Source organism: Polaribacter vadi (assembly GCF_018861005.1).
GTDB classification, from domain to species: Bacteria; Bacteroidota; Bacteroidia; order Flavobacteriales; family Flavobacteriaceae; genus Polaribacter; species Polaribacter vadi_A.
Genome location: NZ_JAHKQL010000037.1, coordinates 57,672 through 115,342 on the forward strand (window position 1 = coordinate 57,672; position 57,671 = coordinate 115,342).

Consider the following 57,671-nt stretch of genomic DNA (forward strand, 5'->3'; position numbering starts at 1 on the left):
CTTTAAATCAGCAAGAAAAAAGGATTTTAAAAAGTAGTTTAAGAGCTTCTAATCACCCATTAAGTAGAACTTTATACAATTCATTTAAAGATATAGAAGTTTTAGAATTAGAAGATTATAATGAATTTTTAGGTAAAGGAATACAAAGTGAATATCAACATGACAAACTAAAATTAGGTTCAGCTTCTTTTGTAAATAATAATGTAAATAGTTCTTCTTTTGATACTTCTGTACACATCAATTTTAATGATACTTATAAAGGAAAATTTACGTTTAAAAATTCTTATAGAAATGGTGTAAAAGAAATTTTTAATTCATTTGAAAGTAATTATAATTTAGCAGTAGTTTCTGGTGATAATGAAGGTGAAAGAACTTATTTAAAAGAATTTTTACCAAAAGAAACGACATTATTATTCAATCAAAAACCAGACGATAAGTTAAAGGTTGTAGAAAACCAGCAAAAAACATTAAAAAAAGTAGCCATGATTGGTGATGGTTTAAATGATGCTGGTGCACTTGCTCAAAGTAATGTAGGTATTGCTTTATCAGAAAATATAAACGTTTTTTCACCTGCTTGCGATGCTATTTTAGATGCTTCACAATTTCATAAATTAGAACAATTTTTTAAAGCATCTAAAAAAGCGATAACTATAATAAAATATTGTTTTGTACTTTCACTCTGTTATAATATTGTAGGCTTGTATTTTGCAATTACTGGTCAGTTAATGCCTGTAATTGCAGCAATTTTAATGCCTTTAAGTTCTATTAGTATTGTGATTTTCACAACCATTTCTACTAATTTAGTAGGTAAAAAATTAAATAAAAGTTATGCAAATAAATAAATATATAGATCACACTTTATTAAAAGCTACAGCAACAAAAAAAGATATTATTAAAATTTGTGATGAAGCAAAACAGTACAGTTTTTATGCTGTTTGTGTTAATGGTTGTTATGTAGATTTAGTAAAACAAAACTTAAAAAATACAGATGTAAAAATTGCAGCTGTAATTGGTTTTCCTTTAGGTGCAATGACTACAAAAGCAAAAGTTTTTGAAGCCGAAAATTGTATTGAAAATGGAGCATCAGAAATAGATATGGTTTTAAATGTAGGTAAATTATTAGACAATGAATTTGAATATATTGAAAATGAAATTCGATTAATAAAAAAAGCCATTGGTAACAAAATATTAAAAGTAATTTTAGAAACTTGTTATTTAAGTAATAAACAAATAGAAAAAGCTTGTGAATTAGCTGTAAATGCTGGTGCAGATTTTGTAAAAACTTCTACTGGTTTTGGTACAAATGGAGCAACATTAGCACATGTAGAATTAATGAAGAGTATTGTAAAAGATAAAGTACAAATTAAAGCTTCTGGGGGAATTAAAAATATAGAAATAGCCAAAAAATACATTGCACTTGGGGCAACTCGTTTAGGAACTTCTTCAGGAGTTTTATTGGTTACTCAAGGAATATCAGAAAAAAATGCCTACTAATTATGAGTGTACATATAAATGCAAAAAAAGGTCAAATAGCAGAAACAGTTTTATTACCTGGAGATCCTTTAAGAGCAAAATGGATTGCAGATACCTTTTTAGAAGATGTTGTTTTATATAATGAAGTTCGTGGAATGTTAGGATTTACAGGTACTTACAAAGGGAAAAAAATTTCTGTACAAGGTACAGGAATGGGCATCCCATCAACTTTAATTTATACTCATGAATTGATTAATAATTTTGGTGTAAAAAACTTAATTAGAGTGGGTTCTGCTGGTTCTTATCAAAAAGAAATTAAAATTAGAGATATTGTTATTGCAATGTCTGCTTCTACAAATTCAGGATTAAATACAATTCGTTTTAATGGTGCAGATTATGCACCAACTGCAAGTTTTCAATTATTTAAGAAAGCCATGGAAATTGCAGACAATAAAAATATACCTATTAAAGCTGGTGGTATTTTAAGTTCTGATGAGTTTTATGCTGATGATTTTGAGAGCTATAAAAAATGGGCAGAATACGGAATTTTATGTGTAGAAATGGAAACTTCTGGCTTATATACCATTGCTGCTAAATACAATGTAAATGCGTTATCTATTCTTACAATTTCTGATAGCTTAGTCACAAAACAAAAAACTACAGCAGAAGAAAGAGAACATACTTTTAAAGAAATGATAGAAATAGCATTAGAAATCAACTAAAAATATTATGAAAAAGAAATCATTAGTTCAAAAGTATAATGTTCCAGGGCCAAGATATACTAGTTATCCAACAGTACCTTTTTGGGATGAAAATACATTTACAAAACAAAAATGGATTGAGAGTTTTAAAAAATCATTTGTAGAAAGTAATCAAAAAGAAGGGATTAGTTTATACATTCATTTACCATTTTGCGAGAGTTTATGTACGTTTTGTGCATGTCATAAACACATTACTAAAAGGCACGAAGTAGAAGAAGACTATATAAAATCGGTTTTAAAAGAATGGCAACTATATGTCAACTTGTTAGATGAAACTCCAATTATAAAAGAACTACATTTAGGTGGTGGTACTCCTACTTTTTTTTCTAAAGAAAACTTAGAATATTTGTTAGACGGAATATTCGCAAACTCAGAAAAACATTCAGAAGCAGAGTTTAGTTTTGAAGGGCACCCAAGTAATACTACTAAAGCACAATTAAAAACTTTATACAATTGTGGTTTTACAAGAGTAAGTTTTGGAGTACAAGATTATAATGAAAAAGTACAAAAAGCAATCCACAGAATACAATCTTTTCAGGCTGTAGCTCAAGTTACAAGTTGGGCTAGAGAAATAGGTTACACTTCTGTAAGTCACGATTTAATTTTCGGCTTGCCACATCAAACAAAAGAAAATGTAATTTACACTATAAATAAAACCAAAGAATTACAACCAGACAGAATTTCATTTTACAGTTATGCACACGTACCTTGGGTAAAAGGTGTAGGCCAAAGAGGTTTTAATGAAAATGATTTACCAAAAGATGATGAAAAGAGAGCACTTTATGAATTAGGGAAACAACTTTTTACAGATTTAGGTTACGAAGAAATTGGTATGGACCATTTTGCATTAAAAACAGACAGTTTATATAAAGCCACCATCAATAAAACTTTGCATCGAAATTTTATGGGGTACACATCAAACAAAACACAATTAATGATTGGTTTAGGTATGTCTGCAATTTCTGATTCTTGGTACGGATTTGCACAAAATGTAAAAACGGTAAAAGAATATCAAGAAATAGTAAATGCTGGAGAAATTCCTGTTTTTAGGGGGCATATTTTATCAAAAGAAGATAGAATTATAAGAAAACACATTTTAAATATAATGTGTAACTTTTATACTTCTTGGGATAAAACATCTACAAAAATAGAAAATATTGATGATCATTTAGATTTATTAAAACCTTTAATAGAAGATGACCTCGTAATCATAAATGATAATTCTATAACAATACCAGTAAATGCAAGACCATTTGTAAGAAATATTTGCATGGCTTTTGATAAAAAACTGATAAATCAAAAAGTTAAGAAAAAGTTATTTTCTATGACTATTTAAAAAAACAGGAGATTTTATTTTGATATAAAATAAGTTTTTTCTAAATTTATATCAACTTTAAATACCCCCCTAATGAAAAGTAATAGAATCAAATACCTTAGAACCTTAATTTTACTTCGCAAATTTTCAGGTGCCTTATTAAAATTTTCAATTTTTATTTTAAGTATCACATTTGTTTTTGGCTCATTTTAGATTAGTTTTTACTATTCTAAAAAGATTGTAATTTTAAAGAAAGCAGCATATCCAGATGATATGCTGCTTTTTTTTGAAAAAAAAATTAGAATATGATAAAAGTCATATTTTAAAAAAGTAATCAAAACTATTTTTGGTGTATTAATTATCAGGCAAGATATGAGCGTAATATACCTACTACTAGCACTAAGTATTTTAGTGGCAATTGTATTCTTTTTCGCATTTATTTATTCAGTAAAAAAAGGGCAGTATGATGATTCTTATACACCTTCAGTAAGAATGTTGTTTGATGATGAACTTGTAAAAGAAAACAATAAAAATTAATTAGACTTTTAAACATCAATTTATGGAAATGCAACAATTTTATTATGACAATAAAATAGTCAAAAAGTTTATCTACGCTACACTTCTATGGGGGATAGTAGGTTTTAGTGTAGGTTTACTTTTAGCTTTTATGTTTTTATTCCCAAATTTAACAGACGGAATTTCTTGGTTAAGTTTTGGTAGATTAAGACCATTACATACAAACGCAGTGATTTTTGCTTTTGTAGGTAATGCAATTTTTGCTGGGGTTTATTACTCATTACAAAGATTATTAAAAGCAAGAATGGCTAGTAATTTTTTAAGCAATTTTAATTTCTGGGGATGGCAAACTATTATTGTAGCAGCCACAATTACATTGCCTTTAGGTTATACAACATCTAAAGAATATGCTGAGTTAGAATGGCCTATAGATATTGCAATTGCTTTAGTTTGGGTAGCTTTTGGTGTAAATATGATTTGGACTATTTTACAAAGAAGACAACGTCATTTATATGTTGCTATTTGGTTCTATTTAGGAACATTTGTAACAGTTGCAGTGCTTCATATTTTTAATAGTTTAGAATTACCTGTTAGTTTCTTAAAAAGTTATTCTGTTTATGCAGGTGTACAAGATGCATTAGTTCAATGGTGGTATGGTCATAATGCTGTAGCATTTTTCTTAACAACACCTTTTTTAGGTTTAATGTATTATTTTGTACCCAAAGCTGCAAATAGACCTGTATATTCTTATAGATTATCTATTGTACATTTTTGGTCTTTGATTTTTATTTACATCTGGGCAGGACCACATCATTTATTATATACATCATTACCTAACTGGGCACAGAATTTAGGGGTTGCTTTTTCTGTTATGTTAATAGCTCCTTCTTGGGGAGGTATGATAAATGGATTATTAACTTTAAGAGGTGCTTGGGATAAAGTAAGAACAGACCCAACTTTAAAATTTATGGTTGTTGCAATTACTGGTTATGGTATGGCAACTTTTGAAGGCCCAATGCTATCTCTTAAAAATGTAAATGCAATTGCTCACTTTTCTGATTGGATTATTGCTCACGTTCATGTTGGTGCATTAGCTTGGAATGGTTTCTTTACTTTTGGTATGTTGTATTGGTTAATTCCAAGAATGTTTAAAACTACATTATACTCAAAAGGATTAGCAAATTTTCATTTCTGGATTGGTACTTTAGGTATTATTTTATATACATTACCTATGTATGTAGCTGGTTTTGTACAAGCTTCTATGTGGAAACAATTTAACCCTGATGGTTCTTTAACGTATGGTAATTTCTTAGAAACTGTAAATGAAATTATACCTATGTATTGGATGCGTGCAATTGGTGGTACAATGTTTATTATTGGTGCAATTGTAATGCTTTACAATGTTGTAAGAACTGTAAAACAAGGTAGTGGAGTAGAAGATGAGTTAGCAGAAGCTGCAGCTTTAACAAAAGTATCAACACACAGAACCAAAGGAGAAGGCTACCATACTTGGTTAGAAAGAAAACCTATTAAATTAACAATTTATGCAACAGTTGCAATTTTAATTGGTGGTATTGTACAGATTATACCAACTTTATTAGTCGAGTCTAATATACCAACAATAAGCAGTGTAAAACCATATAGCCCTTTAGAATTAGAAGGTAGAGATTTATATATAAGAGAAGGTTGTGTTGGTTGTCACTCTCAAATGATTCGTCCTTTTAGAAGTGAGGTAGAACGTTATGGAGAATATTCTAAAGCAGGTGAGTTTGTTTATGATCATCCATTTTTATGGGGTAGTAAACGTACAGGACCAGATTTACATAGAATTGGTTCTAAATATTCAGATAGCTGGCATTTAAACCATATGTACGATCCGCAAAGTACATCTCCAGGTTCAATAATGCCTGCTTACAAATGGTTAGTTCGTAGTGAGTTAGATAAATCATCTACAGAAGGTAAAATGAAAGCTATGGTTTCTTTAGGTGTTCCTTATTCTGATGAAGAAATAGCAAATGCACAAACATTAATGGATGCTCAGGGAAAACAAATTGAAGAGAACCTATATCAAGATCCTGATTTTGCTAAAACCTATGAAGCTGATAAAAAATACGCTAAAGATAATGGGCAAGAATTTGTAGAAATGAAAGATAGAGAAATCGTTGCTCTTATTGCTTATCTACAAAGATTAGGTACAGATATTAAAGTAAAAGACGAACAACAAATTTCTAAAAAATAAAGTATGCTAAAATTTGTAAAAAACCATATGGAAAGTATTACAGGTATAGAAATATACCCATTAATATCATTAATTATCTTCTTTACCTTTTTTGTAGCCTTGTTTTGGTGGGTGTTTACTGCAAAAAAAGAATATATAAATAAGGTAAGTAACATTCCTTTAGATCACTAAAAAAACAAAAGAAATGAAAAAAAAGATTCAATCTACAGTTTATATATTATTTGTAATAATAACATTTTTTGCACTTTTAAAGTCTTTTATGGCTTATGAAAAACCATTAAATTTCTTAGAAAACCCTTTAGTTTGGGTGGCTTTAATAGGTTTTATTTTAGTATTGATTTTAAAAGAATATGTAAATGTTTTAGCTATAACTAAAGCTAGAGAGTTACAAAACGAAAAAGATGGTATTGCACCAGAAGCACCAAATCTTTGGATTAAAAAGATTCTAAAATCTTGGACAAAGGCTAAAGCAGTTGAGCAAGAAGAAGAAATTATTTTAGATCATAATTATGACGGAATTAAAGAATTAGATAATTCTCTTCCACCTTGGTGGGTATATATGTTCTATGCTACAATAATATTTGCTGTTGTTTACTTAGTTCGTTTTGAAGTAATGGATGGTGATACACCAGAAATGGAATATGAAAAAGCAGTAGCAGAAGCAAGAATAGAAATTAATAAATACAAAGCAACTTCACCAGATGTTTTTGACGTAGCTAATTTAGAACTTTTAACAGACGAAAAAGATTTAAAAAGAGGTAAAGCTGTTTTTAATTTAAACTGTGCTTCTTGTCATTTAGCAGATGGAGGTGGATCTATTGGGCCAAACCTTACTGATGAATATTGGATTCTTGGTGGTGGAATTAAAAATGTTTTTAATACAGTTTCTAAAGGTGGTAGAGATGGTAAAGGTATGATTGCATGGAACAAAACTATAAAAGCAGAAGATATTGCAAAGGTTTCTAGTTATGTTTTGTCTTTGCAAGGCACAACACCTGCAAAACCAAAAGCACCTCAAGGAGAAGTGTGGAAAGCTGATTAAAAAAGATATAGAAGTAAGCTCTAATATTTTTTGCAAATCTAAATAGAAAAGTAAATAAAGAATTAAAAGTTAGTTAGTAATAGTAGTATGGAAACACCCAATAACGAACATTTTAGAGATAGTATTGGTACTATAAACGAAGAAGGTAAACGTTCTTGGGTTTTTCCTAAAAAGCCAAGTGGAAAGTTTTACAAGTACAGAACCTATGTAAGTTACTTTTTACTTATTTTTTTATTGTTAGCACCTTTTATCAAAATAAATGGTAATCAATTTTTACTTTTTAATGTATTAGAACGTCGTTTTAATATCTTCGGATTTCCTTTTTGGCCACAAGATTTTCATCTTTTGGTAATTTCAATGATTACAGGTGTTGTATTTGTAATTCTATTTACGGTAGTTTTTGGTCGTTTGTTCTGTGGATGGATTTGTCCTCAAACCATTTTTATGGAAATGGTTTTCAGAAAAATAGAGTATTTGATTGATGGTGATAGAGGAAAACAAATCCGTTTACAAAAACAACCTTGGAATGCAGAAAAAATTAGAAAGCGTTTACTAAAATGGTTTATCTTTTTTATAATATCATTTTTAATTGCAAATGTGTTTTTAGCTTATTTAATTGGTGGAGATACTGTAATAAGTTATATAACAGGTAATCCTTTAGATAATATTAGAACACTTATTTCTTTATTGATTTTTACAGGTGTATTCTACTTTGTGTTTGCTTGGTTTAGAGAACAGGTATGTATAATTGCTTGTCCTTATGGTAGGTTACAAGGTGTTTTATTAGATAATAAAACTATAAATGTTGCTTACGATTACAAACGAGGAGAAAGAGAACAAGGTAGATCTAAATTTAAGAAAAATGAAGATAGAGCAGCTTTAGGAAAAGGAGATTGTATAGACTGTAAACAATGTGTGGTTGTTTGCCCTACAAATATAGATATTAGAAATGGTACACAATTAGAATGTGTAAACTGTACTGCTTGTATAGATGAATGCGATCATATTATGGAAAGTATAAACCTACCAAAAGGTTTAATTAGGTACGCAAGCGAAGAAAATATTGCAGAGAAAAAAACATTTCATTTTAGTGCAAGAATTAAAGGCTATTCTGCAGTTTTATTAATTTTAGTTGGCATTTTAGTTGGTATGCTGTTCTTAAGAAATAATGTGGAAGCAACCATTTTAAGATTACCAGGCCAATTGTATGAACATAAAGAAAACAATATTATCAGTAATGTTTATACATACAAAGTAATTAATAAAACTACAAAAGATATAGAGGATGTTAGCTATAAAATTCTATCTCATAATGGAGAAATAAAACTGGTTTCTAATCACAATTTTGTAGTGCCAAAACAAGGTTTAGCAGAAGGTACTTTGTTTATAGAATTAAATGCATCTGTCTTAAAAGACGATAATATAGATATAGAAATTGGTGTTTTTAGTGGTGATAAGTTAATTGAAACAACAGAAACAAATTTCTTAGGGCCAAGAAATTATAGATAAATCTTAGAAGCTTAGATTTTTAATAAAAATGAAAATCTTTACGATTGATGAACGAGTGAAATAATCTGTTAATTATTATAGATTAATTAAGAGATTGCTTAGTAATGTAGGCAAAGACTAAAATAAAATAAGAAATTATGAAATTTAATTGGGGAACAGGTATTGTAATAACTATCATCGCATTTATTGCGTTTATAATGTATTTTGTAATTACAATGAGTACAGATCATGCCTATAGTCACGATTTAGTAACAGAAAAATATTACGAAGCAGAATTAAATTATCAACAAGAAATAGATGCAAAACAAAATGCATTTAATTTAGATGATAAAGTTAATATTCAAAGAGATAGTAAAGGTTTGTTAATTAAATTTCCAGAGAAATATCAAGCAAAAGAAATTAAAGGAAAAGTGTTCCTATATAGACCATCTAATAAACAATTAGATTTTGAAATACCTATTTCAATTTCTAAAAATTATTTGCTCGTGCCTGAACAACGTTTATTAGATGGTCGCTGGAACATTAAAATTCATTGGAACTATAAAAATAAAGATTATTTATTAGAAGAAGAAATTGTTTACTAATGTTGTTATCTGCAATCATATTTGGTTTATTAGGTAGTTTTCACTGCATAGGTATGTGTGGGCCAATAGCATTTATGTTACCTGTAGATAGAAAAAAACCAGTTAAAGGTTTTTTTCAAATTGTTAGTTATCATTTTGGTAGATTGTTTACTTACAGTTTAATAGGTCTTTTATTTGGTTTTTTAGGTAAAGGTTTTTACTTGTTTGGTTTTCAGCAACAACTATCAATAATTGTTGGAGTTTTAATGATTGTATCTATTTTATTTCCTAAAATTTTACAGAAATTTTCAATATCAAAAAAAATAAGTACTATTATTTTAAAAATTAAAAATGCTTTAGGAAAAGAATTAAAAAAGAAAGGAAATGACACTTTTTTTACAATAGGTTTTTTAAATGGGTTTTTACCTTGTGGCTTAGTATATATGGCACTTTTTGGAGCTTTAGCAACTTCTAATGCTTTTTTAGGCAGCTTATATATGTTCTTATTTGGCTTAGGTACAATTCCGTTAATGACAGCTTTTGTCTATTTAGGAAATTTTACAAAAGGCAGTTTTAGAAATAAAATTCAAAAAGTAATACCTATTTTAGTTATATTTATTGGTGTTTTTTTTATTGTTAGAGGGTTAGGTTTGGGTATACCATATATTTCTCCTGCACCAATATTAGAAATGACAGGGAATACAATTACTAAATGTCACTAGTAAATTTTTGTTTTACTTATCTACACTAAATTTATTTTAATCGACACTAGTTTGGTGTTTATCTGCTGTAATATACTTTATTTAGAAAAATAAAGTAATTTTGCTTGGCTAAACCATTCTATAATGCATAAAAGTAAATTAAAAATTTTATTGGTAGAAGATAATAAAATAGAAATAATAAAATTAAAAAAATCTATTTCTAATGAACTTCAAAATTATGTTCTAACAATTGCAAATAATGGTTTAGAAGCACTGTCTTGTGTAGAAAAAGATATACCTAGTATGATCTTGTTAGACTTAAACATGCCAGATATGAATGGTATTGAATTTTTAACCATAATTAAAGAGAAAAAAGATTTAAAACACATTCCTGTAATTATATTAACCACTTCAAGTAACAATGATGATATATCAGAATGTTATAGATTAGGTATTGCAGGTTATGTAGTAAAACCTCTTAAATTTGAAGATTACGAGTTAAAAATACAAGCAATAATGAATTATTGGAATTTCAACGAATTTTTAAAAATATAAAATTATGAAAGGTATTGTTTTTACAGAATTTTTAGAATTAGTAGAAGAGAAGTTTGGTATAGAAATGGTAGATAAAATTATAACTTCATCAGATTTAGAATCTAATGGAGTTTATACTTCTATTGGTACCTATAGTTTTTCTGAAATGTTACAACTTTTACAACATTTAAGTAATAATACTGGTGTTTCTATAGATGATTTATTATTAGTTTATGCAGAACATTTTTTTAGTGTCATAGAAAAAAGTTACCCTGGTTTATTAGCTACCTACAAAGATCCTATAGAAATGATATCTTCAATAGAAAATCATATTCATATAGAAGTTAGAAAAATATATCCAGATGCAGAATTACCTGTTTTTATTTTAGAAGAAAAAACAAAAAATTCATTAACACTTATTTATAAGTCAAGTAGAGCAATGCATCATTTTGGTTTAGGCTTAATGAATAAAACATTCGAACATTTTAATAGTTCTGCAGAAATAGTGCTAGAAAAAATTAAAGAAGATGGTACAGAAGTTCGTTTTGTAATTACTAAAAATTAATGAGTCAAGATAAAATTGACATATTAGAAAGAGCACTTTTAAGGCAAAAAACCGCCAGAAAACAAGCTGAAAAAATTCTCGAAGAAAAATCTTTAACGCTTTATAATACTTCACAACAATTAAAAGAAGTAAATAAAAAGTTAGAGGGTTTGTTAGATGAAAAAAGTTCTCAGTTAAAAGGTGTTTTCGAGAACATTAATGATGCTTATTTAGTAATGGCAATTAATGGTAGTGTTCTTAAAATGAATGATGTTGCAGAGACCCTTTTTGGTTTTAACCCAAAAGAAACAGAAGTTAATGTACTAGATTTAATATATAAAGAAGATTACAATTATGCAGTAAAATCTTTTTTTGAACTATTAAATAAAGGTCGTTTTTCTAATTTTAGTGCAAGAGTTACGTCAAAAAACAATAAAATTAAATGGGTGAATATAAATGCTAGTATAATTTATGATAAGAATAATAAACCCATTGCAGCACAAGGTATTGTTAGAGATGTAACCAAGCAGAGAGAAGAACAATTAGTTTTAGATTTAGTAAATAATACAGCTAAATCTGTTTTAGGAAAAGAAGATTTAAGTGAAATTGCTTGGGAAATCTCTAGCAATATTGCCAATTATTTAGGTAACAACGATTGTGTATTATACTTGGTAAATAAAGAAAATAATACTTTAGATCAAATTGCTGCTTATGGCGAAAAAGTAAATGGTAGTAATAAAGTGTATAATAACGGAATTTTACCACTAGGTAAAGGTATTTCTGGTAGTGTAGCATTAACAGGTAAATCAGAAATTATTAATGACACTTCTAAAGATAAAAGATATATTTATGAAGATAAAATAAGATCTTCAGAAATTACAGTGCCAATTATTAGTGATGGTGAGGTTATTGGAGTAATAGATGCAGAACATGAACATAAAAATTACTTTACTCTAGAGCATAAAAAAACCATTGAAAATATTGCAAACCTTGTTTCTTTACAATTAAAGAGTGCTATTAACTTAAAAGAACGAATTAAAGTTGAACAAGAAAATAAAGATTTAGTAGCAGAGTTAAGAAGAAGTAATGATGAACTTAAAGAATATGCACATATTGTTTCTCACGATTTAAAATCACCATTAAGAAGTATATCCGCTCTTGCAACTTGGATAAAAATGGATAATGAAGATAAATTTGATGAAAATAGTTTAGAAAATTTTGACAATATCGATTTAACTTTAGAGAAAATGGAGAATTTAATTACAGATATTCTAAAGTTTTCGAGTATAAATACAAATGCCAAAGATAATGACAAGGTTAATTTAAATGATTTGGTAAAAAACCTTATTAATACAATGTATGTGCCAGATATTATAAGCATAAATGTATTAAATACTCTTCCTATTGTTCAAGGTGATAGTGTAAAATTTGAGCAACTTTTTCAAAACTTAATAGGTAATGCAATTAAATTTAGCGACAAAGAAAATGCATTTATAAATGTAGATTTTAAAGATCAAGGAGAGTTTTATAAATTTTCTGTTATAGATAATGGAATAGGTATAGAAAATAGACATTTTGATAAAATTTTTAAGATTTTCCAATCACTAAAAATATCCGAAGATTCTACAGGAATAGGTTTATCTATAGTAAAGAAAATTATAGATATTTATAAAGGAGAAATTTGGGTAGAATCTGAACTTGGTAAAGGAACTACTTTTCATTTTACAATTAAAAAAGAATAAAAATAATCAAGCTATTATTAAAAAAATAGCATTTGGTAAACCAAAAATTGTAGATTTCACTAAAAATAATAGTAATTATCATTAAAATTATTTAATTTTAATAAAAAAAATAGATTACTATGAAATGTATTATTGTTGATGATGAAAAAACAGCTAGAGAAATTATTAAAACGCTGTGTAAAGAATTCAATAATTTAGAAATTGTTGATGATTTTTCTGATGCAATACAGTCCATAAAATTCTTAAACGAAAATACTGTAGATTTAATATTTTTAGATATTCATATGCCGAATTTTAGTGGTTTAGATTTTATAAAATCATTAAAAAATCCGCCAAATATTATATTATCTACTTCAGACCCAAAATTTGCTTTACAAGCTTTTGAATATGATTTTATAGTAGATTATTTATTAAAACCAATAGAACTAGCTCGTTTTACAAAAGCAATTAAAAAAGCAGAAAATAAAAGAATACCTTTAATAAAAGCATCCTCAGACACTCAAGAAAAAGATGTTTCTAATGATTTTTATGTAAATATAAATAGACGTCTAATAAAAATAGATTTATCATCTATATATTTGGTAGAAGCTAAAGGAGATTATATTCAAATTAAAACAGATGATAAAAATTATATTGTTCATTCTACATTAAAGAAAATTGAAGAAAAATTACCAGAATCATTGTTTTTAAAAATTCATAGATCGTATGTTATAAATATAAAAAAGATCATTGATATAGAAGACAACAGTGTCTTAATAAAAAAAGATGTTATACCAATCAGTAGGTCTAAAAGACCAGAATTAATGAAACGTTTAGATTTACTTTAAAACATTAATCTTCACTTAATTTTATTTTATCTATAGATAAAATGTAAATAACGAAAAATCAAATTTTACATTTTAAATAGTTTTTATTTTTGTGGTATAAAAAATAAATCCACCATGAAAAAACTATTATTAATTCTTACAATTACATTCGTAAGTGTATTACAATCACAAACTTACAGTTACTTAGGCGAATATTCTAACATCGGAGTTCCATTATATTTAGAATCAGAAAGAGATGTTGTTTCTAATGAAACTTTAGAAATGATTAACAAGTCGTTACCAGAAAATTATCCAGTACCAGATTACAATCCACAATACATAACTGCTGGTTATGATACAGATATTAAATTAAATGAAAAGGCAGATGTTTGGGTAACATTTGTTAGTGAAGGTGCAGGATTTAAAAATACTTTAGGCTTTTATACTTACGATTTAGATAGCCCACTTACAGAATCGCCAGCATTACAAGATATAACTATAATTTTTCCTAATGCTTCTGCTTTACATAGTGGGGGTGGACTGCAAGTTGGTGATAAAGTGAAAATTGGAAATTTTGAAGCTGGAACAGGTATTGGTTGGGTTTTAATTGCAAATGGATGGAGCCAAACTACAGAAGTTGTTGGTTGGGGTAATTGGAGATTATATTCTAATCCAGATTTTAATCCAGAGAATAATGAAGAGTTAAGAAACCATAATGTTTTATTAGCAGACCCAGACAACGAAAGAGTAATTTTAGGTTTTGAAGATTTAAGAAGAGATTATGGTTCTGATGATGATTTTAATGATGCTATTTTTTATGTAACTGCAAGTCCTTATACAGCAATAATTACAGATAATTTAACTGAAGTTACAGAAGATGATAATATAACATCTGCTAACGATGGTGGTTTAGAAAGTAATGGTTCTTTAGCGAACTTAATTGCAAAAAGAAATTTTACAAGAGAAAAAGTTAAGAACAACTATAATAAGAAAGAAAATCAAGAAAAATATTCTAGAACAGCATATAAATCAAAATCTAATACAATAAGTTTAGCAGAATATTTACCAGAAACTGGTATGTATAAAACAGAAGTTGCAAAAGTTTCTAGCCCAGAAGACTTATTAGATATTACAAATGCTAAAGAGATTTTTTCTTTAGATATGTATCTAGGAGAAAAAAGAGTTTCTGCAGTATTAGCAACAACTACAGAAGGTAAAATATATGACCATTCTAAAATAATCTGTGATCGTTTAAACAATTCTAGTTTAGAGGATATTAGAACAATACAAACAAGAGGACATCAAATAATAGCAAGTTCTATTAAAAGAGCTACAGGAGAATTAGAACACACCCTTAGTTTTTCTATAAAAACTGATTCTGATGATTTTGAGTTGTTCAGCTTTTGGAATATTGAACAATATCCTGATGGAGATTATCAAAACTTTCAAATTTGGGGAAGTTCTTTTTCACAAGTCTTTACAATTGCAAATCATATTATTGATACTCATACTGAATTAAATGGTTTAAAAAGCACTAAAGTAGACCAAGTTTTACCTAATGTTTTTGTAAAATCTGGTAAATATTTAAATGGTGTAATAGAATTACAAATTGTAAACAAAACAAATGAAACATCTGTAGATTTTGTAGGTAGTATTGCAAATACAGAAGTTTCAAATCATCAAGAAGTTAGAGAAACATTTACTTTAACAGGTAATTATAACGAAGTTTTAAAAATAGAAACTGGTGTTTTGTTTGATATTGGTTTTTCTTTAGAAACAGCTTCTTCTCTACAAAAAGATGCTTTATACTTAGCAGACGGTCCTTGGGGATTAGATTATTTAGAAGACTTAGCAGAAGTAAACGAATTTAACATTACTACAGAAGAAAGAGTTTATGATGATAATAATTTTGATGTAGATAGAAATATATCTTTAGCAGGAAATGTAAAAGGAAACATTAATTTATTCAGACACCTTTTACCTGGAGATCAAACTTTAGAAGCTACTGAATTTAATTTTATGAACTTTAAAATTTCTAATAATCAACCTGTAGAAATTGTAATTATGCAAGAAGATGATAGAACTTGGGATAATAGATTAAGATATACAATACCAGCAAATTCTGATAAAAATATAATGAGTCTTTCTTTTGATATGTTTAAAGATGCAAACGGAACATCAGCAGAAATTAAAAACATTAAAACAATTGTTTTTTCAGTAATTGGTGATTATTCTACATTTAAATCATTCAATTTAACAATAGACAACCTATCTTTAAGTGCTTCTAATAGTGTATTATCTACAGAAGAATTTTCAATATTAGATGAAAGTAAAGTTGTAAACTATCCAAATCCTTTTTCAAGTACTACAACTATAGTATTACCAACTACATCTAGTGCTGTTCAAATTAAAGTTTTTGATTTATTAGGTAGGGTAGTAGATTTTAAAAATTTAGATACTTTAAGTACAAACAATAAAGTAAGTTATACTGCTCCTTCTTTAGGTACAGGTATTTATAAATACGTATTAAAAGATGATTCTAATAAAACTTACAAAGGAACTTTTGTAATAAGACAATAATATTTTATAAATAAAAATCCCTAATTTTATTGAAGAGACTAAAGTTTATCTTTAGTCTTTTCTTTTTTATAGAAAGGTTTAGCTAAAAAGTACCATTTAAAACGTAAACCAAACTCAGTATATGTAAAACCGGCAGAACCAGCAGTTGCAACTGCAGAAGCAATATTACTTTGTAGGCCATAAAAATTAATTAATGCACGTTCAGAAAACTTATAACCAAGATTACCTTGAATTCTATAAGTACTTTGTTGGTCATCATCCTCAATATACTGTAAACCAGTTGCTGCAGTTAGGCCATAAAACCATTCTTTCTTTTTTGCAGCAGCTTCATCTTTTATTAAATTAACAAAAATTTCTACAGCATTAAATTTACTAGGACTAAAGTAAATGGTTGGTACTTGATTTTTAAATGATATATATAGATAATTGATACCTCCTTTTATTGATGGTTTTGCTAAAATATTATAATACAAAGAGGTAAATAATAAATTTCTTGAATTATCATCATTTTGAAAAGTATAATAATATTGACTAAACCAACCTAAATTAAAATTGGTATTTAGACTATAGTTCACGATAATATTATTCTGTACAATTTCTCTATCTAATAATTCTGCATTAAAACTTTGAATATCTCTTTTGTAACCAACTTCTAAATTTTGAAGCTTAAATGGTTTTATTTGTAATGAAATATCTGCAATTAATTGATTGTATTTATTTACTTCTGAATTTGATGCAGTAACTCCTAAAGTACCTTTTAAAGTTAAATTATTTAGTAATTGATATGATGCACCTAATAACAAGTTATTAGATGAAGCTTTTAAATCTGTAACACTGTTAGATGTTGTTCTAAAATTATAATTTGCTAAAACTTTAAATTTTGTAGAAAAAGGAATTTCTATGTTAGCAGTATATGAATAAGCTTCATTATTACCATTATCATAAGAATATGCAGCTTTACCTTCAAAATTTGGTGTAAAACTTAAATCTAACTGTTTTATAAAATTAGTGGCATCTTTTTGTTTATCGTAAAATTTTAAGGTGTTTTCTGCACTAGTGTAGGCATTGTTATAATAACCAGAAGCTTTTAATGCATTTGCTTTACCAAGGTTACCATCAAAAGAAGCACTATCTTTTTCTAAAATTAAATTATAATCGGCAATACTCTTTTTAAAATCACTCTTATAAATATTAAGAGTTGCTCTTAAACTTAACATCCAATTTTCTATTGGTTTGCTATTTTCTATTAATTCATTAATTGCTGTATCTGCTTCTTTATATTTTTTATTCCAAATTAACGCCTGTATATTTCTTTCTGTAGTTTGTTTTTTTAGGTCTTTATCAGTTTCAGGAGTAATGTTTTTAACAGCTTCATTACTAATTTCTAAAGCTTTTTTATCATCTTCTCTTAAATGATATACTAAAGAAATTCCGTTTAAAGAAGTAAGAAAATTATCCTTTTTTAGTTTTTGATAAACTTCTTCTGCTTTATTAAACTGATTAGAAATTAAATATAAATTGGCTAAATTTAAAAGGGTTTCCTTATCATCTTTAAAAGATTTAAAATTCTCTTTTAAAAGATTTTCTGCTTCTTTATATTTTTGGTCTGTAACTAGCGTATTTGCTAAACCTAAACGCATATATTTTTTAGAAACCAGTGCATTTGGGTTACCAGGTAACACTTCTAAAGCTTTATCAACATTTATTAAGGCATTTTTATATTCTTTTAAATTAGATAAAGTATTAGCATAACCTAAAAGAGCTGCAAAACTTTTATCATTTTCTTTTAATAATTTTTGATAATAAACTTTTGCATCTGGGTAATTTGCACTCCATAAAAGAGATTCTGCATAATTTAATTTAACTTCAAAATCTGTAGGATAATCTTTTAATAAATTTACAAAAATACCTACAGCTTTTTCTGAATCACCATTTAAACCTACAGCTCTACCATAACATAATCTAGCTGTTTTATTAGTTGGATATTCTTTTAAAACTTGTTTAAAAAAAACTTCAGCTTTTTTGTATTTACCTGTTTCTAAATAAGTAAAACCTTCTTTCATTTCTTGTGTAAAACAATTGAGGCTCAATATAAATAAGATGAAAAATGAAATAAATTTTAAACGCATAGAACTTTTTATTGGAGGTTAAATAATTGAATTTAATTATCAGAAATAAAGGTAATTGTTTTTTGTTTAATATAATAGTTTAAAAATTTGTTTCTGTATGATATTTATATTAATTTAATAAAAAATTAAATCAAACAATATTTAAAATTATTAGTATGATTTCGTCCCTCAAAACATTGCTAAAAAAAGTAAAACCAGAACAAGTATTTATGTTAAGCGTTTTGCTTGTAAATGGTGGTAATTATTTATACAATTTAATCTTAGGAAGATATTTAGGCCCAGAAAAATTTGCAGATGCTGCAATTTTAATCACTTTTTTGCTTGTTTTATCTTTTGTAGCCATGACGTTTCAGTTGGTTACTGCAAAATTCTCAGTTTTATTCGAAGGCACAGTTTTTAATAATTTTATATCAAAAATGTTTAAAAACTCTACAATTGTAGGTGTAATTTTAGGCTTACTTGTAGTGTTGTTTTCTACCCAACTACAAATATTCTTTAGAACAACTACAGCAACAATGTTTGTGGTTTTTGGTTTAGGAATCCCTTTTTACTTTTTAATGAGTGTAAATAGAGGTGTTTTTCAAGGTAAAAAAGAACTTAATTCTCTTTCAATCACTTATCAAGGAGAAATGATTAGCAGATTGTTAATCACTTTTTTACTTTTTTGGTTATTAAATATTGAATCATCTATATTAATATCAATTGGTATTTTTTGTTCTTTTATCATTGCTTTATTTCCTTTTAAAACAAAAAATATTTCTTTTTTTAAATCGATTAAATTAGAAGATACAGAAAGCAAATTAGTTAGAAACTTTTTTATAATTACTGCATTTTATGAATTAACTCAAATCATTATTAATAATAGCGATATTTTATTAGTAAAACATTATTTTAATTCTGTTGATGCAGGTTTATACGCTTCATTAGCATTAATTGGTAGAGTAGTGTATTTTATTGCTTGGATGTTTGTAATGCTATTATTGCCAACCGTAATTCAATTAAAAAAAGAAGGTAAATCTACATTACCAATTTTAATGAAATATGTAAGTTATATAGCTGCAATTGCTGCCACTATTATTATAAGTTGTTTCTTTTTTCCGAATCAAATTATAGGAATACTTTTTGGTGGTGAATATGTTTCTATAGCTCCTTTATTATGGAAATATGCCTTGGCTACTGGTATTTTTGCGGTATCAAATATATTTGCCTATTACTATTTGTCATTAGATAAATATATACCAGTTGTATTGTCTGGTTTATTTGGTATGATGCAAGTTGTTTTCATCATTTTTTATCATGATTCTTTAGAGCAAGTAGTACATGTACAAATATTAACCATGATATTATTATTGATTATGCAATTAAGTTTTTTCTTTTTATCTAACTTTAAAGAACGATTAGCAAAATCTAAACAATAACACCATTTAACTAAAGATTTCTGTCTTTAAACAATTTATAAATATAAATTTTTTAGATTTTTATAAATTTAAAAATTATTAAAAACAACTACTATGAAACTAGCTATTGTAACAGCTTACCCCCCAAGTAAAGTAACATTAACTGAATATGCATATCATTTAGTTAAAAGTTTTAGACAAAGTGAAAAAGTAACTGAACTAATTTTACTTTGTGATAAAACAGAAGGTGAAAAAGACATTCATTTTACTGAAAATGGTTGTAAAATCATTGTAAAAGAATGTTGGAAATTTAATAGCTACACAAACATTATTAATGTTACTAAAGCTATAAATGCAACAAAACCAGATGCAATTTTGTTTAATTTACAATTTATGAAATTTGGTGACAAAAAAGTAGCTGCAGCTTTAGGTTTATGTATACCAATGGTTTGTAGAATGAAAAAGATTCCTACAATTGTATTATTACATAATATTTTAGAACAAGTAGATTTAGAAAGCGCAGGTTTTACATCAAATAAATTAGCACAAAAGGTATATAATTTTATAGGTACAACATTAACTAAGTTAATTTTAAAAGCAGATTTAGTTACTGTTACTATGGATAAATATGTAACCACTTTAAAAGATAAATATGAGATTGATAATGTAAAAATGATACCTCATGGTACTTTTGAAATACCACCAAATCCGTCTCAAAAATTACCTTCTGGACCTTTAAAAGTGATGACTTTTGGTAAGTTTGGTACTTACAAAAAAGTAGAATCTATGATAGAAGCTGTTGAGTTGGTAAGAAAAGAAACAGGTTTAGATTTAGAAATAGTAATTGCTGGTACAGATAACCCAAATGTACCTGGTTATTTAGCAAATGCACAAGAAACTTATAAACACGTGCCACAATTAACTTTTACAGGTTATGTAGAAGAAGTAGAGGTAGAGTCTATTTTTACTGAAAGTGCAGTAGTCGTTTTTCCTTATACATCAACAACTGGTAGTTCTGGAGTTTTACATCAAGCAGGTAGTTATGGTAGAGCAGTAGTAATGCCAAATTTAGGAGATTTAACTACTTTAATAGAAGATGAAGGTTATAGAGGTGAGTTTTTTGAGCCAGAAAGTGTAGAAAGTTTAGCGAAAGCCATTAAAGCAATTGTTACTAATGATGCTTATAGAACTGAATTAGGAGAAACAAATTATAAAGCTGCAACAGCTTACCCAATGCAAAGAATTACAGATATTTATTTAGATGAATTTTCTAAGATTATAGAAAGAAAAAAATAATATTAATTAGAAATGTATTTATAAGATAATTTTTTTTCACCTTTATTATTTATAAAACCAAATTTTTTCTGAGGATTAGTTCGCCAAGGTAATCTCCCTAAAACCTCTTTAGGCACTACATCAAAATCATACAAAGTCCATGACATAAAAGAAATTGAATTCTTTGTCAGGACTTTTTGTATTTCTTTATAATACTCAGCTTGCTTTTTTTCTGAACTTGCAAAAGGTCTCCAGAAACCACCATAAGAAGACAAGCCAAATTCTTGTAATACAATAGGTTTGTCTTTAATTTTAGTTTTTAAAGTTAAGTATTGTTGATCTAAATCAGCTATATCTTCATAGTAATGAAAAGAAATAATATCTAATTGATCTTTAAGAATTGTTGCACTTTCTACATTAGACCAACCTATTGTAATAGGATGATTTTTATCAATCTCTTTAATAGTTATTATCATAAACTCTAGCCAAGCAATTACATTTGCTTTACCTCTAGAATCAAAATCTAAATTGGGTTCATTTTTAACATCCCAAGCAATTATAGCTTTATGATCTTTAAATCTATCTACAATTTTTTCTGCATGTCTGTGGTTTAAAGTCCAATCTAATACATTGTAATTCCCATAAAAATCAAATAAAGTAACTACTACTTTTAAATCAACCTCTAAAGCAGCATCTAATACTAGTTGTAGTTTTTGCAGCTTATCTTCTTTAACATTTGCCTTACCAAAATCTGCATAGGGTACAAAAATTCTTATCGAATTTAATTTTGCATCTTTAATAATTTTAAAATCATTTTTAATGATATTTATATCAAACTGATCTCCATACATATCCCAAGGAGTAGCTTGTGGATAATAATTAATTCCTTTTAGAGTAGTAAAATCAAATTGAGCAGCTGTTGTAGTTTTATCAAAATCTTTGGTTGCTTCTTTTACTAAATGTCTAATTCTCCAAAAACCATCTTCTAAAAGTAAAACAGCTTTGTAATCAGAAATTTCAGAAGTTTCCATTATAATTTCATTATTTTTTAGCGTCTTTTTATACTCAACAACATCATTGTCTTTTAAAACAATTAGTTGGCCATCTTCACTAAAAAACTCTAAATCTAAATTATGTTTTAATGTTGTAGACTCTATAGAAATATTATTTTCTTTGTTGTAATCTATAATATTAAAAATGTTTTTTCTTGCATTTTTAGTAAAATAATCATCTATACCTAACCTTGTGTTAGATAGAAAAGAAGCTTGTTTTACATACCAGGAATCTAAATAATCGTTTAAAATTTCGGCTACTTTTTGATCGCTAATCTCTCTACCTTCGTTACCATTTTCTTTCCAATCTACTTTAGGTAAATATTGGTCTACTTTTTTTACTTCTGTATGCAGCATAGCACTTCTATCTGCACCAGTATTAAAATATGTATAAAGAGAGCTTAGTAAAAATAATAGAATAAAAATGATAAACGTATAGGTTAACATTAAAGCTACTCTAAGAATTTTTTTATTTGTACTTACCATAGTTTAATATTGTTATATTCTTTTTTAATTCCTGCTGTTTCTACTACCATTCTATAAGAACCATTTTCATATATATTAGGGTTTAAATAAAACGAAGCGTAACCTTGATTAGATTCTTTAAACAGTTCTCCTACAATTTTATTTTCTTTATAAATAAAAAGTTTAACAGCTAAACCATCAGGTATCAATTGATCCATAAAACTAGTTAAAGGTCCTATTTTTATTTCTCTATTATTATCAAAAAACTGAGTATTAAAATCTTCAATAACTTTTTTATAGGTTAAATTAATAACATTACTTTGAGAAATACCTATAAAAAACGCTTGAACTTTCCAGCTTTCTTCAAAATCTGGATGTATTATTTTTGTGTGAGCTACACCATTTATAGTGGTGCCAGAAGCTTTTAAAATACCACCTTTTTTATTGGTGATGTAAAACTCAATATAACTACCATCACTTACAATATTTTTGTTTTTATCTTTTATTATTGATGTATAAAAAGTGGTTATTTGATTGCCATCTGCATAATCATGATTTCTATGATAGTAAATTTTAAAATTAGTAGCAATAGCTGGCATAATATTTACATCAAATTCTTTAGAATTTAAACCATAAGATTCTGATGATACAATCATTCTACCACTTTTACGAGGCGAATAAATATTTCTATAAGCAATAAGGTTTTTAGTTTTAATTGGTACTTTTCTTTCTGATTTTAAGAACTGATATTTAACGTCAACATTACTATTATCTAATATAGGGTTGTCTAAACTATCAGTTGGTATTACAACCAACATTGTATAATCTAAACCACCTGCATCTATACTTGGTGGACCAATATAAGTCTCTAAAGTTCTGGGTTGTTGTTGAGAGGAAATAGAAATTTTTCCAGAAATGGTTTCTTTGAAGTTAATTGTTTTCCAGTATAGTATTCCTCTTTTTTTTGATAAAAACTTTGGAATATCGAAAGAAATTTTGTCTTTTAAAATTGTTGGTTTTAGCAAGATTGACCCATAACTATTGGTACAATATAATTTAATTAAAGTGTCGTTTTTTATATTAAATTCTAGTTTAATATTTTCATGTACTGTGTAAGTTGTTTTTTTTGATAACAGCACAGCATTTGTTTCTTGTGCATTAAAAGAAACAATTATAAGTTGTAAGAAAAGTAGTAAAAAAACTTTTTTAAACATAATTATTTGGGGTTACCTATGTAAATATTTAATTCAATTTTTGCATAACTAAATATCGGATGCTCTATTTTTTGCAATTTACCAAGAGTATGATTTTTTATTCTTTTAGGGATTATTTTGTGTGCAATGTCTTTATTAGGTAAACCATTTACAAAACAAAAACTCATATCATCATTAATAACTTTTACAATAGGGTTTTCAGGAATTGGGTAATTAAAATTCAATTTTCTTTCTTGTCTAATTCCTTCTTTTAAGAATAGATTATCTACCCAAATCATTTCTTTTTTATCATTATAAAAAGTAATAATAATTTGCGGAATTGTAATTTCTTGAATTCCACTATTAAACAAAGTACCACTAATTGTGTTTGGTTTAATGTTTATTTCACTTAAAACTACATCTTTAAATAAATCAGAATTAGAAACATTACCTGCAGCTTGTAAATTAAATTTTGTTGGTTGCTCACTTAATTCTACAGGTGTAAATTCATCAGGATTAAATGTTTTAGGAATAGAATCTTTAGTTTTAGACCAAGCAATACCCTCAAAATTTATTCTAAAAGCAGAAATTTCTTTAGGCATTAATTTATGTTTTAATATATGTTTAGCATTATAAGTAGCTAGTTCCTTGTTATCATCATTATATAAAGTTCCTTTTAAAACAATATCTGCAGGTACATTATCTATGTTTTGCACTTTACCAATAATAGAATAACGTTTATTAAATTTTATCAATTTAGCAGATACAATTTCTAAAACGGGTTGTTTTAAAATATCTTCATGATGTGTTTGCTCTGTTGTTATTCTACGTCTACCTTGATTAAAATAACCAGTAGAATTCTTTGAATATAGTTGGTCTGGTGGTAAATCAATCGATTTTCTGGTAGGTTTAATGTACCATTTCCCTTTTCTTTTTACTGCTGTTCTATATTCTGTTTTTGTTAGTTTTTCTAAAGGAGTAATCCATTTAGTTTCTACTTTTAAAGTCGTTAAACTATCAGTTTCTTTTAGTATTTCTGTTTGTATAGCATCTAATTTTGCATAAGAACTGAGTAAACCATCTGTAACAGAGATTTCTAGTAAATATTGGTCTCTTGTTAGTTCATCTTTAGGGTCTATATAAGTAAAACTTGTGTTTAGTTCTTTAAAATCAATAGCATCATAATAAGCTTTTACTACATTTTCTGGAGACCTTTGTGTTTCATTTTTAATATAAAACATATAGCAGGCAAAAGCAATTGTAATAATTAATACTACAGCCCAAATATGTAAAGCATTTAATACTTTATTAGAGAATTTACTGTAATTATTCTGAAATTTAAAATAAGCTGGCTTAGGTTTAAATTTTGTTTTTAAACTATTAACAAATATTGATTGTACATTAAAAATAAAAGCTAAAAGTACCGTTAAAAAAGGGATTGTACCCCACATAACTTTTACCCAAGTTTGTACATCTTCTTTTGGTAAAATAGAAGAAACTGGAGGTACATTTAGCTTTTCCCAAACCATAATTCCGTTTTCTAATTGAGATAAACGTTGCCATCCACAGAAAAATAAAACTGGATCATAAAATTTATCATTAGAAAATATATACTTTAAATTATACTTTTCTGGTGTGGTTAAAAACTGTTGTAAAGAACCAATACCTGCAACACCTTTAAATTTTGAGTTTTCTAAACGTTCAATAGGCCTTGTTGTTAATTCTGGTAATCTTCTTGCAGAATGATAATTACCATCTACACTCATAGCCTTAGTTTGTGCTGCTAACCAAGCCATTTGATCTCCAAAGCCTAAAGTTAAATGCCGCCATTTATCATGCGAATCTTGACTTAAAAAATTTACAATTGGAAGCATTTTAATTTTCTGAGGCTGAGAAGGTCTAAAATACCCCAAACTCATTGTAAAAATTACCATAGCTACATAAAAACCTGCTAAAAGACCACCTAATAATCTATGATAAACTGCACCAAATCTTTTCTGAATTAAATCTTTTAAATCACCTTCTACAAATCGATATGCAAACTCACCAAATATAGGAATAGACATTATAGAACCCCAAAGAGTAAACCTATCTAAAGTTAAAATATTAAATGCAGTTTCTCCTAAAATCATTTTAGGAATTGGTGTTGTACCTCCTGTACCTAAAATAGTTAGCATGGTAAATGATAAGCCAAAACAGATATATCTTTTGCTATAATATCTATAAAATATATAAGGCATTATAAACATTAATATTCCCCAAGGAATTGTGAAAAACACCAAGCCAGAAGACGTTATTTCTAGAAAATTATCTCTAGAGCCATGAGGTATAGGAACCTGTGTAATAGGATTTTTTTTAGAATTTAACCAATAAGGAAAAATGCAAAATATAATTAAAAATAGTGCAGAAAACCCAAAGGCCAAGTTCTTTTTTAGTTGCTTAAAAAAGGTTTTTAAAAAGAGACCAAAAGTTACATCTTTAAAAGAATCGACTTCTTCTCTAGCAACATCCATAATAACAGTACCTATTAGAGGAAATATGAAAAATAACATTCCAAAAATAGGAGTAACATGATGAGAAGTTACAGTTACAGAAATTAAAGAAAGCGAAGTTAAAAAGAATTTAAATTTACCAGTTTTTAGCCATAAATATATTTCTGGTAGAGAATGCATTAGCACAGAAACTCCAATAATACTGGGTAATTGACCAAAAATATGTAAAGTTTCTACAAATGATGATGAAAAAACAGCTAAAATTGCTGCATAACCAGATGCAGTTCTATTTGCTGTAATTAGTAAAGAATAACGATAGGCACCAGTTACAAATAATATGATACTAATAATGGCGACTGTAAAAAGCCCAAATTTTAAACCACCAATTAAAGATAAAGCACCAATTGATTGATGTACTAATGGAGGATAACTCTGAACTGTAAAACCAGTATACCACTTATAATTCCAAGGTTCAAACCAACTATTAGCATAATGATCTGCAAAAAATAAATGAATTAATGCATCATAAGTATACTCTAAAGTAAAAAAGATTGATGAACCATGAAATATTAACGCAAGAATTACTGCAGCAATAAGATATTTATTCGTTTTTTCTTTCATTAATGGTAATAACAGCTTTTATTATGTAAAGATAAATGAAATTAATTATCGATTAAATTTTATTTATCGCTATTAAAATGTAATTCAACTAAATATGTATGCTATTTAGTCAATTATTATAGATATTTAATCATAATACAGTCATTTTTGTAGTATATTTAACCAACAATTAAACTTTTTGTTATGAAGATTTTAGCTATTGATGATCAAAAATTAGTATTGATTCCCCTCGAAAGTAGATTAAAGGAATTTGGATACGAAGTAATTACAGAAACAAATGCAAAAAAAGGAATAGAATTATTCGATTCCATTAAACCAGATTTAGTTATTGTTGATATTAATATGCCAGAAACTTCTGGTATAGAAGTAGTAAAGTATATTAGAGAAGAAAAAAAATCACAAACCCCAATTATGGTGTTAAGTGGTAATACAGATGACGATATTATTACAGAAGCTTTTGATTTAGGTGTAAATGATTACATGAAAAAGCCATTAAGTTTAAATGAAGTTTTTTCAAGAACAAAAAGATTAATTGGAGTACCTGATAAAGAAAGTAAAAATATAGCCTACAAAAATGTTCTTATACAACAAAGATGTGTTGGGGTTGTAATACCTTGTTATAACGAAGAAGATAGATTGTTAAGTAAAGAGTTTTTAAATTTTATTGATAAAAATTCTGGGTATCACCTATGTTTTGTTAACGATGGTAGTAAAGATAAAACCTTAGAAGTTTTAAATAAATTAAGAGAAGGTAGAGAGGATTTTATTACAGTTTACGACTGTGAACAAAATGGAGGTAAAGCAGAAGCAGTAAGATTAGGTATGCTGCACATGGCTAAAGAAGAAGATTTAGATTACATTGGTTTCTTAGATGCAGATTTATCTACAGATTTATTAGATTTTGATGATTTAGTTTCTACCATAGAAAATAACGATAAATATAAAATTGTAAGTGGTTCTAGAATTAGCAGAATGGGAGCAAATATTACAAAAGAATCTGCAAGAAAAATTATTAGCCTTTCTGTAAATTATATTATTAGAAAAATTCTTAAAATGGATTTTAAAGACACACAATGTGGTGCTAAAATTTTCCATAAAGATGTAATAGAGGTTTCTTTTAAAGATAAATTTGTTACACAATGGATCTTTGATGTAGAGATTTTTAAACGAATGACATTACATTATGGTCTTGATGAAGCCAAAGTCATGTTGTGTGAACAACCTTTAAAAAGATGGATTCATGCTGATGGATCTAAATTATCTATGAAAGATTCTATTAAAATTATAGGGCAGTTAGGTGAAATTGCTTGGACATACAGAAGCAAAAAAAAGTACGAGAATTTTCTGAAAAATAGAGAAGCATAATAAAATATTAAACTAGAAATATGAAACAACTTTAGATAACTAAGGTTGTTTTTTATTTTAGATGTTTTTTTAATCAAATTTTTAATTTCAGGATTGATTATTTCATTACCAAAAAATCATATAAATCAATAATAAAACAGCACATTGAAATATTTACTTTTAATGAAACTCATTAAAAATTTGCCATAAGAAATCCATTATATAAAGGCAATTAAAAGAGTGGGCTTAAAAAGATGTGTAAATTAACTTATTCTAAAATAGGATATAAAACGTCCCAAACATTGCTAGCCAATATTTTATGGCCTTTTTTTGTTGGGTGAATTCCATCAGATTGATTTAAAGAAGGAATGCCACCAACGTTTTTTAGCAAAAATGGAACTAACGTTAAATCATTTTTTTTAGCCAAATCAGGAAAAATATTTCTAAATTCAAAAGTGTAATCTTGTCCCATATTTGGCGGAATTTGCATACCAGCCAAAACAATTTTTGTGTCAGGATATTTTGTTTTTATAGCATCAACTATAAACTGTAAATTTTTTTTTGTTTCTGATAAATTTATACCTCTTAAACCATCATTTGCCCCCAATTCTAAGATAAAAACATCAGGCTTTTGATTCAAAATCCAATCAATTCTGTTTTTTCCACCAGAAGTAGTTTCGCCACTAATTCCTGAGTTTACAACAGTATAAGACAAACCTAAACTATCAATTTTTTGTTGAATCAGTCCAGGAAAAGCATTTTTAACATCATCTAAACCATAACCTGCAGTTAAACTATCACCAAAAAAAACAATTCTTTTAGACGCAGTTTCTTCAACTTTTGTTTGTATTTCTGTTTCAATTGTTTTTGATGAATTTTCTGATTTAGGAACATCAGATTTACAAGAAAACAACAATAATGCTAAAGAAAAATAACAGAATTTTAAGAAAATTGTACGGCTTTGATTGTTGATATTCTTTAGCAAATGATTATTTTTCAGATTCAGCATATTTTAATTTAAAGTTAAAAATAAATAATGTCAAAGATATTAAAGATTAATGATTTAGAGAAGACATATACCAGTGGTTCTAAACAATTAACAGTACTTAACAATATTTCTTTTTCTGTAGAAAAAGGAAGTGTTTTTTCTATTGTAGGTCCTTCTGGTAGTGGAAAAACAACCCTTTTGGGTTTATGTGCTGGTTTAGATTATCCTACAGCAGGTACAGTTGAGTTATGTGGTACTTCTTTACACGATTTAAACGAAGATGAACGAGCAGCTTTACGCAATAAAAATGTAGGTTTTATTTTTCAGAATTTTCAATTATTACCCACGTTAACAGCACTAGAAAATGTAATTGTACCTTTAGAATTACAAGGTGATAAAAATGCTTCTAAAATAGGAATTGAACTTTTAACAAAAGTAGGTTTAGGTGATAGATTACATCATTACCCAACACAATTATCTGGTGGTGAGCAACAAAGAGTAGCTTTGGCAAGAGCTTTTTCTAACAAACCTGCAATTTTATTTGCAGACGAACCAACAGGTAATTTAGACGAAGAAACTGGTGAAAAAGTAATTCAATTGTTGTTTGAATTAAACAAAGAAGCTGGTACAACTTTAGTAATTATAACTCACGATTTAGATTTAGCAAACAGAACTCAGCAAATTTTACGATTAAAAGGAGGTAAGATAATTTCTAACGAAAAAACAGCACAAGTTTAATGAGCAAAAAGAACTCAAAAGCAGGTTTCAATTGGTTGTTAAAAATGGCATGGAGAGATGGTAAAGCCAGCCTTTCTAGGTTAATGCTTTTTATGGCATCTATCATTTTAGGTATTGCAGCTGTGGTTTCTATTCAGTTGTTTAGCCATAATTTAAAAGACAATATTAAAAAGCAATCCAAATCTTTAATGGGTGCAGATTTTATTATTGATAGCAGACAAAAACCATCAGAAAAAGTACAGAAAATTATAGATTCTTTAGGGGCACACGCGTCTGAAGTCAATTTTGTTTCTATGGCTGCTTTCTCAAAAAATGAAAGTACAAAATTAGTAAAAGTAAGAGCTTTACAAGGGGCTTTCCCTTTTTATGGAAATTTAACTACAGTTCCTGAAAATGCTGGTAAAACCTATCAAGAATTAGGTGGTGCTTTGGTTGATGCTACTTTGTTGTTACAATTTGATTTAGCTGTTGGAGACTCTATAAAACTAGGTAAAGTTACCTTTCCAATAATTGGTGCTTTAAAATCGATTCCTGGTAGTACAGCTATTTCATCTTCAATAGCACCTTCTGTGTTAATTCCTTTTCGATTTTTAGAAAAAACAGAATTATTACAATTAGGAAGCAGAACAGAATATCAATATTTTTTTAAAAATCCTACAATAGATTTAGAAGCATTAGACAAAAAAATAGATCCTATTTTAGATGATGAAAATGCTGATTTAGATACACATACAAGTACGAGTAGAAATCTAGGCAGAAGATATGATAATGTAGGAAGGTTTTTAAATTTAGTAGCGTTTATTGCACTTTTATTAGGTTGTATTGGTATTGCAAGTTCTGTACATATTTATATTAAAGAAAAATTAAAGAATGTAGCTGTTTTAAAGTGTTTAGGTGCTTCTAGAAAACAATCTTTCTTAATTTATATGATTCAAATTTTAGGAATTGGATTGATTGGAGGTATCATTGGATCTGCAATTGGTACTGCTTTGCAATTCTTATTTCCTTATATTTTACAAGAGTTTTTACCCTTTAGCGTAGAAATTTCTATCTCTTTTCAACCAATTTTAATGGGGATTGTTTTAGGGATTATAATGTCGGTTTTATTTGCTTTATTACCTTTGTTAGGTACTTGGTATGTTTCGCCTTTAGAAGTTTTACGAGGTCAAGAAGAAAATCAGCAGAAACCTAAAAAAGCAAGAATATTAGTAGTTTTAGCCATTCTATTATTCATCTTTTTGTTTTCTTTTTGGATGTTAAAAAGTGCATTAAATGGATTGCTATTTACCATCGGAATTTTCATCACTTTTGCAATTGTAGCAGGTGTTTCTAATTTATTTATCAAGCTTATAAAAAAGTATTTTCCAAGTTCCTGGGGCTTTACAAGTAGGCAAAGTTTATTAAATTTATTCAGACCTAATAATCAAACAATGGTGTTAGTTGTTGCTATTGGTTTGGGTACTTTTTTAATTAGCACCTTGTATTTTACCAAAGATATTTTACTAGCAAAAACATCCATAGAAAACAAAAAAACTGATGCTAATATTATTTTAATGGATGTGCAAAGCACTCAAGAAAAAGCATTGATACAGAATTTTGAAAGTAAAGGTTTAGAGGTAATTGATAACATACCAATTATTACAATGCGTATGCATAGTATTCGTGGAAAATTAGCGAATGAAATTAGAAAAGATACTACTGTTAAAATGCGTAGATGGATGTTAAATAGAGAATTCAGGGTTACGTATAGAGATCATTTAGTAGAAACTGAAGAACTGTTAGAAGGGGAGTTTACAGGTAAATTTGTAGGAGAACAACCTGTGCCAATTTCTGTATCAGAAAGTTTAGCAAGAGATGCCAATTTAAAAATAGGAGATAAGATTACTTTTAATATTCAAGGTGTATTAATGAATACAAAAGTGGGGAGTATTAGAAAAGTAGATTGGAGTAGTATGCAAGTAAACTTTTTAATTCTTTTTCCTGCAGGTGTTTTAGAAAAAGCACCACAATTTAATGTAATGACAACCTATGCTGCAAATGAAGAAAGTTCAGCAGATTTACAAAGAGATTTGGTGAAAAAATTTCCAAATGTTACCATTTTAGATTTACGACAAGTATTTACTATAGTAGAAGATATTTTAGATAAAATTTCTTGGATTATTAATTTTATGGCATTTTTTAGTATTCTAACTGGCTTTATTGTCTTGATTGGTTCTGTACGTAACAGTAAATATCAACGAATAAAAGAGAGTGTTTTATTAAGAACTTTAGGTGCTAAAAGCAAGCAAATATTACAAATAACTGCTTTAGAATATGTGTATTTAGGTTTATTGGGTAGTTTAACAGGTATTCTTTTGTCTTTAGTAGGTAGCCAATTATTAGCAACATTATTGTTTAAAGAACCTTTTATACCTTCTGCAATTCCGTTTTTAGTTTTTGTGCCAAGTATTACTATTCTAGTAGTTTTAATTGGTTTAAGTAATTTAAAATCGGTTTTACAAAGTCCGCCTTTAGAAGTTTTAAGAAAAGAGGTTTAGGTATTTTTAAACTTTTAAAGTTAGAAAATATATTTTGAGTAATTTTTAGATCAAACAAGATTTAATTTCCATTTTAAGGATAATTAAATAATTTTTACACTGACTGAATTATCATTTCATCAGGTTTTGTCATAAAAACCGCATTATTTAGCCAAATAATTAAAATGAAATGTTATGTTTAAAAAATACCCAATTGTAAAAAAGGTTTTACTTTTTTTGTTATCACTTTTAGTAATACTAGTATGTTTTGGTTTTTGGTTTGTGAGTTTATTGCCATCTACGAATCTAAATTTAGAAAGTACTACAGTTAAAGATTTACCTTATTTATCAGAAAATATTATTCCTCAAAAAGGGAAAATTTTAGCAGTTGCTACCAGTACTAAAACCATAGGAACTACAGGTAAAAAAACAGGTTATGAATTAACTGAATTATCAAGAGCATATTATGTGTTTAAAGCCAATGGTTATCAAGTAGATGTTGCAAGTACGTTAGGTGGTAAACCTAAAGTTATTATCGATAATGATGATATGGGTGCTTATGATTTTGCTTTTTTAAATGATAAAATTGCACAACAAAAAACAAATAATACCATTGCAATGAAAGATGTAATAGCAGACAATTACGATGCTATTTATTTTGTTGGTGGTAAAGGTGCAATGTTCGATTTTCCTAATGATAAATCAATTCAAAATATTGTAAAAGAGTATTATGAATCTAATAAAGTAATTGGTGCAGTTTGTCATGGACCTGCAGCTTTGGTAAATGTTAGGTTGACTAATGGTAAACATTTATTAGAGAATAAATCAGTAAGTGGTTTTACAAATGAAGAAGAGTTACTTCTAATTCCTGATGCAAAATCTATTTTTCCATTTTTATTGCAAGAAAAATTAACTGAACAAGGAGCTAATTTTAATAAAGGAGGTATGTATTTAGAACAAATTAGTCAAGACAAAAACTTAATTACAGGTCAAAATCCTTGGTCTACTTGGGCTTTAGCAGAAAAAATGATCGAACAACTTGGAAATACACCTAAGAAAAGAAGATTAACTGCAGAAGAGAATGCAATTAAAGTTTTATCCATTTATAGTAAAGAAGGCAAACAGAAAGCAAAAAATGCTATCGAAAATATGATAAATTTAGAAAACAAATCTATAGACAGAATGTTATTAGCACAACATACAATTGTATCATTTATGAAAGTAGAGATTGGTGATTTTTTTAATATTTTAAATTTATTGTCATTTACTAAAAGCTGTGAGTCTCAAAAAGAGAAAAAATAATTAAATTTGGAATAAAAAATAATTGAAATTTATAGACATACTTTTAATCATCTTAAGCAGTGTAGGACTTTTACACGGTATTCTATTTGCAATACATTTATTTCTGTTTAAAAAGAAAAAAAAGGTATCAAACTATTTATTAGGGTTGATACTTTTTTTTATGGCATTTAGAATTGGTAAATCAATAATGCTAAATTTTGGAGATAATTTAGAACCTACATTTATAATAATTGGCTTGGCATTACTCTTATTAATTGGTCCTTTTTTAAGAGGATATATGTTGGTAATGACTACGCATAATTTTAAGTTAAGTAAGCATTATTTAGTAGAATTATTACCATTTGTAATGATATTCATTGCAAGTTTTTTTGCGGATAAAAATGATATTAATAATCCGACTACTGTTATCATATTTGGGAGTATTATAATTTTTATTTATCTGCATTTTGCAACCTATATTTTTATTGCCATTAAAATTTTATTACGACTAAAAAATCAATTAAATAATAGCTTACAAACCAAATCTCAAAAAGCAATTTTAGATTGGTTAACCTTTTTAGTAATTGGTTTTGTTATTATTTGGGTTTCGTATTTTTTAAATATTATAGAAGATGCTGTTCCTTATATTATTGGGCCAATAATGTATTCTATTGTTATTTATTTTTTAAGTTATAAGGCATATCTACTAAAAATTACTGATATTGATGGAGAAGTTTTTAAAGTAAATGAAAATGCTGCATTATTTAAAGAAATTTCGGAATTGGTGATTACCAATAAAATGTATTTAAAAGCTGATGTTTCTTTAACTAGTTTAAGTAAATTATTAGGAGTAACTACTCAGAAAACTTCAGAAATCATTAATCAATATGCACAAAAGAACTTTAACGATTTTATAAACTCTTATAGAATTGATGTTGCGAAAAATCTTTTAAATGATTCAAAAAATGATAATTTAACCATTGCGTCCATTGCATTTGATGCTGGTTTTAGCAGTTTGTCTTCTTTTAATACAGCTTTTAAAAAATTTGTAGGTGTTACACCATCATCCTTTAGAAAGAGTGTGAGCCAGTAATTTTTACAAATAATTTTTTAAATAAATATTTCTGAAATAAAATAAAACTGTTGTTGTAATTCTTTACTTAGAAAATACAAAAACTAAAAAACTTCACCCTTTTCTTTTACAGTTGCTACACCCCAATCTGCAATAGCTTGCACAACTGGTATTAATGTTTTACCAAAATCAGTTAAAGAATATTCTACTTTTAAAGGAGGCTTAGAAGTATAAACTTTTCGTTTAATTATGCCATCTTCTTCTAGTGTTTTTAGTTGTAAGCTTAAAGTACGTTCTGTTACAGTAGGTATTTGTTTTCTTAATTCATTATATCTAAGGGTATCTTTTCTTAGATGATATAAGATAACCGTTTTCCATTTACCACCAATATAGCCCATTGTTAAACTAGCACAACAAGGGTACTCTTTTCCTTTTAATTTATACATAATTTAGCGTTTAAATTTTGTGATATTATTGCAAAGATAATATACTATCATAAATTATACAACTATACTTTTTATAGTATATTTAACATTTTATTTAAATAACTATTAATTAGTGTTTTATGTTATTTTTTGTCACCTATTTTTATACTATCATTTTTGATAGTTATTGTAAAAAATAAATACTATACTTACTTTTGTGACTATAAAAAAGATAGTATAATTTAAAAACATATAATTATGAATTTAAGAGAAACTTTAAATTGGAGATACACAACAAAGGAATATGATACAACCAAAAAAATATCTGAAGAAGATATGGCTGAAGTCAAAAATTTATTAAGGATGAGTCCTTCTAGTGTAAATCTGCAACCTTGGCATTTTATCATTGCAGAAACTACAGAAGGTAAAGCAAGAATAGCAAAAGGTACTCAAGGCTTTTTCAGTTTTAATGAACCTAAAGTTAAAAATGCATCTGCAGTAGTTTTGTTTTGTGCTAAAATTGATGCAGACGATGCTTATTATGAGCACATTGCTGATACAGAAGATAAAAGTGGAAGATTCCCAAATGAAGATATAAAAAACGGATTTTTAGGTGCTGTAAAAACGTTTGCAGGCATTCATAAATACGATTTAAAAGATTTACAACATTGGATGGAAAAGCAAGTTTATCTTAATATTGGTAGCTTTTTATTAGGGGTTGCTAGTTTAGGTATAGATGCTACACCAATGGAAGGTATTGATGTAAAAGCATTAGATGAAGAATTTGGATTAAGAGAAAAAGGTTACACGTCTTTAGTAGCGGTTTCTATAGGTTATAGAACGGATTCTGATTTTAATTCAACCGAAAAAACACCAAAATCTAGATTATCAGAAAGTGAAATTTTTACTGAAATATAATCTTAATCATTGAAAAATAGTAAGCATAATAAAAAAATAGCATTCTTATTAGTTTTTATAGTTGGTGTTTACGCAAACGCAAAAACACCAACTACTACAGTATTACATCAAAAAATGAAGTAGTAACTGAAGACAAAATAGAATAGGGGTGGTTAATTCACTACATAAAGATAAAAGTCTGTCCTCAGTAAAACTTTTTGAAATAGAACCAAAACACAATTAGCAGATTTATTATTGAAATTTAATATAATATTTTCTTCATCACCTCATATTCACACCTTCACATTAGATGTGAAGTAAATTATCAACGTGTAATATTTTTTCAAAGACTTATTTGATATAAAAATGACTATTAATTATCTAGCATCATTCATTTTAACAAAAAATATTTCACCAATATTAAATTAATTGAAGTTACTTGAATTATGAATTTAAGTTCTACTGATTAGTATAAGTTTAAAAAAGGTATTTCAAAAAGAAAGTTTACTATAAATGCAAACAATACTTCTGCTTAAATTAAATGTAGCTTCCATTTTGTAATAAACATTCAAATATTACAAAGATTTCTGTAAATCAAGGATCTTTATTTATACCATAATTGAGATAAATTTTATTGACAGTTTTGTTCTTCTGCAGAAAAAGTTGCAAATACCTTGAACTATTTAGCAGCTTTTGATGCGTATAAAGACACTACTTGTACATACTTTTGATATTGATAAATTATAAAGTAAATGTCATTATGAATCACCTCATCTAGTTGCTTAAGATTAAGTTTTAATCAATAGTATATTAGAGAGTACTTCATTATTGTTAACAATAGTTAGTTATAATTCAAAAATTGATTATTTAGTATATTATAATACGCATAATAACAGGTGTTTACTTGTTTATTTTATTTAACATCCTTTTAACCTCGTTTAGTTCGGTTTGTTCAGAACTAACTATATATCTTTGCATGGAACTTTACTGCTTATGATAATTTACGAATCAGAGACAGTAAGCAATAATTAAAAATGAAAGAAAAAACATGTAAAGACAAAATGGCTTTGGTTGAAAAACTAGGAGTACATTTAGAAAACAGAGAACAGTTAGCTCCTGTAGCAGCTCGTATTTTATCTTACATTATTTTAACAGGTAAACAGGGAACTACTTTTGAAGATATGGTAACCATTTTATGTGCAAGCAAAAGTACAATTTCTACTCATTTACATCATTTACAAGATTTAAATAAAATAGTGTATTTCACAAAAACAGGAGATCGTAAAAAATATTACGTAATTAATAAAAATATTATAATTCAGCATATAGATAAATTAATGAATGAGTGGCAAGAAGTAAGAAAGCTACATCAGGAAATTAAAAGTTATAAGAATAAGCAAAATATTAAAAGAATAGAAAATGAAAGTGAAAAATTCGATTTAAACTTTCATAACGATTACATCCATTTTATAGATGGAGCAAGAGCTTCAATGGAAGAATTAAGAATAAAATTAACAGACAAAAATTTCGACATTTAAACAATTTATAAAAAATGAAACATAATAAAATTTATATCATATTATCTCTAAGTGTATTATTAGTGATTGCAAGTTGTGCTAAAACAGAGCAAAAACAAGCAGTTGCTAAAGCACCAGTATTACCTTTTCCTGTAACAAAAATTGAACAAAAAACCGTAACAGGTTATACAGATTATCCTGCAACAATAGAAGGTGTTGTAAATAGTGATGTAAGAGCAAAAACATCTGGTTATATAGAAAAAGTATATGTAGATGAAGGACAAAAAGTACATAAAGGTCAATTGCTTTTTAAATTAGAAACACAATCTTTAAGTCAAGATGCAGATGCTGCAAAAGCAAGTGTAAACGTGGCACAAGTAGAAGTAAATAAATTAATTCCTTTAGTAGAAAAGAACATTATTAGTGCTGTGCAATTAGAAACAGCTAAAGCCAATTTAGCACAAGCAAAAGCTAATTATAGTAGTGTTACTGCAAATATTGGTTATGCAACAATTAAAAGCCCTATAGATGGTTATGTTGGTGCTATTAATTTTAGAGAAGGAACTTTAATTAGCCCAAGTGATGCAAAAGCTTTAACAACTGTAAGCGAAATAGACCAAGTGTATGCTTTTTTTAGTTTTAATGAAGCACAATATATAGATCATTTACAAAGATCAGAAGGTCAGAATAAAGCTGAGCGTATTAAAAACTCACCAGATTTAAGTCTCATTTTAGCAAATGGAAAGATGTATTCTGAAAAAGGACGTATTCAAACTAGTACAGGTCAAATAAACCAAAATACAGGAACTATAAAAATTAGAGCTGCTTTTAATAATCCTAACGAAATATTAACTAATGGAAATAGTGGTAAAATTAGATTTCCTATAGAATATAAAAACGCAATAGTTGTACCACAAACTTCAACTTTTGAGCAACAAGGAAACATCATGATTTTTAAATTAGGTAAAGACAACAAAGCTGTGGCTTCTATTTTAAAAATCAAAGGAACTGTAGATAATTTGTATGTTGTAGAATCTGGTATTACTACCAATGATAAAATTATAGTTTCTGGAGTTGGAAAACTAAGAAACGGAATGGAAATTTCTCCTCAAGAAACTTCATTTAAAGAAGCAACAACACAAATAGCTACCTTATTTAGAAATTAGATAAATAAAACACATATCACATCATGTTAAAAACATTTATTGAAAGACCCGTTCTTTCAACAGTAATCTCTATTATCATAGTTTTACTAGGTGTAATTAGTATAACTAGCTTACCTATAGAGGAATACCCAGATATTGCTCCGCCAACTATTAAAGTTACAGCCAACTATACAGGTGCCAATGCAGAAACAGTATTAGAAAGTGTAATTATACCTATAGAAGAGCAAATTAATGGTGTAGAAGGTATGACTTACATAACTTCTACAGCATCAAATACAGGTACAGCAGAAATTACTGTTTATTTTGATCAGGAAATGGATGCAGATATTGCAGCTGTAAATGTTCAAAATCGTGTAGCTAGAGCCACACCATTATTACCTTCGGAAGTAACACAAACAGGTGTTATTACACAAAAAGTAGAAACAAGTGCATTAATGTTTGTTTCTATGTATTCTGAAAGCGAAAATTACGATGCTACTTTCATTCAAAATTACTTAAAAATTAACGTTATTCCAGCTATGCAACGTATTAGTGGTGTTGGAGATGTAAGTGTATTTTCTCAACAAGATTATGCCATGCGTATTTGGTTAAAGCCAGAAAAACTAGCTGCATATAATTTAATTCCTTCAGATATTTCTGCAGCTTTAGTAGAACAAAATTTGGAAGCTGCTGCTGGTTCATTAGGTCAAAATAATGGAGAATCTTTTTCTTACACATTAACTTATAGTGGTCGTTTTAAAAACGAGGCACAATACAGTAATATTGTAATAAAAGCCTTAGGTAATGGAGAATTCTTACGGTTAAAAGATGTGGCAACGATTGAGTTAGATGCACAATCTTACGCTTCTAATGCTATGAGCTTAGGGCACCCTGCAGTATTCATGGGTATTTTTCAAACCAAAGGATCTAATGCACAAGAAATTATAGAAAACATAAAAACTACATTATCTGTTGTAGAAAAAGATTTACCAGATGGTTTAGGCATTTTTGTTCCTTATGATACAAGTTTATTTTTAAATGCTTCTATAGATAAGGTAATGACAACTTTATTAGAAGCCTTTTTATTAGTGTTTTTAGTTGTATTTATCTTTTTACAAGATTTTCGTTCTACATTAATACCAGCAATTGCAGTACCTGTATCTATTATTGGTACCTTCTTTTTCTTAAATGTATTTGGGTATTCTATTAATTTATTAACACTTTTTGCCTTAGTATTAGCTATTGGTATTGTGGTAGATGATGCCATTGTTGTTGTAGAAGCTGTACATGCAAAAATGGATGAAGGAGAACACAATCCTAAAAAAGCAACATTAACTGCAATGAACGAAATTTCTGGGGCAATTATTTCAATTACCTTAGTAATGGCTGCTGTATTTATTCCTGTAACTTTTGTAACAGGTCCAACAGGTGTGTTTTATGAGCAATTTGGGGTTACTTTAATTATTGCCATTTTAATATCTGCAGTAAATGCATTAACATTAAGTCCTGCTTTATGTGCTTTATTATTTAAAGGGCATAAAAATGATGAAGAGTTAAAAGGTAAAAGTCCTTTAAAACGTTTTTATACTTTATTTAATCGTGGTTTTAATGCCACTGTAGATAAATATGGAAAATCACTACAGTTTCTTTACAAAAACAAATTTGTTTCTGTATTGCTATTAATTATTGCTGGTGTAGGAATTTATTGGGCTTCTACAACCACACCAACAGGTTTTGTACCTAATGAAGATAGAGGAATTATTTTTGCAAATATAGAGTTACCAGCAGGTGCTTCTTTAGATAGAACAGATGCAGTTGCAAGAAAACTTTATGCTAAAATTGATGGTATGGAGGGCATTGTTGGTGTAAACTTTATAAAAGGAAGAAGTTTGATTAATGGTACTGGTGCAAATTATGGTATGGGAATTATAAAGTTAGAAGATTGGAGCAAGCGAGAAACTGATGCACTTTCTGCACAAGCCATTACTGGAAAATTATTTGGTATTGCTGCTACAGTACCTGATGCAAAAATCATCTTTTTCTCACCCCCAAGTATTAGAGGGTTTGGTAATTCTGCAGGATTTGAAGTGAATTTATTAGATAAATTTGGAGGAGAGTTCAAAGACTTAGACAAAGCCAATCAAGAATTTGCAGCAGCTTTAATGAGTCATCCAGAAGTTAAATATGCTCAGTCTGCCTTTAACACAAACTACCCACAATATGAAATGGAAGTAAATGTACCTTTAGCAAAAGAAAAGGGGGTTTCTGTAACCAGTATTTTTTCAACTTTACAAGGGTATATAGGTGGTATTTATGCATCTGATTTTTCTAAATTTGGAAAACAATTTAGAGTTTACATACAAGCTTTACCAGAAGACAGAGCAGATAAAGATGCTTTAAACAGTATGTATGTACGTACAGATTCTGGAGAAATGACCCCAATTACACAGTTTGTTAACTTAAAAAGAGTATATGGCCCTCAATCTGTAACTCGTTTTAACTTATTAAATTCTACAAGTATTACAGGAGCAACTAACCAAGGGTTTAGTACAGGTGATGCTATTAAAGTTATCGAAGAAGAAGTGGCTAAACTACCAAGCAATTACACTGTTGCGTACTCAGGTTTAACTCGTGAAGAGGTAGGGGCTGGTAATCAAACAACTTTTATATTTATACTAAGTATTCTATTTGTTTATTTCTTATTAAGTGCACAGTACGAAAGTTATTTACTGCCTTTTGCAGTGGTATTATCTTTACCATTTGGAGTTTTTGGAGCATACATAAGTACAAAGTTTTTAGGTTTAGAAAATAATATCTATTTCCAAATTTCATTAATTATGTTAATAGGTTTGTTGGCTAAAAATGCCATTCTTATTGTAGAAATAGCATTGCAAAAAAGAAAAAATGGTGAAAGTATTACAGAAGCAGCTATAGATGGTGCTAAATCTCGTTTACGTCCTATTTTAATGACCTCTTTTGCCTTTATCTTAGGATTAATGCCATTAGTGTTGGCAAAAGGTGTAGGGTCAGAAGGAAATAAATCTATTGGTACTGGAGCAGTTGGAGGATTGCTTATTGGTACCATTTTAGGAGTCTTTGTAATTCCTATCTTATTTATTTTATTCCAATGGTTACAAGAAAAAATTTCTGGTACACCTAAAGTAGAAACAATTGAAGCTTAAAAAGATGAAACTTATCATAAAAAATAATCACCTTAAAAAAGGGACAGTTTTAGTAATTATGGCACTTGTACTACAAAGCTGTTTTTCAGCTAAAGAGTATACAAGACCAGAACTTAGCGAAACAGAAAAATTATATAGAACAGAAAATTTGCCAACAGATAGTACATCTTTGGCAGATGTTTCTTGGCAAAATTTATTTACAGATCAATATTTGCAAAACTATATTGCAGAGGGTTTACAAAATAATATGGATGTACGTATTGCCATTCAACAAATGGTAGCTGCAGAAGCTTATGCAAAACAAGGTAAGGCTGGTTATTTGCCATCCGCAAGCATTGGTGCAAATGCTACACATCAAGAATTATCAGAAAACAGTCAGTTTGGTTCCTTGTTTAGTGGTGGTTTAGAAACTTACGATGTTACTGCCAATTTATCTTGGGAAGCCGATATTTGGGGTAAAATAAAAAGCAATGTAAAAGCTACACAAGCTGCATATTTGCAAAATGTTGCAGGTCATCAAGTTGTAAAAACCCAATTGATAGCTAGTATTGCTAATACGTATTACAATTTATTGGCTTTAGATGCGCAATTAAAAGTAACCCAAGAAACCATTGAAACTCGTAAAAGTGGAGTAACAACAATTAAAGCTTTAAAAGAAGCAGGACAAGTAACTCAGGTTGCTGTAGACCAAAATATTGCGCAATACAACAGTGCTTTGGCTTTACAAGTAGATATTAAAACGGCTATATTTAAAACAGAAAATACATTGAGTATTTTATTGGGTAAAACACCTCAAAATTTTAAACGTAGTAATTTAAACAATCAAAAAATAGAGCAAGATATTATTTTGGGTGTACCTTCAACTTTACTTAGAAACAGACCCGATGTTATGGCTGCAGAGTTTGGCTTAATTCAGTCTTTTCAGTTAACCAATGTTGCCAATAGTAGCTTTTATCCTTCTTTAACATTAACTGCTTCAGGTGGTTTACAGAGTTTAGATGTAGATAATTTATTTGATACAAGCTCACTTTTTGCAACCATAATTGGCGGAATTACACAACCTATTTTTAATCAAAGAAAGTTAAAAACACAAAAAGAAGTAGCGCTTGCCAATCAAGAAACTGCATTGTTAAACTTTAAGAAAACCTTATTAACAGCAGGTAACGAAGTATCTAACGCTTTGTTTTCTTATGAAGCAGAGGTAAAGAAGTTTCAGTTTAGAAAAAACGAAGTAGAAGCCTTAAGATCTGCAGAAGCCAATTCTGAGGAATTACTTAAAAATGGGTATGCCAATTATTTAGATTTATTAACGGCAAGACAAAGTGCTTTAAGTGCAGAGTTAAATGTAATTGATAGCAAATTGCAACAATTAACAGCTATTGTAGATTTGTATGAAGCTCTTGGTGGTGGCTTAAAATAATATCATTATAAAATCTGAGTAATTAAGAGCACTCAGATTGATACGAAAAAGGTTTGAATATTTAAATATTCAAACCTTTTTTTAATATAGATTTTTAAAGAACAAAGAGTATATTGGGTTAATGTTCTAAGCTATCAAGAAATATTTTTGCCCCTTTTAATGTAAATTTATTTAATTTCATTTTATAATTTTCCAAGATCAGATAATAATAGTAGTTTAAGATTTTAAAATCTACATTTACAATATAGCAGATCAATAATCATATGAAAAAAATACTTGTACTATTTGCACATCCTAAGTACGAAAAATCAACCGTAAACACAGCTTTAATTGAGTATATTAAAGATAAAGTGAATGTTACTATACACGATTTATACGAAAAATATCACGATTTTCATATCGATGTAAAAGCAGAAAAAGAACTGTTACAACAGCATGATATTATCATTTGGCATCATCCTTTTTATTGGTATAGTTGTCCGCCTTTATTAAAACAATGGATAGATATGGTATTAGAGTTCAACTGGGCTTATGGACCAAAAGGTAAAGCTTTAGAGGGTAAAATTTGTTTAAATACCATTACAACTGGTGCATCAAAAGCTATGTATTGTTCTGAAGGTACTAATAGCTTTACAGTAAGACAGTTTTTAAGACCTTTTGAGCAAACTGCAAATTTGTGCAATATGTCTTATTTTCCACCATTTGCAGTAATGGGTACACATAAATTAACAGAAGATATTTTAGAGCAATCTAAAATTAAATACGGAGAAGCAATCGATTTATTACAGAGCAATTTAACGCTAAATGATTTCGAAAATATCTCTTTTTTAAATGATATTCCACAACTTAATACCACATAAATTATGACAGGTAGTTTACTTTTTGAAGCCATAATGTTTTTAGCAGGTGCTATATTATGTGTTTCCATAGCTAAAAAACTAGGCTTAAGTTCTGTAATTGGTTATTTACTAGCAGGAGTTTTAATAGGCCCTTATGTTTTTGGTTTTATTGGTGAAGAGGGTGATGATATTTTACACTTTGCTGAATTTGGTGTAGTAATGATGCTGTTTTTAATTGGTTTAGAAATAGAGCCTAAAAACTTCTGGAACATGCGTAAAACGATTTTAGGTATGGGTGGCATACAAGTTGGGGGTACAATGTTAGTTACTTATATCTTATTTACATTATTAGGTTTTGAGTTTAAAGTGGCTTTAGTTATTGCTATGGCAGTTGCTTTATCTTCTACAGCCATTGCCATGCAAACCATTAAAGAAAAGGGCTTAATGGATACCACTTTTGGTACATCAGCATTTTCTATTTTATTGTTTCAAGATATAATTGTCATTTTTATGTTGGGTTTTATCCCATTATTGGCAAATCCAGATCAAGGTGCATCTACAGAATCACATAGCGATTCTGTTAGTTTAATTCAGAATTTACCAATGGGTTTCCAAACCTTGGCTATTATTTTATCCGTAGTTATTATAATTGTTGCAGGTAAATTTTTAATTGTACCTATGTTGCGTAAAGTGGCAAAAACAGGCGTGCGTGAAGTACTAATTGCAGCCGCTTTTTTAATTGTTTTTGGTATTTCATTTTTAATGGAGTTTGTAGGGATTAGTCCTGCTTTAGGTGCTTTTTTAGGAGGTGTAGTTTTATCTAATAGTGAGTTTAAACACGAATTAGAAAGTACTTTAGAGCCTTTTAAAAATCTATTATTAGGGCTATTTTTTATGGCAGTTGGTGCGTCCATTAACTTTATTGTAATTGCTAAAAACCCCTTAACTATTGGTGGGGTTTTAATTGCCATTATAATTATCAAAGCCCTGGTTTTATTTATTACAGGTAAAGTGTTTAAATTAAAACTAGATCAAAACCTATTGCTAACCTTTGGTTTGGCACAAATAGGGGAGTTTGCTTTTGTACTACTTTCTTTTGCCTTCGGATTAAATATTTTAGAGCAAGAACAAATGGATATGCTTTTGGTAATTACGGCTTTATCAATGTCGTTAACACCAATTATTAGTATGATAAATGAACGTCTTATTTTACCAAAAATAGGTACAAAAGAATCTGTACAAAGACCTATGGATCATATCGCAAAATCACAAAAAATAATTTTAGTAGGCTTTGGTCATTTTGGTAGTACTATTGGACGTTTCTTAAGATCTCATGGAGTAGAAGCTACCATTTTAGACCATGATTCTAATCGTGTAGATTTTTTAAGAAAGATGGGGTTTGAAGTATATTATGGAGATGCTACAAGAGTAGATTTACTAGAATCTGCGGGTATTGCAGAAGCTAAAATTGTTATTTGTGCTACCAATAAAATAGAGGTTTCTAAATCCATTAGTAATCTGGTTCTCGAAAAATACCCACACGTAGAGTTAATGATTCGTACTAAAAATAGATACGATGCTTATGAGTTGTTAAACCTGGGGCATACCAATATTTATAGGGAATCTTTAGATACTTCTTTATTATTGGCTAGAGATGTTTTGAGTAAAATGGGTTTTAGAAAATATACTTTAAATAGACAAATTCAAAACTTTAAAAAGTACGATGAAGACAGTTTAAGACGTTTAGCTCAAGAACCCAATAGAGGCGAAAATTATATTTTTAAGGCTAGAGAAGAATTAAAACAACAAGAGGAGTTTTTAAACGAAGATTTTAAAAGGGGTGTGATCGATTTTGATAATCATTGGGATAGTGAACAGATTAAACAAACCTTAAAAAAATCCAAATCTTATACTTTGTAAATGTATAAGAAACGCATCATTACTTTTTTAGTAGAGATAGTGGTTATACCAATTACTTTAAATCAATAGGTGATAAATACGTTTTTTTTGTTTTTAGTATTAAGTTTTAAAGAAAAGAGAAGTATTGTAGTAAGTATGATTGCCTTTTTACTTGTTTTTTAACACAGTAATTTTATTCAATATTTCTAACGGCTCTAACAAAATTATATACATATTGAACATCCCCTTGTGGACCAAAATTGGCTGGGTAATCATCAGCATCACCAGATTTTGGATCATTACGTTGCGCTCCAGCACCATGTACATCCATAAGATTATCATTCATTACTCCTTGTGATTTTCCAAAACAGAAGTAAACTGCATCTGTATATTGATTTGGGCCATCTTTTAATGGTGAACTTGACCAATAATAACCATATTGTCCTGAATTACCCTCTGTATCTGTAATTGGTGTACAAAAAAACAATGGGTCAATTGCTGGAGAAAAAGAGGTAGAAGGGCTACGTGTATAATCAATAATACTTTGTAACTCTTTTGCATTAGGCATTCTCCAATCGTTGTAACCTCCCTGTGTAAGGGATTCTGTGTAGTTTAGTGCGTTTTCCCAATCGTAAGTATTACCATTATCAGTTTGTTGCCACATTAATCCTGTTGCATTATCTGTAATTGTTCCATCTCCATTATCTGTAAAGTTGTTTTTACCATAATCTTGGTTACCTCTTACCATTCTAAAATACATAGTGTTTGGAGAACCATCAGATGGTTTGTATTTAGGATAGGCTTTTAATCTACCATCAACAAAATTATAACCAAAAATTGCTTCATCTCCATTCATTATAAGTCCTACATAATGTGTTTTAGACCAAGTCTGTCCATCAATTTCTCTTTCGCCAATAGATTCATCTCCTATAGGTTGTTCAAAGTATTCTGTATCTATAAACATTTTTACAGAATCATCACCAAAACATTGTCCTGTAAATTGTGCCAATGAATAAAGTTCCTTTATTGTAGGTATTCTCCAGTCTGTATATCCACCTATATTGATGGTTTCTACTAATACCAAAGCATCATCATAAGAAATTTTATTGCCCATATCTTGTTGCCACATTAATCCTGTAACATTATCGGTTACTGTTCCATCACCATTTTCAGTGTACGATGGTTGGTTACCATGGTAAGTTGCATCTTGTCCGTAAAAAGCCTTACCTACAGTTGGTGCTGTTATTATAGCTTCATCATTGTAAAACTCAAAAACATTTGTATCAACAATTGTGTAAGGTTTATCTGGAATTGGTAATGTAATCACTTCTTCCTCATCAGATTCGTTATTAATAATGGTGTCATCATTTTTACTGCAACCAAAGATTATGGTATATAATAAAAATAGAGATAAGAAATTTATTTTCATAATTTATGGTTGTTTTTAGTCTTTGACTAAAATAAATAAGATAGGTTTAAATTTGAATAAATTTATTTCTTATAAGTATAAAGGTGAGAATTACCGCTAACTTTTATATTGTTTTACCTGCTGTTTTTTCAGAGTTGTTGAAGTAATAACTATATTTTTTTTAGATGATTTAATTACTTCTATTAGATTTCTATTGTCAACCTTTTTCCTCTATTTTAATAATCAGTTTTATTAAACTTTTTCTAATTCAGATAAAATTAGATGTGTGGTTGGGTCTCCATAGTTAATCATTTTGTCAATAAACTGTTGTAAATGTAATTGATTCTTTAGAACTACTCTCATATGGATATTATATGGGCCAGTTATTCGATAGGATTCTTTTATTTCTGGGAATGTGTTTATGTCTTTCATAAAAATATTTAGTTTGCCAGTAAATAGTTTAAGCATTATAAATACTTCTAAACCATAACCAAGTTTATGGTTATCAATATTTAAAGTATAATTTTTTATAACACCTATATCCTGCAATTTTTGTATACGTTCTCTAACAGAAGAAGGCGAAAGGTTAATAATTCTTCCAATTTCTGCAAAAGATTGTCTAGAATTCTTCATTAGAACTTTAATTATTTCTGTATCGATCTTGTCTACCATTGAATCAATTGTATATTCATAAAAATACTTCTTTTATTTTAATTTATAACTGTTTTACAGTTGAAATGATTTTGAGTAGAAATGTATAAGATTTAATTTTATCATATCATAATAACACCAAGAATTAGATATGGAATTAGATGTTTTATTAATTATTAGTTTAGGTATATTTTTAGGTTTTTTTATTCAAACTATTATTGGTTTTTCTGGAGCTTTAGTTGCATTGCCTATATTGTTAATTAGCATTGCTTTACCTGAAGCAATATCTTATATTTCGATATTTTATTTTTTATCGAGTATTTATTTGGTTCAAAAAGAATGGACGAATATTAATAAAAAAGTGATTGTAAAACTCGCACTGACCTCAATAATTGGTCTTGCTGCAGGAATATCAATATTAAGTTTTGGAAATCTTATATTTCTAAAAAAGGTTCTAGGAATATTTATTATTCTCTATGTGATCTATAGTTATTTTTCTAAAGGGAAAATTAAAAAATCTTCTTTTTTGGAATATGTACTTGGCATTTTTGGAGGTTTTTTCTCTGGGTTATTTTCAACTGGTGGTCCATTATTTGTAATAGTAGTCAAAAATGCCACTAAGGATATAAAAACATTTCGTGCAACTATGTTTGGTGTTCTAGGTTTAGTTTCTATAATTCGAGTTCCTTTAATTGCTATTAGCGGAATTTTAAAATTAAACCATTTATATTATGCCCTATTCATTATGCCTTTTTTCTTGTTATCTATATTTTTAGGAAAAAAAATGTACTCGAAATTAAATGAACAGCTAATTAAAAATTGTGTATTAGTAGCATTATTATTTTCAGGCATTATGTTAGCTTTTAAATCTTAATTTTTTTCTGATTCTTTAGTTATAACTTTTACTCTTTTTATAATTTCATCAACGCCTTTCATAAAGTCAGGATTTCCTTTTCGTCCTGCTGCAATTTTAGTGTCTGTTTGTTCTCTTAAGTTTTTCATAGTTTTCAAATGTAAAAATTAATGAGTCTGCATTATTTGAAATTAAACTTAAAGTTTATTTTTTATAAAATTATAAGTTGTTTAAAAGTAAACATCCAGCATTGTATACAATGCTGGATGCTTGTTTTGTTAAACAGTAAAGTTGTAAAGTAACATGGTTATTTTTTTATTACAAATTGATTCGTAATATTTTTTGTTTTTTTTTTATAAAGTTTGTTACCATTAGTTAACTATTCCAAACCTATTGTTCTTATAATCAATAATTATTTTTTTATTGAAAAAGAAGGCATTTCCCATTATCCCTAAAACATTTTCTTTTTCGAAAAATTGTTTGAACTCTTTTTTTGAATCATATACGTTCAAATTTTGAGTTTCTATTTTAGAATCACCAATGAAAATTTCCGAAGTAATTTTATAGCCATGAACATCGTAATATTCTCCCCAGGTAGAAGTGGTTATTGTATCATTTGCAACATTTATATTACTTAGCAATTTTATATCTTCTTTAGTTACGATTAAGGGAAACAAGCTTGCACCAGTATCAAACATAAAATATTTAACATTACCATTTATAGTCACAGGAACTTTTATTCGTCCCTTATCTAATTTTACATCTACAAAAGAAGTTTTTTCTATGTCCTTTGTATTTAACGAATCTTTTATTGCAATTCTATGATTTGGAAAATCAATAATTAAATATTTATTCTGAAATAAGTTAGCACCAATTGTTCCTATATGTTTTATGGTTTTTGTTTCTACCGAATCTTTCGTTAATACAGTTCCATACCTGTCAAAATGTACCAAATGTTGATTTTTAAATAATACAGTGTCTAATTTGAAGTTAATGTTTTTGAAACCTCTTACCTTTTTATTTAGTACATTTATTGTATCTAATTTTTTAGCAACATTTTGATATTTGTTTAAATAAGGACGTATAGCATTTCCATATACCATTGTTTCATTTGCACCTAAGTCAAATTGGCTTTGAAATTTATGAGGTATTCCTTCTATTGAAAAAGGAATAATAATATATGCTTTATCAAAATATCTATCCCCAATAGAATATCCAGACCATTCAAAATTAATCCACTTATTTTGTTCTTTGTTTTGAGTTTTATAACTCTTCTTTTTATCAGAACAACTCACTATTAATAACGCAATAAAAGTGGTTAAAATAATGTGTTTTTTCAAGAATTTTATTGCCCTAATTTTCATTTTTTATAGTTTACTATTTTACAAATTATTAGTGTTTTTTATAAAGTTTGTTAAGGTTAGTTAACTATTCCAAACCTATTGTTCTTATAATCAATAATTATTTTTTTATTGAAAAAGAAGGCATTTCCCATTATTCCTAAAACATTTTCTTTTTCAAAAAATTGTTTGAACTCTTTTTTTGAATCATATACGTTCAAATTTTTAGTTTCTATTTTATAATCACCGATAAAAACTTCTGAAGTAATTTTATAGCCGTGTACATCGTAATATTCTCCCCAGGTAGAAATGTTTAATGTGTCATTTGCAACATTTATATTGCTAATCAATTTTACATCCTCCTTAGTTACGCTTAAAGGAAATAAGCTTGCACCAGTATCAAACATAAAATACTTAACATTACCATTTATAGTCACAGGAACTTTTATTCGTCCCTTATCTAATTTTACATCTACAAAAGAAGTTTTTTCTATATCATTTGTATTTAACGAATCTTTTATTGCTATTCTGTGATTTGGAAAATCAATAATTAGATATTTATTCTGAAATAAGTTAGCACCAATTGTTCCTATATGTTTGATAGTTTTTGTTTCTACTGAATCTTTTGTTAATACAGCTCCATACTTATCAAAATGTACCAAATGTTGATTTTTAAATAAAACAGTGTCTAATTTAAAGTTAATGTTTTTAAAAGCTCCTACTTTTTTACTTTGTACCCTATTTGTTTTGTTTATTGTGTCTAGTTTTTTAGCAACATCTAAATACTTTTCTAAATAAGGATGTATAACGTTTCCATATACCATTGTTGAAGGTGCACCTAAATCAAATTGACTTTGAAATTTATGAGGTATTCCTTCTATTGAAAAAGGAATAGTAATAAATGCTTTATCAAAATATCTATTGCCAATAGAATCTCCAGACCATTCAAAATTAATCCACTTATTTTGTTCTTTGTTTTGAGTTTTATAACTCTTTTTTTTATCAGAACAACTTACTATTAATAGTGTAATAAAAGCGGTTAAAACAATGTGTTTCTTCAATAATTTTCTTTCTGTGGTTTTCATTTTTTATTAGATTAGCTTTTGCCTTACTAGTAATTTATTACAGTTTAAGCATCAGTTAGTAATTAATGTTAATTTCTATATTTACCGCACTTTGTAAATAAACATAGGACTTTAGAATTAGCATAAAAGCCCTATGTTTTTTATACATTTTTGGCAAACATTATTCTACTGCTCTTTACACCAAGAAAGAATTTTGGGGTATAAGTCTTTAATCTTTTCATTCGCTAATTTTTCTTCATATAATTCAAGCACTTTTGTATTAAATTCTTTAAACTTTATAAACCCTCTTCTTTCGGTCATTTGTAATTCTATCTTATTTTTGATAAACTCATAATTTTTAGAATCATAATTTTCAAGAGCATATAATGCAAATACAGACCAAGTCATATACTCGTTGAACACCAAATATGAATTTTTATAATTACTCAAAGCATTTTCTGTAGTCCATTTAGAAAGGTTATTCATACTATTATTAATCTCATTCAAGTATATATCTGATATCGGATTTACATAATTATGATCTATTTCAGTGAATACACTTCTTGTCATTAATGCTTTAATGTTTTCTTCACTATATTTTGTACTTTCAATTGGACCAGCAATAAACATTACAGATTGTTTAAAATTGTTTTGTTTAAAATGATTCGTTGAATGACTACCATTAACTAAAGGTGAAAATGTAATTCTATAATTATCGTATTTAAAATCGAACTTAGACTCTAACCAATCCCATTGCTTTTTAATAGGCATTTGCTTTTCACTTTTCGCTATGAGATCGGTATAGTATTCTTTATGTTTTTTGTAGAATTTTCTAAAACCTATTTTATTTGAGAAATTTTCTATTTCTGAAATAAATGGTTCTATTTTATTTGCACCATTCCAACTCAACCTTTCGTAAGTTGAATCTTTTTCTATTTTATTTCCATCAAAATAAAACCCGCAAGCATCCATTTTTAAAGTTGAATAATACCCTTCCTTTAACCAAGAATCTAGTTTAAGAACAATAGGTTCATTTTTATATTTTGAAAAATTCTCTATAATTTCTTTGTAGTATTCTGTACGATGATTTACCATATTTTTATCATCTATTCCTGTAGGTGTTAAAGCAAATATAAGATGTACTAACTCTTGAACTTCTGGAATTTCAAAACTGTATGTTTCTTTGTTTTTCTGAATATATTCAGCATCAAAATCAAAATGAGGTATTGTTTGTATTTGAGTCCAACAGGTATCTTTTTCGTTTAATAAAATAATAAAATCATACTTTTTTTTAGGCTCAACTGTAAACGAAATAGAATCTATATCTGTGTAAAAGGTCACTTTTTTTGAAGAAGTAACATCTGTATTATATATATCTGGTTTAGCTTGTGGTGTTAAATACCATGTTTCTTTTTTTAAATTTTCGCCATCTTTAATATCAACCAAATGTGAAGTTGCCTTTAAAATAGGTAGTTTAGTTTCTTTCTTATTGGAATTACAAGAGAACATAGAAATTAGTACGATTATTAATGAAAATTGTTTTATCATAATTGTTTTATTTTACTTTAAAGAATATGAATATTAATTAAAAAGAGTTTCTGAATTAAAGTTAGGAGCAGCTTGGTGTTGAGCTGCGATAACAATAATTTCAGTGATGCTCTGTGTTGTACTCTTTGGTTTACAACCAAAAAATATTACTAATACTATACGGCTTAACTATAATAATTTATTAGTTGATCATTTTAACAACTGCAAATTAAAGAGTAGTATTTTTTTATTTCACTACCTTAAAGGGTAGTTTTTTTATAAGGTAGATAGCAATTAGATAAGAAAGTTGTTTTTTGCATAAGAGATAGCTTCTGTTATATTTGATACATCTAGCTTTTCAAATAATTTTTTTCTATGAAATTTCACAGTGTTATTAGATATTACTATTTCTTCTGCAATTTCATTTATTGTAAGACCTCTAATTGATAAATGAAGAATTTCTTTTTCTCTTTTAGATAATTGTATTGTTTTTACAGAATGCCAATGTTTTTTTTCTTCATTATACTCTAAAAACTTTTGATTTCCTTTTTTATACATTTTTATATTTCCAGAATCATTTGATGAAGAGAGAGAAACAAGACAAAGCGCTTTCCATATTTTACCTTCATCTGTAAGAAATAAAGGTGTTAACCTATGATTAACCAACGTTTTTTTAGCTTCTTGATTTATTAAATGAAAATCGTACGAAATGGAATAGTCTTTTCTATCTTCTAAAGGAATTGTTTCATAAAAATCAAAGCCTATCTGATTCACCTTCAATAATAATTCAAGATCTTTTTTTACCACATGCTTTAAATAAAAATTATATCCCATTTCTTTAACTTCCTTAGCAGAATTTCCACACAATAATAAAGGGTTGTCAGAAACATATTCAAATCCTTTTTCTTTGTAATCAATTATGTATATACTATTATTGCTTAACCTTGCAAAAGCTTGTATAGATTCAAGATAAAACGGAGACTGTAAATTTTCTTTACTAGAAATTGATGTTACAGAATTTTGAAATGAAAAGAAATCTTTTTTATGAGCCATTTAATTTTTAAGACAATCAATTTTGGTTAATGTTATGAATATAAATATAAAGGTAGGGCAGGTGATAAGCGATACGTTTCGGTTTAGTACTAAGCCAAATATAATATTTTGCTTTTATCTTTTTAGTTGAAAATGCCAAATTTTATATTTGGCGACTTTGTAAATAAAAACAGACCATTCTGTAATCCTAAACTGCTCTATGTTTTTTACACTTTGTTGGCAACCGTTATTTTATAGATTCAAACTGTAATTGTTCTCTAATATAGTCGTTCAATTCAGACTTATTTATTCCTAAGTATTTTTCAATCGCTTTGTAGTAGTCCTCATCAGTTTTTCCACTTAACATAAATTCTTTGACTAAACTCCAACTACCTTTTTCTAATATTTTCCTTGCTATTAATCCGCCCAAAACATAATGATAAGAAGTTTCACTATCCAAGTTTGTTAACTTGAGCATATCGTTCAGGTCTATTTCAGAATGTTTCTGCAAATAGATATTTGTTCGTTTTATATGCCAATCCAAGCTTTTGCCACGACTTCCTCCTAATAGTGTGGCTACTCCTTCAGAAACCCAAAAATGCTTGTTTGGAAAATGTTTGTCTATTTGAATATGGAAAACTTCGTGCGGATAGTATTCTCCCAAACCTCCACAATAAACTTTGTCGTCAGTTGCTTTGCCACTTGGTTTAGACTGTCCGCCCATTCCTATGTAATAATCAAATCCTTTTAGTTTTTGGATTTCGTCATAATCATCGGCAAGAAAATAATCAAATGGTTTTGGTTGCACCTCAAAATTCTTACAAGTTTCATTTATAAAATCATTTAGTTTTTCAGCCTTTTGGTAGTTGAACTTATGGTATGTTGGATAGTAAAAGTCGACAACACCAACAGTAGTGCAATTCCAAGTTTGTTTATTTGTAGTCAACGCATTGAATAGTTTAAACGTTCCTTTTTCTTTTTTTGCAAAATAGTTTGCTATTGCTAAAACGTATGGACTTTTATCTTCTTTGCAATACGAAAACTGAGCTTTAATTTGGTAAATGTCATTTCTGAATTTTATGCTCAAAATGTGAACTGGAAATCCCATATAAAGCGATGGCTGAAACTCGCTTTCCAAGAAATCATAGTTCTTATATTTTTTTTGTTCTTCAATATTCCAAAATGAATTTTTTGCTTTGTTTTGAGGATTTGAAGCCAAGTAGTTTTCAAAAAGCCTCATTACTTCTTTAGTTTCTACATTTGTTGAATCAACAACATAATTATATGTCACTTTTTGTCCAAAAGCACAAAAGCTAAAAAAAAGAAGAATTATGATTTGAAATTGTTTCATTCTAATGGTTGCCAACGTTGTAATTTTAAGGAAAATTGACTTGATTAAGCAATGAATTTACTAAATAAAATAGGAACATCGAAATTCCGAAGGAATTTCCCAAGTTAGCTAAAAATAGCAATAAAGTTTATACAGTGTTGTAACCAGTATTTTTATCTTTTCTATGATTTTCAAACATTTCAATTGAAGCCTTTAAAAGTCCAAACATCCCTAGTCCCAAAACAATAATTCCAATAGATAGTTCTTTTAAAACTCCAACTTCTGTAGAAAAATATCCAATTAAACCAAATATTAGAGAGCATAAAATCATAAAACTCATAAAAGCAATCATAATTTTTTCTTTCTTAGGATTTTCCCAATTTTTTTTTGAAAACTTGTTTTGTGTTTTAGATGTGTCCTGTAATGATGAAAAGCTAATACCAAGTCCCATAAAAATAAGCGTTAAATTCAGTTTTTTAAAAAGTAAATCAGGATTTTCCTTAAGTTGTTTAATTCCATTAATATATGGACTTAAAACAAAATAAGTTACAATCAGCATTAATGGATATTGAATGTAACTAATATAGTGAAAGAAAGTTTTAAAATATATTATTGAACCTTATTTTCTTGATTCTAATTCCGCTTTTATTTTTTTCATATTTCCAGCGTTAATTAACATAATTGGACTTAAAGCCAATGGAATTATTAATAAGGTGAAAAATACAGTATTATTCTCTTTTGTCAAGAATCCATAAATACAAATTCCGATTAGAAGTAGCATAACAAAAATTAATGCTCCTGTTATCGCTTTAATTAAGTTCAATTCTCCAATGAGTTTTTCAGAAGTTTTTCCTTTTAGTTTCATTTTGTGTTATGATTGGTAATATTGGTTACGGCGTGTTTGTATAATTTTCAGTTGTGAGATGTTTGGTAGTAAAGATAATAAAATGAACTAACTTCGACGCATAAGCGTCTGTGTCCGCAGGACACAAATGCTCACAATTGGAATTATACGGTGTTGTAAGTAGTTTTTCTGAAATCTTATTGTTGAATTTCACTGTAGGTGATATAAACTGATGTTTTTAACTTACCCCTTTTATTAAAAATTTCTAAGGAAATCAAGTTGTCATTTTCATCTTTTTCTTCGATTGTATAATATCCTTTCTGTTTTTCAAGAGTTATTCCATAATTTATTCCTTTTGATTCAGTGTAGTGGTTTATTTTATACTTTCTCAATCCTATTTCAACGGTTTTTCTTTGTAATTTTAAAATACCTTTTTTATCTGTTTTGTAGTATTCAGAAGTCTTTCCATCTTCTGAATATTCAAACTTTTCAATTCTTACTAATTGATTTAATGGGTTATACCAATTTCTCGATGTTACTTTATTTAGATTGTTATATTTTGCTTCTAACCTTAGATAATATTCACCATTCTTCTTATTGTATAATTCTAGGCTATTTCCATTGTTGTCAAAAATTCTTTTTTGGTCAGTTATGGTATCTCCTTTCCTTATTTGATAATTGTTAGTCCTGTTTCCATCATTATCATAAAGATATACGATGTAGTCCAAGGTGTCCTTTTTTGAGGTAATAATTGCTTGGACAAATTTTTTGTCTGTATCTAAAATTGTTACAGTTTTGGAACCTTTATCTAGAGCAGATGAGAGTGTGTTAGTATTAGTCAATGGATTCCAATCTTTGTCGTAATATGTAACTAACTCTCTATGGTTCAGCGTGTCTTTTTTATTGTAAACTGTAGATTGTATTGTCTTTATATGTCTTGTATTTTTTGGATATTCCTGCGCAAAACTATTAGAGCAAAAGAAAAGTATAATAATTAGTAACTTTATTTTCATTTTAGCATTTTTTTTTAAATTACTTACAACGTTGTTGTATACTGAACTATTATCAGTTTATATATCTATATAGTTAAACTATACCAACAAGTAGTTAAAGTTATTTATACAATTTTTTTTGTTAAATATATCATTTTCTTAAATAGCCACCAATTTTTTTTAACTCTTTTGTGTTAGGTAGATGCCATTGACTAAAAGGTTAGTAGTTGGGTTTGCTTAAAACATAGGTAGGTGTTGATACAAATAATCAGGAAAAACCCTTAATTTGTTGTATAAAAATCAATATAAAACCCTAAAATTATGATGTTTATAAATTTTTAACTAAATTGTAGCGCAATTCACATTACAAATTCATTAACTAAAAACAAAAATTATGAAAAAAACAAAAAGTAACAAA

General features: G+C 27.9%; 49 protein-coding genes (2 of these 49 cut by a window edge). 32 read left to right on the top strand and 17 right to left on the bottom strand.

All coding sequences use genetic code 11. The features are described from left to right. The 16 genes from KO506_RS16630 to KO506_RS16705 form a co-directional block, all read left to right on the top strand. Positions 1 to 842, top strand: partial view of a heavy metal translocating P-type ATPase gene (locus KO506_RS16630; RefSeq protein WP_215996059.1) — the 3' portion only. The gene continues 1,552 nt to the left of window position 1, outside the view; only the last 842 of its 2,394 coding nucleotides appear in the window; its start codon lies off the left edge, out of view; the stop codon is at positions 840 to 842. Continuing rightward, complete coding sequence (gene deoC / locus KO506_RS16635) at positions 829 to 1,494, top strand: deoxyribose-phosphate aldolase (protein ID WP_215996060.1); 666 nt, start codon at positions 829 to 831, stop codon at positions 1,492 to 1,494. The genes KO506_RS16630 and deoC overlap by 14 nt, the downstream gene beginning before the upstream one ends. Positions 1,495 to 1,496: 2 nt before the next feature. After that, on the top strand, positions 1,497 to 2,195 hold the full coding sequence (gene deoD, locus KO506_RS16640; RefSeq protein ID WP_215996061.1) for a purine-nucleoside phosphorylase: 699 nt from the start codon (positions 1,497 to 1,499) through the stop codon (positions 2,193 to 2,195). A 7-nt stretch (positions 2,196 to 2,202) separates the two neighbouring features. Beyond that, positions 2,203 to 3,570 carry an oxygen-independent coproporphyrinogen III oxidase gene (gene hemN / locus KO506_RS16645; RefSeq protein WP_215996062.1) on the top strand — a complete coding sequence of 456 codons (1,368 nt, stop codon included), beginning with the start codon at positions 2,203 to 2,205 and terminating at the stop codon, positions 3,568 to 3,570. A 351-nt stretch (positions 3,571 to 3,921) separates the two neighbouring features. Then, complete coding sequence (ccoS, locus tag KO506_RS16650) at positions 3,922 to 4,086, top strand: cbb3-type cytochrome oxidase assembly protein CcoS (protein WP_215996063.1); 165 nt, start codon at positions 3,922 to 3,924, stop codon at positions 4,084 to 4,086. 22 nt (positions 4,087 to 4,108) lie between these two features. Beyond that, on the top strand, positions 4,109 to 6,304 hold the full coding sequence (gene ccoN, locus KO506_RS16655; protein ID WP_215996064.1) for a cytochrome-c oxidase, cbb3-type subunit I: 2,196 nt from the start codon (positions 4,109 to 4,111) through the stop codon (positions 6,302 to 6,304). Between the two features lie 3 nt (positions 6,305 to 6,307). Further along, positions 6,308 to 6,475, top strand: coding sequence for a cytochrome C oxidase subunit IV (locus tag KO506_RS16660; protein WP_068359046.1), 168 nt, complete (start codon positions 6,308 to 6,310; stop codon positions 6,473 to 6,475). Positions 6,476 to 6,488: 13 nt separating this feature from the next. Further along, the gene (locus KO506_RS16665) at positions 6,489 to 7,346 is read left to right on the top strand and encodes a cbb3-type cytochrome c oxidase N-terminal domain-containing protein (RefSeq protein WP_215996065.1); all 858 of its coding nucleotides are present in this window, start codon (positions 6,489 to 6,491) and stop codon (positions 7,344 to 7,346) included. An 87-nt stretch (positions 7,347 to 7,433) separates the two neighbouring features. Further along, positions 7,434 to 8,855 carry a cytochrome c oxidase accessory protein CcoG gene (ccoG, locus tag KO506_RS16670; protein WP_215996066.1) on the top strand — a complete coding sequence of 474 codons (1,422 nt, stop codon included), beginning with the start codon at positions 7,434 to 7,436 and terminating at the stop codon, positions 8,853 to 8,855. A 137-nt stretch (positions 8,856 to 8,992) separates the two neighbouring features. Next, the gene (locus KO506_RS16675; RefSeq protein WP_215996067.1) at positions 8,993 to 9,439 is read left to right on the top strand and encodes a FixH family protein; all 447 of its coding nucleotides are present in this window, start codon (positions 8,993 to 8,995) and stop codon (positions 9,437 to 9,439) included. Then, the gene (locus tag KO506_RS16680) at positions 9,439 to 10,140 is read left to right on the top strand and encodes a sulfite exporter TauE/SafE family protein (RefSeq protein ID WP_215996068.1); all 702 of its coding nucleotides are present in this window, start codon (positions 9,439 to 9,441) and stop codon (positions 10,138 to 10,140) included. The genes KO506_RS16675 and KO506_RS16680 overlap by 1 nt, the downstream gene beginning before the upstream one ends. Positions 10,141 to 10,263: 123 nt before the next feature. Continuing rightward, positions 10,264 to 10,674, top strand: a complete 411-nt coding sequence (locus KO506_RS16685) for a response regulator (protein WP_215996069.1) — start codon at positions 10,264 to 10,266, stop codon at positions 10,672 to 10,674. A 4-nt stretch (positions 10,675 to 10,678) separates the two neighbouring features. After that, positions 10,679 to 11,218: a heme NO-binding domain-containing protein gene (locus KO506_RS16690; protein WP_215996070.1), complete on the top strand. Its 540-nt coding sequence runs from the start codon at positions 10,679 to 10,681 to the stop codon at positions 11,216 to 11,218. Then, positions 11,218 to 12,939, top strand: a complete 1,722-nt coding sequence (locus tag KO506_RS16695) for a GAF domain-containing sensor histidine kinase (protein WP_215996071.1) — start codon at positions 11,218 to 11,220, stop codon at positions 12,937 to 12,939. The genes KO506_RS16690 and KO506_RS16695 overlap by 1 nt, the downstream gene beginning before the upstream one ends. Before the next feature lie 119 nt (positions 12,940 to 13,058). Then, positions 13,059 to 13,766, top strand: a complete 708-nt coding sequence (locus tag KO506_RS16700) for a LytR/AlgR family response regulator transcription factor (RefSeq protein WP_215996072.1) — start codon at positions 13,059 to 13,061, stop codon at positions 13,764 to 13,766. A gap of 114 nt (positions 13,767 to 13,880) precedes the next feature. Then, complete coding sequence (locus KO506_RS16705; RefSeq protein WP_215996073.1) at positions 13,881 to 16,325, top strand: DUF4114 domain-containing protein; 2,445 nt, start codon at positions 13,881 to 13,883, stop codon at positions 16,323 to 16,325. Positions 16,326 to 16,363: 38 nt separating this feature from the next. Here KO506_RS16705 and KO506_RS16710 read toward each other — a convergent pair whose 3' ends face one another. Further along, positions 16,364 to 18,388: a tetratricopeptide repeat protein gene (locus KO506_RS16710; protein ID WP_215996074.1), complete on the bottom strand. Its 2,025-nt coding sequence runs from the start codon at positions 18,386 to 18,388 to the stop codon at positions 16,364 to 16,366. Positions 18,389 to 18,609: 221 nt separating this feature from the next. Between KO506_RS16710 and KO506_RS16715 the strand changes: the two genes are divergently transcribed. Then, the gene (locus tag KO506_RS16715) at positions 18,610 to 19,872 is read left to right on the top strand and encodes a sugar isomerase (RefSeq protein ID WP_215996075.1); all 1,263 of its coding nucleotides are present in this window, start codon (positions 18,610 to 18,612) and stop codon (positions 19,870 to 19,872) included. A gap of 93 nt (positions 19,873 to 19,965) precedes the next feature. Next, complete coding sequence (locus KO506_RS16720; protein ID WP_215996076.1) at positions 19,966 to 21,147, top strand: glycosyltransferase; 1,182 nt, start codon at positions 19,966 to 19,968, stop codon at positions 21,145 to 21,147. A gap of 2 nt (positions 21,148 to 21,149) precedes the next feature. Here the strand turns inward: KO506_RS16720 and KO506_RS16725 are convergent, their stop codons facing one another. The 3 genes from KO506_RS16725 to KO506_RS16735 are packed head-to-tail and all read right to left on the bottom strand — an operon-like array spanning position 21,150 to position 26,949. After that, complete coding sequence (locus tag KO506_RS16725) at positions 21,150 to 22,664, bottom strand: glycoside hydrolase family 2 TIM barrel-domain containing protein (protein WP_215996077.1); 1,515 nt, start codon at positions 22,662 to 22,664, stop codon at positions 21,150 to 21,152. Beyond that, complete coding sequence (locus KO506_RS16730; RefSeq protein WP_215996078.1) at positions 22,658 to 23,857, bottom strand: hypothetical protein; 1,200 nt, start codon at positions 23,855 to 23,857, stop codon at positions 22,658 to 22,660. The genes KO506_RS16725 and KO506_RS16730 overlap by 7 nt, the downstream gene beginning before the upstream one ends. Positions 23,858 to 23,859: 2 nt before the next feature. Continuing rightward, complete coding sequence (locus tag KO506_RS16735) at positions 23,860 to 26,949, bottom strand: hypothetical protein (protein WP_215996079.1); 3,090 nt, start codon at positions 26,947 to 26,949, stop codon at positions 23,860 to 23,862. 183 nt (positions 26,950 to 27,132) lie between these two features. Between KO506_RS16735 and KO506_RS16740 the strand changes: the two genes are divergently transcribed. Continuing rightward, positions 27,133 to 28,314, top strand: coding sequence for a response regulator (locus KO506_RS16740; protein ID WP_215996080.1), 1,182 nt, complete (start codon positions 27,133 to 27,135; stop codon positions 28,312 to 28,314). A gap of 247 nt (positions 28,315 to 28,561) precedes the next feature. Here the strand turns inward: KO506_RS16740 and KO506_RS16745 are convergent, their stop codons facing one another. Next, on the bottom strand, positions 28,562 to 29,302 hold the full coding sequence (locus KO506_RS16745; RefSeq protein WP_215996081.1) for an arylesterase: 741 nt from the start codon (positions 29,300 to 29,302) through the stop codon (positions 28,562 to 28,564). 27 nt (positions 29,303 to 29,329) lie between these two features. Between KO506_RS16745 and KO506_RS16750 the strand changes: the two genes are divergently transcribed. From KO506_RS16750 to KO506_RS16765, 4 genes are all read left to right on the top strand, one after another. Further along, positions 29,330 to 30,019 carry an ABC transporter ATP-binding protein gene (locus KO506_RS16750; protein WP_215996082.1) on the top strand — a complete coding sequence of 230 codons (690 nt, stop codon included), beginning with the start codon at positions 29,330 to 29,332 and terminating at the stop codon, positions 30,017 to 30,019. Between the two features lie 44 nt (positions 30,020 to 30,063). Continuing rightward, a complete protein-coding gene (locus KO506_RS16755) occupies positions 30,064 to 32,556 on the top strand; it encodes an ABC transporter permease (protein WP_215996137.1) in 2,493 nt (830 codons plus the stop codon). 174 nt (positions 32,557 to 32,730) lie between these two features. Continuing rightward, positions 32,731 to 33,837, top strand: a complete 1,107-nt coding sequence (locus KO506_RS16760; RefSeq protein ID WP_215996083.1) for a type 1 glutamine amidotransferase domain-containing protein — start codon at positions 32,731 to 32,733, stop codon at positions 33,835 to 33,837. Positions 33,838 to 33,997: 160 nt separating this feature from the next. Next, positions 33,998 to 34,909 (top strand): helix-turn-helix domain-containing protein, encoded by a 912-nt coding sequence (locus tag KO506_RS16765; RefSeq protein ID WP_215996084.1) that lies wholly within the window; start codon positions 33,998 to 34,000, stop codon positions 34,907 to 34,909. Positions 34,910 to 34,992: 83 nt separating this feature from the next. Here the strand turns inward: KO506_RS16765 and KO506_RS16770 are convergent, their stop codons facing one another. Further along, positions 34,993 to 35,334 (bottom strand): winged helix-turn-helix transcriptional regulator, encoded by a 342-nt coding sequence (locus tag KO506_RS16770; RefSeq protein WP_215996085.1) that lies wholly within the window; start codon positions 35,332 to 35,334, stop codon positions 34,993 to 34,995. 237 nt (positions 35,335 to 35,571) lie between these two features. Between KO506_RS16770 and nfsB the strand changes: the two genes are divergently transcribed. The 7 genes from nfsB to KO506_RS16805 all read left to right on the top strand — a co-directional run bounded on the left by nfsB (position 35,572) and on the right by KO506_RS16805 (position 46,233). After that, positions 35,572 to 36,231 (top strand): oxygen-insensitive NAD(P)H nitroreductase, encoded by a 660-nt coding sequence (gene nfsB, locus KO506_RS16775; RefSeq protein WP_215996086.1) that lies wholly within the window; start codon positions 35,572 to 35,574, stop codon positions 36,229 to 36,231. Positions 36,232 to 37,244: 1,013 nt separating this feature from the next. Next, entirely contained in the window at positions 37,245 to 37,748 is a 504-nt protein-coding gene (locus tag KO506_RS16780; protein WP_215996087.1) for a GbsR/MarR family transcriptional regulator, read from the top strand. A 14-nt stretch (positions 37,749 to 37,762) separates the two neighbouring features. Then, positions 37,763 to 38,893, top strand: a complete 1,131-nt coding sequence (locus KO506_RS16785) for an efflux RND transporter periplasmic adaptor subunit (RefSeq protein ID WP_215996088.1) — start codon at positions 37,763 to 37,765, stop codon at positions 38,891 to 38,893. Positions 38,894 to 38,916: 23 nt separating this feature from the next. Continuing rightward, on the top strand, positions 38,917 to 42,054 hold the full coding sequence (locus tag KO506_RS16790) for an efflux RND transporter permease subunit (RefSeq protein WP_215996089.1): 3,138 nt from the start codon (positions 38,917 to 38,919) through the stop codon (positions 42,052 to 42,054). 4 nt (positions 42,055 to 42,058) lie between these two features. Then, entirely contained in the window at positions 42,059 to 43,474 is a 1,416-nt protein-coding gene (locus KO506_RS16795; RefSeq protein WP_215996090.1) for an efflux transporter outer membrane subunit, read from the top strand. 263 nt (positions 43,475 to 43,737) lie between these two features. Further along, positions 43,738 to 44,334, top strand: a complete 597-nt coding sequence (locus tag KO506_RS16800) for an NAD(P)H-dependent oxidoreductase (protein WP_215996091.1) — start codon at positions 43,738 to 43,740, stop codon at positions 44,332 to 44,334. 3 nt (positions 44,335 to 44,337) lie between these two features. Continuing rightward, a complete protein-coding gene (locus KO506_RS16805; RefSeq protein WP_215996092.1) occupies positions 44,338 to 46,233 on the top strand; it encodes a monovalent cation:proton antiporter-2 (CPA2) family protein in 1,896 nt (631 codons plus the stop codon). Between the two features lie 172 nt (positions 46,234 to 46,405). On the opposite strand, the gene KO506_RS16810 is transcribed toward KO506_RS16805, so the two are convergent. Both KO506_RS16810 and KO506_RS16815 read right to left on the bottom strand, forming a co-directional pair. Continuing rightward, a complete protein-coding gene (locus KO506_RS16810; protein ID WP_215996093.1) occupies positions 46,406 to 47,641 on the bottom strand; it encodes a DUF1566 domain-containing protein in 1,236 nt (411 codons plus the stop codon). A 231-nt stretch (positions 47,642 to 47,872) separates the two neighbouring features. Continuing rightward, complete coding sequence (locus tag KO506_RS16815) at positions 47,873 to 48,292, bottom strand: Lrp/AsnC family transcriptional regulator (protein WP_215996094.1); 420 nt, start codon at positions 48,290 to 48,292, stop codon at positions 47,873 to 47,875. Between the two features lie 130 nt (positions 48,293 to 48,422). Here KO506_RS16815 and KO506_RS16820 point away from each other — a divergent pair, with 130 nt between their 5' ends. Continuing rightward, a complete protein-coding gene (locus KO506_RS16820) occupies positions 48,423 to 49,145 on the top strand; it encodes a sulfite exporter TauE/SafE family protein (protein ID WP_215996095.1) in 723 nt (240 codons plus the stop codon). Here the strand turns inward: KO506_RS16820 and KO506_RS17180 are convergent. The 9 genes from KO506_RS17180 to KO506_RS16865 all read right to left on the bottom strand — a co-directional run bounded on the left by KO506_RS17180 (position 49,142) and on the right by KO506_RS16865 (position 57,274). Then, complete coding sequence (locus KO506_RS17180) at positions 49,142 to 49,273, bottom strand: hypothetical protein (protein ID WP_289851798.1); 132 nt, start codon at positions 49,271 to 49,273, stop codon at positions 49,142 to 49,144. The genes KO506_RS16820 and KO506_RS17180 overlap by 4 nt on opposite strands. 222 nt (positions 49,274 to 49,495) lie before the next feature. Next, positions 49,496 to 50,488 carry a hypothetical protein gene (locus tag KO506_RS16830; protein WP_215996096.1) on the bottom strand — a complete coding sequence of 331 codons (993 nt, stop codon included), beginning with the start codon at positions 50,486 to 50,488 and terminating at the stop codon, positions 49,496 to 49,498. 56 nt (positions 50,489 to 50,544) lie between these two features. Continuing rightward, positions 50,545 to 51,549 (bottom strand): hypothetical protein, encoded by a 1,005-nt coding sequence (locus KO506_RS16835; RefSeq protein ID WP_215996097.1) that lies wholly within the window; start codon positions 51,547 to 51,549, stop codon positions 50,545 to 50,547. A gap of 165 nt (positions 51,550 to 51,714) precedes the next feature. After that, the gene (locus KO506_RS16840) at positions 51,715 to 53,076 is read right to left on the bottom strand and encodes a DUF4932 domain-containing protein (protein WP_215996098.1); all 1,362 of its coding nucleotides are present in this window, start codon (positions 53,074 to 53,076) and stop codon (positions 51,715 to 51,717) included. A gap of 273 nt (positions 53,077 to 53,349) precedes the next feature. Continuing rightward, the gene (locus KO506_RS16845) at positions 53,350 to 54,108 is read right to left on the bottom strand and encodes a helix-turn-helix transcriptional regulator (RefSeq protein WP_215996099.1); all 759 of its coding nucleotides are present in this window, start codon (positions 54,106 to 54,108) and stop codon (positions 53,350 to 53,352) included. A gap of 226 nt (positions 54,109 to 54,334) precedes the next feature. After that, positions 54,335 to 55,453, bottom strand: a complete 1,119-nt coding sequence (locus KO506_RS16850; protein WP_215996100.1) for a hypothetical protein — start codon at positions 55,451 to 55,453, stop codon at positions 54,335 to 54,337. A gap of 112 nt (positions 55,454 to 55,565) precedes the next feature. Beyond that, positions 55,566 to 55,976, bottom strand: a complete 411-nt coding sequence (locus KO506_RS16855) for a hypothetical protein (protein WP_215996101.1) — start codon at positions 55,974 to 55,976, stop codon at positions 55,566 to 55,568. Between the two features lie 60 nt (positions 55,977 to 56,036). Then, the gene (locus KO506_RS16860) at positions 56,037 to 56,282 is read right to left on the bottom strand and encodes a hypothetical protein (RefSeq protein ID WP_215996102.1); all 246 of its coding nucleotides are present in this window, start codon (positions 56,280 to 56,282) and stop codon (positions 56,037 to 56,039) included. A gap of 176 nt (positions 56,283 to 56,458) precedes the next feature. Next, on the bottom strand, positions 56,459 to 57,274 hold the full coding sequence (locus KO506_RS16865; protein WP_215996103.1) for a hypothetical protein: 816 nt from the start codon (positions 57,272 to 57,274) through the stop codon (positions 56,459 to 56,461). Between the two features lie 373 nt (positions 57,275 to 57,647). Between KO506_RS16865 and KO506_RS16870 the strand changes: the two genes are divergently transcribed. Further along, positions 57,648 to 57,671, top strand: partial view of a helix-turn-helix domain-containing protein gene (locus tag KO506_RS16870; RefSeq protein WP_215996104.1) — the 5' end (the start) only. Its footprint extends 261 nt past the window's final position; the window shows 24 of its 285 coding nt (coding positions 1-24); it begins with the start codon at positions 57,648 to 57,650; its stop codon lies beyond the right edge, outside the window.

Excerpts from the sequence above, each read along its gene's own strand:
- deoC (WP_215996060.1), top strand. The coding sequence starts at position 829 with ATGCAAATAAATAAATATATAGATCACACTTTATTAAAAGCTACAGCA.
- deoD (WP_215996061.1), top strand. The coding sequence starts at position 1,497 with ATGAGTGTACATATAAATGCAAAAAAAGGTCAAATAGCAGAAACAGTT.
- hemN (WP_215996062.1), top strand. The coding sequence starts at position 2,203 with ATGAAAAAGAAATCATTAGTTCAAAAGTATAATGTTCCAGGGCCAAGA.
- ccoS (WP_215996063.1), top strand. The coding sequence starts at position 3,922 with ATGAGCGTAATATACCTACTACTAGCACTAAGTATTTTAGTGGCAATT.
- ccoN (WP_215996064.1), top strand. The coding sequence starts at position 4,109 with ATGGAAATGCAACAATTTTATTATGACAATAAAATAGTCAAAAAGTTT.
- KO506_RS16660 (WP_068359046.1), top strand. The coding sequence starts at position 6,308 with ATGCTAAAATTTGTAAAAAACCATATGGAAAGTATTACAGGTATAGAA.
- KO506_RS16665 (WP_215996065.1), top strand. The coding sequence starts at position 6,489 with ATGAAAAAAAAGATTCAATCTACAGTTTATATATTATTTGTAATAATA.
- ccoG (WP_215996066.1), top strand. The coding sequence starts at position 7,434 with ATGGAAACACCCAATAACGAACATTTTAGAGATAGTATTGGTACTATA.
- KO506_RS16675 (WP_215996067.1), top strand. The coding sequence starts at position 8,993 with ATGAAATTTAATTGGGGAACAGGTATTGTAATAACTATCATCGCATTT.
- KO506_RS16680 (WP_215996068.1), top strand. The coding sequence starts at position 9,439 with ATGTTGTTATCTGCAATCATATTTGGTTTATTAGGTAGTTTTCACTGC.
- KO506_RS16685 (WP_215996069.1), top strand. The coding sequence starts at position 10,264 with ATGCATAAAAGTAAATTAAAAATTTTATTGGTAGAAGATAATAAAATA.
- KO506_RS16690 (WP_215996070.1), top strand. The coding sequence starts at position 10,679 with ATGAAAGGTATTGTTTTTACAGAATTTTTAGAATTAGTAGAAGAGAAG.
- KO506_RS16695 (WP_215996071.1), top strand. The coding sequence starts at position 11,218 with ATGAGTCAAGATAAAATTGACATATTAGAAAGAGCACTTTTAAGGCAA.
- KO506_RS16700 (WP_215996072.1), top strand. The coding sequence starts at position 13,059 with ATGAAATGTATTATTGTTGATGATGAAAAAACAGCTAGAGAAATTATT.
- KO506_RS16705 (WP_215996073.1), top strand. The coding sequence starts at position 13,881 with ATGAAAAAACTATTATTAATTCTTACAATTACATTCGTAAGTGTATTA.
- KO506_RS16710 (WP_215996074.1), bottom strand. The coding sequence starts at position 18,388 with ATGAAAGAAGGTTTTACTTATTTAGAAACAGGTAAATACAAAAAAGCT.
- KO506_RS16715 (WP_215996075.1), top strand. The coding sequence starts at position 18,610 with ATGATTTCGTCCCTCAAAACATTGCTAAAAAAAGTAAAACCAGAACAA.
- KO506_RS16720 (WP_215996076.1), top strand. The coding sequence starts at position 19,966 with ATGAAACTAGCTATTGTAACAGCTTACCCCCCAAGTAAAGTAACATTA.
- KO506_RS16725 (WP_215996077.1), bottom strand. The coding sequence starts at position 22,664 with ATGGTAAGTACAAATAAAAAAATTCTTAGAGTAGCTTTAATGTTAACC.
- KO506_RS16730 (WP_215996078.1), bottom strand. The coding sequence starts at position 23,857 with ATGTTTAAAAAAGTTTTTTTACTACTTTTCTTACAACTTATAATTGTT.
- KO506_RS16735 (WP_215996079.1), bottom strand. The coding sequence starts at position 26,949 with ATGAAAGAAAAAACGAATAAATATCTTATTGCTGCAGTAATTCTTGCG.
- KO506_RS16740 (WP_215996080.1), top strand. The coding sequence starts at position 27,133 with ATGAAGATTTTAGCTATTGATGATCAAAAATTAGTATTGATTCCCCTC.
- KO506_RS16745 (WP_215996081.1), bottom strand. The coding sequence starts at position 29,302 with ATGCTGAATCTGAAAAATAATCATTTGCTAAAGAATATCAACAATCAA.
- KO506_RS16750 (WP_215996082.1), top strand. The coding sequence starts at position 29,330 with ATGTCAAAGATATTAAAGATTAATGATTTAGAGAAGACATATACCAGT.
- KO506_RS16755 (WP_215996137.1), top strand. The coding sequence starts at position 30,064 with ATGGCATGGAGAGATGGTAAAGCCAGCCTTTCTAGGTTAATGCTTTTT.
- KO506_RS16760 (WP_215996083.1), top strand. The coding sequence starts at position 32,731 with ATGTTTAAAAAATACCCAATTGTAAAAAAGGTTTTACTTTTTTTGTTA.
- KO506_RS16765 (WP_215996084.1), top strand. The coding sequence starts at position 33,998 with ATGGCATTTAGAATTGGTAAATCAATAATGCTAAATTTTGGAGATAAT.
- KO506_RS16770 (WP_215996085.1), bottom strand. The coding sequence starts at position 35,334 with ATGTATAAATTAAAAGGAAAAGAGTACCCTTGTTGTGCTAGTTTAACA.
- nfsB (WP_215996086.1), top strand. The coding sequence starts at position 35,572 with ATGAATTTAAGAGAAACTTTAAATTGGAGATACACAACAAAGGAATAT.
- KO506_RS16780 (WP_215996087.1), top strand. The coding sequence starts at position 37,245 with ATGAAAGAAAAAACATGTAAAGACAAAATGGCTTTGGTTGAAAAACTA.
- KO506_RS16785 (WP_215996088.1), top strand. The coding sequence starts at position 37,763 with ATGAAACATAATAAAATTTATATCATATTATCTCTAAGTGTATTATTA.
- KO506_RS16790 (WP_215996089.1), top strand. The coding sequence starts at position 38,917 with ATGTTAAAAACATTTATTGAAAGACCCGTTCTTTCAACAGTAATCTCT.
- KO506_RS16795 (WP_215996090.1), top strand. The coding sequence starts at position 42,059 with ATGAAACTTATCATAAAAAATAATCACCTTAAAAAAGGGACAGTTTTA.
- KO506_RS16800 (WP_215996091.1), top strand. The coding sequence starts at position 43,738 with ATGAAAAAAATACTTGTACTATTTGCACATCCTAAGTACGAAAAATCA.
- KO506_RS16805 (WP_215996092.1), top strand. The coding sequence starts at position 44,338 with ATGACAGGTAGTTTACTTTTTGAAGCCATAATGTTTTTAGCAGGTGCT.
- KO506_RS16810 (WP_215996093.1), bottom strand. The coding sequence starts at position 47,641 with ATGAAAATAAATTTCTTATCTCTATTTTTATTATATACCATAATCTTT.
- KO506_RS16815 (WP_215996094.1), bottom strand. The coding sequence starts at position 48,292 with ATGGTAGACAAGATCGATACAGAAATAATTAAAGTTCTAATGAAGAAT.
- KO506_RS16820 (WP_215996095.1), top strand. The coding sequence starts at position 48,423 with ATGGAATTAGATGTTTTATTAATTATTAGTTTAGGTATATTTTTAGGT.
- KO506_RS17180 (WP_289851798.1), bottom strand. The coding sequence starts at position 49,273 with ATGAAAAACTTAAGAGAACAAACAGACACTAAAATTGCAGCAGGACGA.
- KO506_RS16830 (WP_215996096.1), bottom strand. The coding sequence starts at position 50,488 with ATGAAAATTAGGGCAATAAAATTCTTGAAAAAACACATTATTTTAACC.
- KO506_RS16835 (WP_215996097.1), bottom strand. The coding sequence starts at position 51,549 with ATGAAAACCACAGAAAGAAAATTATTGAAGAAACACATTGTTTTAACC.
- KO506_RS16840 (WP_215996098.1), bottom strand. The coding sequence starts at position 53,076 with ATGATAAAACAATTTTCATTAATAATCGTACTAATTTCTATGTTCTCT.
- KO506_RS16845 (WP_215996099.1), bottom strand. The coding sequence starts at position 54,108 with ATGGCTCATAAAAAAGATTTCTTTTCATTTCAAAATTCTGTAACATCA.
- KO506_RS16855 (WP_215996101.1), bottom strand. The coding sequence starts at position 55,976 with ATGCTGATTGTAACTTATTTTGTTTTAAGTCCATATATTAATGGAATT.
- KO506_RS16860 (WP_215996102.1), bottom strand. The coding sequence starts at position 56,282 with ATGAAACTAAAAGGAAAAACTTCTGAAAAACTCATTGGAGAATTGAAC.
- KO506_RS16865 (WP_215996103.1), bottom strand. The coding sequence starts at position 57,274 with ATGAAAATAAAGTTACTAATTATTATACTTTTCTTTTGCTCTAATAGT.